Annotated in this window: 57 protein-coding genes and 1 tRNA gene (1 of these 58 only partly in view); 22 read left to right on the top strand and 36 right to left on the bottom strand. The window is 62.1% G+C overall.

From position 1 onward, the window contains the following. A protein-coding gene (gene ftsH, locus QQJ96_RS16300) for an ATP-dependent zinc metalloprotease FtsH (protein ID WP_284333077.1) crosses the window boundary here: on the bottom strand, positions 1-1,458 show its 5' portion. 477 nt of this gene lie to the left of the window's left edge; 1,458 of the gene's 1,935 nt are visible here — the first part of the coding sequence; it begins with the start codon at positions 1,456-1,458; its stop codon lies off the left edge, out of view. After that, complete coding sequence (gene rlmE, locus QQJ96_RS16295; protein ID WP_284333076.1) at positions 1,455-2,105, bottom strand: 23S rRNA (uridine(2552)-2'-O)-methyltransferase RlmE; 651 nt, start codon at positions 2,103-2,105, stop codon at positions 1,455-1,457. The genes ftsH and rlmE overlap by 4 nt, the downstream gene beginning before the upstream one ends. Positions 2,106-2,184: 79 nt before the next feature. Between rlmE and yhbY the strand changes: the two genes are divergently transcribed. Then, the gene (gene yhbY, locus QQJ96_RS16290) at positions 2,185-2,481 is read left to right on the top strand and encodes a ribosome assembly RNA-binding protein YhbY (protein WP_284333075.1); all 297 of its coding nucleotides are present in this window, start codon (positions 2,185-2,187) and stop codon (positions 2,479-2,481) included. Between the two features lie 9 nt (positions 2,482-2,490). Continuing rightward, the gene (locus QQJ96_RS16285) at positions 2,491-2,868 is read left to right on the top strand and encodes an Mth938-like domain-containing protein (protein WP_284333074.1); all 378 of its coding nucleotides are present in this window, start codon (positions 2,491-2,493) and stop codon (positions 2,866-2,868) included. A gap of 186 nt (positions 2,869-3,054) precedes the next feature. Here QQJ96_RS16285 and QQJ96_RS16280 read toward each other — a convergent pair whose 3' ends face one another. Genes QQJ96_RS16280 through surE form a run of 4 tightly spaced genes read right to left on the bottom strand, consistent with a single transcriptional unit; the run spans position 3,055 to position 6,131 of the window. Further along, positions 3,055-4,014 (bottom strand): peptidoglycan DD-metalloendopeptidase family protein, encoded by a 960-nt coding sequence (locus tag QQJ96_RS16280; protein WP_284333073.1) that lies wholly within the window; start codon positions 4,012-4,014, stop codon positions 3,055-3,057. 28 nt (positions 4,015-4,042) lie between these two features. Further along, positions 4,043-4,651: a YqaA family protein gene (locus QQJ96_RS16275; RefSeq protein ID WP_284333072.1), complete on the bottom strand. Its 609-nt coding sequence runs from the start codon at positions 4,649-4,651 to the stop codon at positions 4,043-4,045. Further along, on the bottom strand, positions 4,651-5,343 hold the full coding sequence (locus tag QQJ96_RS16270; RefSeq protein ID WP_284333071.1) for a protein-L-isoaspartate(D-aspartate) O-methyltransferase: 693 nt from the start codon (positions 5,341-5,343) through the stop codon (positions 4,651-4,653). The genes QQJ96_RS16275 and QQJ96_RS16270 overlap by 1 nt, the downstream gene beginning before the upstream one ends. After that, entirely contained in the window at positions 5,340-6,131 is a 792-nt protein-coding gene (surE, locus tag QQJ96_RS16265; protein ID WP_284333085.1) for a 5'/3'-nucleotidase SurE, read from the bottom strand. The genes QQJ96_RS16270 and surE overlap by 4 nt, the downstream gene beginning before the upstream one ends. 165 nt (positions 6,132-6,296) lie before the next feature. On the opposite strand from surE, the gene QQJ96_RS16260 reads away from it, so the two are divergent. Both QQJ96_RS16260 and QQJ96_RS16255 read left to right on the top strand, forming a co-directional pair. Then, positions 6,297-6,842: a Smr/MutS family protein gene (locus tag QQJ96_RS16260; protein ID WP_284333070.1), complete on the top strand. Its 546-nt coding sequence runs from the start codon at positions 6,297-6,299 to the stop codon at positions 6,840-6,842. Continuing rightward, the gene (locus QQJ96_RS16255) at positions 6,843-7,205 is read left to right on the top strand and encodes a gamma-glutamylcyclotransferase family protein (RefSeq protein ID WP_284333069.1); all 363 of its coding nucleotides are present in this window, start codon (positions 6,843-6,845) and stop codon (positions 7,203-7,205) included. A 50-nt stretch (positions 7,206-7,255) separates the two neighbouring features. Here QQJ96_RS16255 and truD read toward each other — a convergent pair whose 3' ends face one another. From truD to cyoA, 9 genes are all read right to left on the bottom strand, one after another. Further along, positions 7,256-8,272 carry a tRNA pseudouridine(13) synthase TruD gene (truD, locus tag QQJ96_RS16250; protein ID WP_284333068.1) on the bottom strand — a complete coding sequence of 339 codons (1,017 nt, stop codon included), beginning with the start codon at positions 8,270-8,272 and terminating at the stop codon, positions 7,256-7,258. 168 nt (positions 8,273-8,440) lie between these two features. Next, positions 8,441-8,764 (bottom strand): cell division protein FtsB, encoded by a 324-nt coding sequence (gene ftsB, locus QQJ96_RS16245; RefSeq protein ID WP_284333067.1) that lies wholly within the window; start codon positions 8,762-8,764, stop codon positions 8,441-8,443. A 20-nt stretch (positions 8,765-8,784) separates the two neighbouring features. Further along, positions 8,785-10,083, bottom strand: coding sequence for a phosphopyruvate hydratase (gene eno / locus QQJ96_RS16240; protein WP_284333066.1), 1,299 nt, complete (start codon positions 10,081-10,083; stop codon positions 8,785-8,787). 102 nt (positions 10,084-10,185) lie between these two features. After that, entirely contained in the window at positions 10,186-11,019 is an 834-nt protein-coding gene (kdsA, locus tag QQJ96_RS16235; RefSeq protein ID WP_284333065.1) for a 3-deoxy-8-phosphooctulonate synthase, read from the bottom strand. After that, entirely contained in the window at positions 11,016-12,689 is a 1,674-nt protein-coding gene (pyrG, locus tag QQJ96_RS16230; protein ID WP_284333064.1) for a CTP synthase, read from the bottom strand. Before pyrG ends, kdsA begins: the two co-directional genes overlap by 4 nt. Before the next feature lie 192 nt (positions 12,690-12,881). Further along, positions 12,882-13,253: a cytochrome o ubiquinol oxidase subunit IV gene (cyoD, locus tag QQJ96_RS16225; protein ID WP_284333063.1), complete on the bottom strand. Its 372-nt coding sequence runs from the start codon at positions 13,251-13,253 to the stop codon at positions 12,882-12,884. 2 nt (positions 13,254-13,255) lie between these two features. Continuing rightward, positions 13,256-13,885, bottom strand: coding sequence for a cytochrome o ubiquinol oxidase subunit III (gene cyoC / locus QQJ96_RS16220; protein ID WP_284333062.1), 630 nt, complete (start codon positions 13,883-13,885; stop codon positions 13,256-13,258). 3 nt (positions 13,886-13,888) lie between these two features. Continuing rightward, on the bottom strand, positions 13,889-15,904 hold the full coding sequence (gene cyoB, locus QQJ96_RS16215) for a cytochrome o ubiquinol oxidase subunit I (protein ID WP_284333061.1): 2,016 nt from the start codon (positions 15,902-15,904) through the stop codon (positions 13,889-13,891). 3 nt (positions 15,905-15,907) lie between these two features. After that, positions 15,908-16,837 (bottom strand): ubiquinol oxidase subunit II, encoded by a 930-nt coding sequence (cyoA, locus tag QQJ96_RS16210; RefSeq protein ID WP_345782711.1) that lies wholly within the window; start codon positions 16,835-16,837, stop codon positions 15,908-15,910. 188 nt (positions 16,838-17,025) lie between these two features. Here cyoA and QQJ96_RS16205 point away from each other — a divergent pair, with 188 nt between their 5' ends. The 5 genes from QQJ96_RS16205 to QQJ96_RS16185 all read left to right on the top strand — a co-directional run bounded on the left by QQJ96_RS16205 (position 17,026) and on the right by QQJ96_RS16185 (position 25,533). Continuing rightward, positions 17,026-18,825, top strand: coding sequence for an aminopeptidase P family protein (locus QQJ96_RS16205; protein WP_284333060.1), 1,800 nt, complete (start codon positions 17,026-17,028; stop codon positions 18,823-18,825). Positions 18,826-18,986: 161 nt separating this feature from the next. Next, positions 18,987-20,876: a DNA topoisomerase IV subunit B gene (gene parE, locus QQJ96_RS16200; protein ID WP_284333059.1), complete on the top strand. Its 1,890-nt coding sequence runs from the start codon at positions 18,987-18,989 to the stop codon at positions 20,874-20,876. 106 nt (positions 20,877-20,982) lie between these two features. Then, on the top strand, positions 20,983-23,565 hold the full coding sequence (locus QQJ96_RS16195; RefSeq protein WP_284333058.1) for an acyltransferase family protein: 2,583 nt from the start codon (positions 20,983-20,985) through the stop codon (positions 23,563-23,565). After that, entirely contained in the window at positions 23,566-24,915 is a 1,350-nt protein-coding gene (locus tag QQJ96_RS16190; RefSeq protein WP_284333057.1) for an SGNH/GDSL hydrolase family protein, read from the top strand. A gap of 96 nt (positions 24,916-25,011) precedes the next feature. Further along, a complete protein-coding gene (locus tag QQJ96_RS16185) occupies positions 25,012-25,533 on the top strand; it encodes a 3-hydroxyanthranilate 3,4-dioxygenase (protein WP_284333056.1) in 522 nt (173 codons plus the stop codon). Positions 25,534-25,597: 64 nt separating this feature from the next. Here QQJ96_RS16185 and QQJ96_RS16180 read toward each other — a convergent pair whose 3' ends face one another. After that, entirely contained in the window at positions 25,598-26,128 is a 531-nt protein-coding gene (locus QQJ96_RS16180; RefSeq protein WP_404649114.1) for an NUDIX hydrolase, read from the bottom strand. Positions 26,129-26,236: 108 nt separating this feature from the next. On the opposite strand from QQJ96_RS16180, the gene QQJ96_RS16175 reads away from it, so the two are divergent. The 3 genes from QQJ96_RS16175 to QQJ96_RS16165 all read left to right on the top strand — a co-directional run bounded on the left by QQJ96_RS16175 (position 26,237) and on the right by QQJ96_RS16165 (position 30,488). Then, complete coding sequence (locus QQJ96_RS16175; RefSeq protein ID WP_284333055.1) at positions 26,237-27,253, top strand: transporter family protein; 1,017 nt, start codon at positions 26,237-26,239, stop codon at positions 27,251-27,253. A 202-nt stretch (positions 27,254-27,455) separates the two neighbouring features. Further along, entirely contained in the window at positions 27,456-28,940 is a 1,485-nt protein-coding gene (locus QQJ96_RS16170; protein ID WP_284333054.1) for an amino acid permease, read from the top strand. A gap of 78 nt (positions 28,941-29,018) precedes the next feature. After that, on the top strand, positions 29,019-30,488 hold the full coding sequence (locus tag QQJ96_RS16165) for an amino acid permease (protein WP_284333053.1): 1,470 nt from the start codon (positions 29,019-29,021) through the stop codon (positions 30,486-30,488). Between the two features lie 399 nt (positions 30,489-30,887). Here QQJ96_RS16165 and QQJ96_RS16160 read toward each other — a convergent pair whose 3' ends face one another. After that, on the bottom strand, positions 30,888-31,220 hold the full coding sequence (locus QQJ96_RS16160) for a high-potential iron-sulfur protein (protein WP_284333052.1): 333 nt from the start codon (positions 31,218-31,220) through the stop codon (positions 30,888-30,890). A 157-nt stretch (positions 31,221-31,377) separates the two neighbouring features. Here QQJ96_RS16160 and QQJ96_RS16155 point away from each other — a divergent pair, with 157 nt between their 5' ends. From QQJ96_RS16155 to QQJ96_RS16140, 4 genes are all read left to right on the top strand, one after another. Beyond that, positions 31,378-32,025: a methylthioribulose 1-phosphate dehydratase gene (locus QQJ96_RS16155; RefSeq protein WP_284333051.1), complete on the top strand. Its 648-nt coding sequence runs from the start codon at positions 31,378-31,380 to the stop codon at positions 32,023-32,025. Continuing rightward, positions 32,022-32,579: a 1,2-dihydroxy-3-keto-5-methylthiopentene dioxygenase gene (locus QQJ96_RS16150; RefSeq protein WP_284333050.1), complete on the top strand. Its 558-nt coding sequence runs from the start codon at positions 32,022-32,024 to the stop codon at positions 32,577-32,579. Before QQJ96_RS16155 ends, QQJ96_RS16150 begins: the two co-directional genes overlap by 4 nt. A 128-nt stretch (positions 32,580-32,707) precedes the next feature. Further along, entirely contained in the window at positions 32,708-33,394 is a 687-nt protein-coding gene (mtnC, locus tag QQJ96_RS16145) for an acireductone synthase (RefSeq protein WP_284333083.1), read from the top strand. Positions 33,395-33,410: 16 nt separating this feature from the next. Next, a complete protein-coding gene (locus QQJ96_RS16140) occupies positions 33,411-34,406 on the top strand; it encodes a C13 family peptidase (RefSeq protein ID WP_284333082.1) in 996 nt (331 codons plus the stop codon). Positions 34,407-34,482: 76 nt separating this feature from the next. Here the strand turns inward: QQJ96_RS16140 and hisIE are convergent, their stop codons facing one another. The 9 genes from hisIE to QQJ96_RS16095 all read right to left on the bottom strand — a co-directional run bounded on the left by hisIE (position 34,483) and on the right by QQJ96_RS16095 (position 42,026). Next, positions 34,483-35,115, bottom strand: a complete 633-nt coding sequence (gene hisIE / locus QQJ96_RS16135) for a bifunctional phosphoribosyl-AMP cyclohydrolase/phosphoribosyl-ATP diphosphatase HisIE (protein WP_284333049.1) — start codon at positions 35,113-35,115, stop codon at positions 34,483-34,485. Beyond that, positions 35,108-35,899, bottom strand: a complete 792-nt coding sequence (gene hisF, locus QQJ96_RS16130; protein WP_284333048.1) for an imidazole glycerol phosphate synthase subunit HisF — start codon at positions 35,897-35,899, stop codon at positions 35,108-35,110. Before hisF ends, hisIE begins: the two co-directional genes overlap by 8 nt. Continuing rightward, positions 35,893-36,621 (bottom strand): 1-(5-phosphoribosyl)-5-[(5-phosphoribosylamino)methylideneamino]imidazole-4-carboxamide isomerase, encoded by a 729-nt coding sequence (gene hisA / locus QQJ96_RS16125; protein ID WP_284333047.1) that lies wholly within the window; start codon positions 36,619-36,621, stop codon positions 35,893-35,895. The genes hisF and hisA overlap by 7 nt, the downstream gene beginning before the upstream one ends. A 162-nt stretch (positions 36,622-36,783) precedes the next feature. Next, the gene (hisH, locus tag QQJ96_RS16120) at positions 36,784-37,374 is read right to left on the bottom strand and encodes an imidazole glycerol phosphate synthase subunit HisH (RefSeq protein ID WP_284333046.1); all 591 of its coding nucleotides are present in this window, start codon (positions 37,372-37,374) and stop codon (positions 36,784-36,786) included. Further along, entirely contained in the window at positions 37,374-38,438 is a 1,065-nt protein-coding gene (hisB, locus tag QQJ96_RS16115) for a bifunctional histidinol-phosphatase/imidazoleglycerol-phosphate dehydratase HisB (protein ID WP_284333045.1), read from the bottom strand. Before hisB ends, hisH begins: the two co-directional genes overlap by 1 nt. Further along, positions 38,435-39,484: a histidinol-phosphate transaminase gene (gene hisC / locus QQJ96_RS16110; protein ID WP_284333044.1), complete on the bottom strand. Its 1,050-nt coding sequence runs from the start codon at positions 39,482-39,484 to the stop codon at positions 38,435-38,437. Before hisC ends, hisB begins: the two co-directional genes overlap by 4 nt. Continuing rightward, positions 39,481-40,788 (bottom strand): histidinol dehydrogenase, encoded by a 1,308-nt coding sequence (gene hisD, locus QQJ96_RS16105; RefSeq protein WP_284333043.1) that lies wholly within the window; start codon positions 40,786-40,788, stop codon positions 39,481-39,483. Before hisD ends, hisC begins: the two co-directional genes overlap by 4 nt. Positions 40,789-40,800: 12 nt before the next feature. Further along, complete coding sequence (hisG, locus tag QQJ96_RS16100) at positions 40,801-41,694, bottom strand: ATP phosphoribosyltransferase (RefSeq protein WP_284333042.1); 894 nt, start codon at positions 41,692-41,694, stop codon at positions 40,801-40,803. After that, positions 41,691-42,026: a YerC/YecD family TrpR-related protein gene (locus tag QQJ96_RS16095; RefSeq protein ID WP_284333041.1), complete on the bottom strand. Its 336-nt coding sequence runs from the start codon at positions 42,024-42,026 to the stop codon at positions 41,691-41,693. Before QQJ96_RS16095 ends, hisG begins: the two co-directional genes overlap by 4 nt. A gap of 189 nt (positions 42,027-42,215) precedes the next feature. Between QQJ96_RS16095 and QQJ96_RS16090 the strand changes: the two genes are divergently transcribed. Beyond that, entirely contained in the window at positions 42,216-42,851 is a 636-nt protein-coding gene (locus QQJ96_RS16090) for a DUF998 domain-containing protein (protein ID WP_284333040.1), read from the top strand. Here the strand turns inward: QQJ96_RS16090 and QQJ96_RS16085 are convergent. From QQJ96_RS16085 to hisS, 3 genes are all read right to left on the bottom strand, one after another. After that, on the bottom strand, positions 42,848-44,740 hold the full coding sequence (locus tag QQJ96_RS16085; protein WP_284333039.1) for an HAL/PAL/TAL family ammonia-lyase: 1,893 nt from the start codon (positions 44,738-44,740) through the stop codon (positions 42,848-42,850). The two genes, QQJ96_RS16090 and QQJ96_RS16085, sit on opposite strands and share 4 nt — an antisense overlap. Positions 44,741-44,786: 46 nt before the next feature. Continuing rightward, on the bottom strand, positions 44,787-45,083 hold the full coding sequence (locus QQJ96_RS16080; RefSeq protein WP_284333038.1) for a GIY-YIG nuclease family protein: 297 nt from the start codon (positions 45,081-45,083) through the stop codon (positions 44,787-44,789). A 171-nt stretch (positions 45,084-45,254) separates the two neighbouring features. Continuing rightward, positions 45,255-46,628: a histidine--tRNA ligase gene (hisS, locus tag QQJ96_RS16075; RefSeq protein WP_284333037.1), complete on the bottom strand. Its 1,374-nt coding sequence runs from the start codon at positions 46,626-46,628 to the stop codon at positions 45,255-45,257. 162 nt (positions 46,629-46,790) lie between these two features. Here hisS and QQJ96_RS16070 point away from each other — a divergent pair. From QQJ96_RS16070 to QQJ96_RS16060, 3 genes are all read left to right on the top strand, one after another. Then, positions 46,791-46,867: transfer RNA gene (locus QQJ96_RS16070), tRNA-Pro, on the top strand. Positions 46,868-47,348: 481 nt separating this feature from the next. After that, a complete protein-coding gene (locus QQJ96_RS16065) occupies positions 47,349-48,461 on the top strand; it encodes an AAA family ATPase (protein ID WP_284333036.1) in 1,113 nt (370 codons plus the stop codon). Beyond that, positions 48,458-48,967, top strand: coding sequence for a hypothetical protein (locus QQJ96_RS16060; RefSeq protein WP_284333035.1), 510 nt, complete (start codon positions 48,458-48,460; stop codon positions 48,965-48,967). The genes QQJ96_RS16065 and QQJ96_RS16060 overlap by 4 nt, the downstream gene beginning before the upstream one ends. Positions 48,968-49,227: 260 nt before the next feature. On the opposite strand, the gene QQJ96_RS16055 is transcribed toward QQJ96_RS16060, so the two are convergent. After that, a complete protein-coding gene (locus QQJ96_RS16055) occupies positions 49,228-50,220 on the bottom strand; it encodes a hypothetical protein (RefSeq protein WP_284333034.1) in 993 nt (330 codons plus the stop codon). A gap of 258 nt (positions 50,221-50,478) precedes the next feature. On the opposite strand from QQJ96_RS16055, the gene QQJ96_RS16050 reads away from it, so the two are divergent. Further along, on the top strand, positions 50,479-50,742 hold the full coding sequence (locus tag QQJ96_RS16050) for a helix-turn-helix domain-containing protein (protein WP_284333033.1): 264 nt from the start codon (positions 50,479-50,481) through the stop codon (positions 50,740-50,742). A gap of 421 nt (positions 50,743-51,163) precedes the next feature. Here QQJ96_RS16050 and QQJ96_RS23620 read toward each other — a convergent pair whose 3' ends face one another. The 6 genes from QQJ96_RS23620 to mobQ form a co-directional block, all read right to left on the bottom strand. Continuing rightward, the gene (locus QQJ96_RS23620) at positions 51,164-51,448 is read right to left on the bottom strand and encodes a helix-turn-helix domain-containing protein (RefSeq protein ID WP_404649112.1); all 285 of its coding nucleotides are present in this window, start codon (positions 51,446-51,448) and stop codon (positions 51,164-51,166) included. Between the two features lie 33 nt (positions 51,449-51,481). Further along, a complete protein-coding gene (locus QQJ96_RS16045) occupies positions 51,482-51,781 on the bottom strand; it encodes a hypothetical protein (protein WP_284333032.1) in 300 nt (99 codons plus the stop codon). A gap of 948 nt (positions 51,782-52,729) precedes the next feature. Further along, positions 52,730-52,966, bottom strand: a complete 237-nt coding sequence (locus tag QQJ96_RS16040) for a hypothetical protein (RefSeq protein ID WP_284333031.1) — start codon at positions 52,964-52,966, stop codon at positions 52,730-52,732. A 210-nt stretch (positions 52,967-53,176) separates the two neighbouring features. Further along, positions 53,177-53,446, bottom strand: a complete 270-nt coding sequence (locus QQJ96_RS16035; RefSeq protein ID WP_284333030.1) for a hypothetical protein — start codon at positions 53,444-53,446, stop codon at positions 53,177-53,179. After that, positions 53,443-53,757: a hypothetical protein gene (locus tag QQJ96_RS16030; protein ID WP_284333029.1), complete on the bottom strand. Its 315-nt coding sequence runs from the start codon at positions 53,755-53,757 to the stop codon at positions 53,443-53,445. Before QQJ96_RS16030 ends, QQJ96_RS16035 begins: the two co-directional genes overlap by 4 nt. Before the next feature lie 3 nt (positions 53,758-53,760). Then, positions 53,761-54,972, bottom strand: coding sequence for a MobQ family relaxase (mobQ, locus tag QQJ96_RS16025; protein ID WP_284333081.1), 1,212 nt, complete (start codon positions 54,970-54,972; stop codon positions 53,761-53,763). A gap of 244 nt (positions 54,973-55,216) precedes the next feature. Here mobQ and QQJ96_RS16020 point away from each other — a divergent pair, with 244 nt between their 5' ends. Then, complete coding sequence (locus QQJ96_RS16020; RefSeq protein ID WP_284333028.1) at positions 55,217-55,546, top strand: hypothetical protein; 330 nt, start codon at positions 55,217-55,219, stop codon at positions 55,544-55,546. The last annotated feature ends 98 nt before the right edge of the window (positions 55,547-55,644 follow it).

Raw genomic sequence — 55,644 nt, 5'->3', positions numbered from 1 at the left:
CTCTTCCGCAACACGGCCACCGTACAGCGAGCACAATTGCGACTCGATCGCGGTCTTGTTCATGCTGTACTTGTCGCCTTCGGGCAAGTACATGGTGACGCCTAGCGCGCGGCCACGCGGAATGATCGTCACCTTGTAGACCGGATCGTGCTCGGGCACCAGGCGGCCGACGATGGCGTGACCGGCTTCGTGATAGGCGGTGAGCTTCTTTTCGTCCTCGCTCATCGCCATCGAACGGCGCTCGGTACCCATCAGTATCTTGTCGCGCGCCTTGTCCATATGCGTCATGCGCACTTCGCGGGCGTTCTCGCGCGCCGCGAACAAGGCCGCCTCATTGACGAGGTTGGCCAGGTCCGCGCCGGAGAAGCCCGGCGTGCCGCGCGCGATCACCATCGGCTCTACGTCGCTGGCGATCGGCACCTTGCGCATGTGCACCTTGAGGATCTGCTCGCGGCCCTTCACGTCCGGCAGGCCGACCACCACCTGGCGATCGAAGCGACCGGGACGCAGCAGCGCCGGATCGAGCACGTCCGGGCGGTTGGTCGCCGCGATGACGATGATGCCCTCGGTGCCTTCGAAGCCGTCCATTTCCACCAGCAGCTGGTTGAGCGTCTGCTCGCGCTCGTCGTGACCGCCGCCCAGGCCGGCGCCACGATGGCGGCCCACCGCATCGATTTCGTCGATGAAGATGATGCACGGGGCGTGCTTCTTGGCCTGGTCGAACATGTCGCGCACGCGCGAGGCGCCCACGCCGACAAACATCTCGACGAAGTCGGAACCGGAGATCGAGAAGAACGGCACCTTGGCCTCGCCGGCGATCGCCTTGGCGAGCAGGGTCTTGCCGGTACCGGGCGGACCGACCATCAGCACGCCGCGCGGAATCTTGCCACCGAGGCGCTGGAACTTGCCCGGGTCGCGCAGGAACTCGACCAGTTCGCCGACCTCCTCCTTGGCTTCGTCGCAGCCGGCCACGTCGCTGAAATTGACCTTGACCTGGTCCTCACCCTGCAGCTTGGCGCGCGAACGGCCGAAGCTCATCGCGCCGCGCCCGCCGCCGCCCTGCTGCATCTGGCGCATGAACCAGATGAAAACGCCCACGATGAGGATGACCGGCAGCCAGTTCACCAGCAGGCCGATCAGCGAAAAGCCGGTACCGGAATCCTGGGTGACGGTGACGTTCTTGTCCTGCATCTGCTTCACCACCGAATTGGTGGAGAAGCCGAGCACCGGCGCGACCGTGCGGTAGTTGCTGCCGTCCTTCAACTTGCCGTTGATGGTGGCCGGGTTTTCGGCGCTGATGTTGGCAGTGGCGACATTGCCGCTATCCACACTCTGCACGAAGCTGCTGTAAGGCAGGTCCGAAGAGGCGCCACCGTGCGGGTTGAAGCTCTGGAACACGGTGATCAAGACCACGGCGATCACCAGCCAGAGCAACAAAGTTTTCCATGTTTCGTTCATGCGCGGTTCTCGCCAGTTTGCCTGCCATCCGATTTGAACCCGGTGGCCAGCGCGTACACCTCACGCGAACGCGCACGTGAGGCCTTGGGTTTACGCATACTTACGCGCGAGAAGTCAGCGCGCAAGCTACGCAAGTAATCGTCGAAGCCTGTTCCCTGGAACAACTTGATTAGAAACGCTCCACCAGGCCTGAGCCAGTGCCTGCTGAAATCAAGCGCCAGTTCCGCCAGGTCCATCGCCCGGATCTGGTCGGCCAGTGCCACTCCACTCATATTGGGGGCCATGTCCGACAGCACAAGATCGACTTTCCCGCCATCCAGACGCTGCTCCAACGCCCGCAGAACGCTTTCTTCACGGAAATCGCCCTGCAGGAAATCAACGCCGGCAATACCCTGCATGGGCAGGATATCCAGCGCGACCACAGTACCACTATCGCCCAGGCGCTGCCGGACCAGCTGCGACCAGCCGCCGGGGGCCGCGCCCAGGTCGACCACGCGCATGCCCGGCTTCAGCAGATGGTCGCGATCGACCAGCTCTTCCAGCTTGAACACGGCGCGCGAACGCAGGCCTTCGGCCTGGGCTTTCTTGACATAGACATCGTCGAAATGCTCCCGCAGCCAGCGGGAACTGCTCTTGCTGCGAGGCATGGGTCGTCAAACGGACCGGGAACAGGGGGTGGACATGATACCCTTTAAGATTAGCTTGCAGTGCATCGAGACTGAACGCATGCCCCTATCTCCCTCACAGAAGCGCTATCTGCGCAGCCTCGCCCACGACCTCCATCCCGTCATCCTGCTGGGCGCCAAGGGCGCCACCGAGGCAGTGGTGAAGGAGCTGGACCTGGCGCTGTCACATCACGAGCTAGTCAAAGTGAAGCTCTCCGGCGGCGACAAGGAAGAGCGCGAAGAGCAGATCCGCATCCTGCTCGAAGGCACCAGCGCGGAAAACGTGCAGCAAATCGGGCACACCGTGGTGCTGTTCCGGCGCAACCAGGACGATCCCCGGCTCGCCCTGCCGCGCTGAGGAGGCGTCATGGATCTCTCACTGGACCGTCCGGGCGAGTACTTGTTCGTTCGCCGCGTGACCGAACGCAGCATCACGGTGGTCGATCGTGAACTCACCGACAGCTTCCTGCTGTCGCCCGAACGCGCGGTGGAACAGTGGCCCGTCACCCAGGCGCAGGCGCTGACCGAGCATCACGTCGGGGACGTACTGGCGTTGAATCCCGAACTGGTGCTGCTCGGTACCGGTGCTCGCCAGCAGTTTCCGCCGGCCGCCTTCATGGCCGGGTTTCTGCGCAAAGGCATCGGGATCGAAGTGATGGACAACGCGGCCGCGGCGCGTACGTATGACCTGCTCGCTGGCGAAGGACGGCGCGTAGTGGCCGCATTCCTGCTACCGGCGGCCTGAGCGCGTAGGCTGGGATGACAATCCCAGCTTCCACCTGGCATCCGGATGCTGGGATTGCCATCCCAGCCTACCCCGAGCGGTAAGGGCTGGGGTGAGGGGCCAAGCTGGCGCAAAGCGCTGTCTGGCCAAGATGCGCCGACAGCTGTTTGTCGCCCGATGGTCCCCTCACCCCAGCCCTCTAAAGCTTCAACGCGACGGCAGATACTCCAGCGGATCCACCGGATTGCCATCCTTGCGTATCTGGAACTGCAACTCGTCGCGCGTACTGCCACTGGAACCCATTTCGGCAATCTGCTGCCCGGCTTTAACCTGCTGCCCTTCCGTCACCAGCCGCTTGCGATTGTGGCCATAGGCGGAAAGAAAGCTGTCGTTGTGCTTGATGATGATCAGCTCGCCATAACCAACCAGGCCGTTGCCGCTGTACACCACCGTGCCATCCGCAGCGGCAACGACCGAATCGCCCTGCTTGCCGGCGATGTCGATGCCCGGTATCGCTGCGCCAGACTGGAAACGGCCGACCACCTGGCCGGATGCCGGCCAGCGCCACTTCACGCCTCCGGCCGTGCGCGTACTGCCGCTGCTCGCAGCAACAACCGGCGTTGCTGCGGTGGCCACCGCAGGCGACGGATTGCTGGGAGCAGGCACCGGCACAGCGGTCGGCGGTGGCAAGGGGTGCGCTGCCGCCACGGGGGCGGCGGCTGAACTTGCATGAGCAGGCGACGTAGCCGCCGCAGGCTTGGTCTCGACGGTCTGGAACACCGGAGCTGTTGTTGCAGGCTCTGGTCCCTTGACGGCAACGGGCGGCGACACGTGCACGGCGGCAGGTTCTGCCCCATGACCCGGTAACTTCAGCGACTGCCCCGGCCAGATCGTGTACGGCGGCGCGATGCCATTCAACTTGGCCACATCGCGAAAATCGGTGCCGTTGCGGAAGGCGATGGAATAGAGCGTATCGCCCTTTACTACTGTGTAAGTACCGGCCGGCGCTGCCGAAGGTGCTGGACGGGCGCTACTCGGCGCGCCCGGCGGCGGCTGCACCACCACCGTGCTGCAACCGGCCAGAGCCAAAGCTATAACGGCCAATGCGGAGCATCGCGTCAATCCATTCATGCGCGCCAGCATAGCGAGGTCCCCCAGAGTTTTCATGCGATCGACACGCAACGATCGCCAACCGTTAATGCTTGATCGCCCACCAGGCGGCAAGCGCCGCCAAAGCCAGCAATGCAGCCCAACCGATCCATTCGATGTGCTTGTGCAGGACCCGCTCCGCACGTTCGCCGAACAAGCGGATCAGCAGCGCCAACACCCAGACGCGCTTGCCGCGTCCGAGCAGGATGCACACCAGGAACGGCATCACCGGCACCCCGACGATGCCCGAGGCCCAGGTGACGAACTTCATCGGCACCACTGGCTGCAATGCCGCAAGCATCAATACCAGCATCAGTTCCAGCCAATGCTGGTTCATCTGCGCGCGCAGGCTTTCGACGCCGCGTTCGATCGAATCGTACAGGTGCAGCGACTGCAGCATCGGCGTGAGCGCATGGAAGGCCCAATGGCCAAGCGCATAGCCCACCAATGAACCGAGCAGCGAGAACAGCAGGCTCAGGTTCGCGTAGAAAAAAGCGCGATGTCGCTTGCCCAGCATCATCGGCGCCAGCATCACTTCCGGCATGATCGGAAAGATGAAGGCCTCCACGAAACTCAGGCCGCTAAGGTAATAGACCGCACGACGGTCGCGCGCCCATACCAGTACGCGCGCATAAAGCGTTCCAAAGAGCCGCATCAGCCGATACCGCCCAGCAAGGGTACGAAACTGACCGCCGCCAACTCTTCCTGCATGAAATCGCCCTTTCCATCGCCGCGCATGCGGATCAAGGTTTGACTGCTGGGGGAGCCGACCGGCGCGACCAGCACGCCGTCCGGAGCCAGTTGATCGAGAACCTGGGAGGGAATCGCATCCCCGGCCGCGGTGAGAATGATGGCATCGAACGGCGCCTCGGCCGGCCAGCCAAGCTTGCCGTCGTCGTGGCGCGAACGAATATTGTCGCAGCCCAGCTGACGGAAGCGCCGGCGTGCCTGGCGCAACAACTCCTCGATGCGCTCCACGGTGTAGAGCTGCGGCACCAGCTGCGACAACACCACCGCCTGGTAACCGGAGCCGGTGCCGATCTCCAGCACTTTTTGCGGGCGCCCGGACTTGGCATCGAACGGCTCCAGCAAGGCCTCGGTCATGCGCGCCACCACCCATGGCTGGGAGATGGTCTGACCGTGGCCGATCGGCAGCGCCGTGTTTTCATAAGCGCGCGAATGCAGCGCCTGATCGATGAAATGATGCCGCGGCAGATTGCGCATCACGTCCAGCACGCGCTGGTTGCGAATGCCCTCTTCCTTCAACTTCGCAATCAGCCGATCGCGCGCGCGTTGCGAGGTCATGCCCTCGCCTTTCAAGGCCGATGGCGGCAAGGGATGAATCATGCCGCCTTTCCGTTGGCTTGATCGCCCATTTCTTCGCTCAACGCGCTCACCCAGCTGCCGACCTTTTCCAGTGCCTGGAACCGGGTGAGGTCTACATGGATCGGCGTCACCGAAATGTAGCCGCGCTGCACGGCATCGAAGTCGGTGCCAGGGCCGGCATCTTCCACCTCACCAGCCGGCCCGATCCACCAGATCGGCCTGCCGCGCGGATCACTCTGCTTGATGCAGGGCGCCGAACGGTGGCGCCGGCCCAGGCGCGTCGTTTCAAAGCCGCGAATCTCCTCCCACGGACGATCCGGCACATTCACGTTGAGGATGGTGTCGGCCGGCAGCGGGTCGACCAGCAGGCGCTCCATCAGCAGCAACACCGCCTTGGCCGCCGATTCGTAGTGTTCGCCCTGGTGGTTCTTGCTGACCAGCGACACCGCGATCGCCGGAAAGCCGAGAAAGCGCCCTTCCATCGCCGCCGACACGGTCCCGGAGTAAATGACGTCGTCGCCGAGGTTGGCGGCGTTGTTGATGCCGGAAACCACGATGTCCGGCTCCTCCTCAAGCATGCCCGCCAGCGCAAGGTGCACGCAGTCGGTCGGCGTGCCCACCACGCGGTAGTAGCCGTTGTCCATGCGCGAAACGCGGATCGGCACGTCGAGGGTGAGGGAATTGCTGGCCCCGGAGCGATCCCGGTCCGGCGCCACTACCGTCACTTCGCCGACCGCGCCGAGGCGCTCGGCGAGTACGCGGATGCCCGGTGCATCCACGCCATCGTCATTGCTGACAAGTACTCGCATCATGATCCGTTCAAACTTATGGCCGGCGTGCGCCGCGCAGGCGGCCGCACGCACCTAAGGACCTTGGAGTCTAACCGAGCCGCCCATTTGTTTCACCGGCGTTTTTGCCGATTCGACCCACTTTCTCTTCACCATCGCGACGCCCCTTTCGCTAGGATGACGGCCATGAAACACCGCAAGCCCGCCACCGTGAGCGACGAGGACAGCCGCCTGTTCCGCGACGCCATTGGCGAGATACGCCGGTTCGAACCGGTCGCCCCGCCACCCGAGCTGCCCAAGCCCGAACCGTACCCGCACATGCTGGAGGCGGACGAGGCGGCGGTACCGAGCGAACTACTGGCCTTCGACTTCGACCCCGGCCTGATGGAAGTGGGCGAGGAGCTGAGCTACCTGCGCGACGGCTATCCGCCGAAACTGCTGCGCCAGCTCAAGCGCGGCCAGTTCAGCGTGCAGGACGACATCGATCTGCACCAAATGAATGCCGCCGCGGCACAGGCGACGATCGCGGAGTTTCTTGCGCACGCATCCGCGCAAGGCCTGCACTGCGTGCGTATCGTGCATGGTAAGGGCTTGCGCTCCAAAGCCAGCGGACCGGTGCTGAAGGTGCTGACGGATCGCTTGCTGCGCCGGCGCGATGACGTGATTGCATTCGCTTCCGCACGGCCGATGCAGGGCGGCACCGGCGCCGTGGTGGTACTACTGAAAGGATAGATGATGCCCAAGCTTTTTTCCTACGGCACGCTGCAGCAGGAAAACGTGCAGCTGGCCACCTTCGGCCGCACGTTGGCCGGCCAGCGCGACCAGCTCGCCGGATATGTGCAGACCGAAATTGCGATAAGCGACCCCGAAGTGGTCGCCGCCAGCGGCAAGACCCACCATCCGATCCTGGTCTTTACCGGCCTGCCGACCGATCATGTCAGCGGCACGGTGTTCGACATCACCGACGCTGAGCTGGCGCAAGCCGATGAATACGAAGTCGACGACTACCAGCGCATCGCTGTGACCATGGCCTCCGGAACTCAGGCTTGGGTCTACGTGGACGCGCGCCAGGATATCTCGCATGAGGTCGCGTAGGCTGGGATGGCAATCCCAGCAATTGGGCACGCCGGGATTGCCATCCCAGCCTACAAAACCAGCTCCCGCACGATGACCGTGGCGTACGCGCCAGCTGGCAATTCGAAGTCCAATTGCAGCGCGTCTTGATCCGCCCAACGCCATTGCAAGTCTTTCGGAAGCAGACGCAACGGACGGCGCTCCTGATCCATCCGCGCAGCCGCCAGCCCGGCGGCGAGATCGGCATGCTGTGCGGCAACACCGCGCTCCAACTCACCTGCGGCTGCGCAGGTCGGTGGCTCGCCTTGTCCCCATAGCGGGCCGGAGGGATGGATATCGCCTTGCGCCAGGCGCGCGGCAAGCGTGTCGTCGAACGGTTCCGGACCAAACCACGAGCGCGAACCGGCCAGCGACCAGATTTCGCCTTCCAGGGGCTGGTCCCAAGCATTGCGCTCAACGCGCGCGGCGAGCACGCAGTTGAAAACGTGCGAGCGCGCAGCGGATAGCAGGATCGAGCGCTTGTCGCGATCCACGCGGCGACCGGCAAACATCGCACGCGCCTGCGCAACATTGCCGCCCTCGCGCCCGAAACGCTGCTCGCCGAAGTAATTGGGCACACCACGGGCTGCGATGGCTTGCAGCACTTGTTCCGCGCGTGAACGATCGCCTTGGACATCGCGTAGCACCAACACGAAGCGATTGCCGCGCAAGGCGCCGCGCTTGAGTTTGCGCTTGTGGCGCGTGCTGCTCAGCACTTTCACTTCAGCGTGTGGAAAGGCGCTCCAGTCCGGATCGGCCTTGCCTGGCAATTGCACGGTGAAGGCTTGCCGTGTCACCGCGTGGCGGTCTTTCAAGCCTGCATAGCCGACGTTCATCGGCGACACGCCGGCGTAGCGCGCCAATTCACGGGCCACCCAGTCGGTGTTGGCTTCACGCTTTTCCACCCACAGCAAAGCGTGCTCGCCTTCGCCGTCGGCTTCGTAGCCGAGGATTTCTTCGACGCGGAAGTCTTCGGGGGTGCTGCGCAGGTTTGCCGTCAAAGGCGGCGTGCCGTAGGCGCGAGGCAATTCGGATTCATCAGAACTCATGCGTAACCCGATGTAGCTCCCTCCCCTGCTTACAGGGGAGGGTTGGGGTGGGGTTGCTTGCGCTTGAGGCACAGCATGAACTCGCCGCGAGTGTGGGGGCTTCACCCCACCCCAGCCCTTCCCTACTGCACGTAGGGGAGGGAGCGGTTTGCCGCAACGCAAACATCGTCAATTACTGCTTGTACCGGCAGCCGCCGGCGCAGCCGTACTCGCCGCCGGTTTCGGCACCACCTGGTAAAACGTCTCGCCCGGTTTGATCAAGCCCAGCTCGCCGCGAGCACGCGCTTCCACCGCCTGCTCGCCGTGCTTGAGATCGCTCACATCAGCGGCAAGCGCCTGGTTGCGCTGGGTGAGCTTGTCGTTCTCGTCCTGCTGTTTCTTTACCGCGGCACGCAAATTGGTCACCTCGGCCATGCCGCCATGATTGGACCACAGCTCGAGCTGCAGCCCAATCAGCATCAGTAGCAGGATCAAGGCGACCCAACGCAACATGGCTTACGGCAAGACCTCGCTCAAGCAGGCAAATGGGACAGGTTCGGGAACGCGTCGCGACCGGCGTAGCGCGCGGCAGAACCCAGTGCCTCTTCGATGCGCAGCAGCTGGTTGTACTTGGCCACGCGATCGGTACGGCACAGCGAACCGGTCTTGATCTGCGTTGCGGTGGTGGCCACGGCGATGTCGGAGATGGTGGTGTCTTCGGTTTCGCCAGAGCGATGCGACACGATCGCCGCATACTTGGCCTGGTCGGCCATGTATATGGCTTCCAGCGTTTCGGACAGCGTGCCAATCTGGTTCACCTTGATCAGGATCGCGTTGGCGATTTTCTTGTCGATGCCTTCGCGGAAGATCGAAGGGTTGGTGACGAACAGGTCGTCGCCGACCAGCTGCACCTTGTTGCCGATCTTGTCGGTGAGCAGCTTCCAGCCATCCCAATCGCCTTCGGCCATGCCGTCTTCGATGGTGACGATCGGATACTGCTGCGCCCAGCTGGCCAGCAGGTCGACGAACTGCGCCGGTGCGTAGACCTTGCCCTCGCCTTCCAGATCGTACTTGCCGTCCTTGAAGAACTCGGAGCTGGCGACGTCCAGGCCCAGCAGGATTTCGCTGCCGACCTTGTAGCCGCTCTTGTTCACCGCTTCGAGGATGGTGTCGAGCGCTTCGATGTTCGAACGCAGGTTCGGCGCGAAGCCGCCTTCGTCACCCACCGCGGTATTCAGGCCCTTGCCCTTGAGCACGCTCTTGAGCGCATGGAAGATTTCCGTACCGGCGCGCAGCGCCTCGGCAAAGCTCGGCAAACCCACCGGCAGCACCATGAATTCCTGCACGTCGACATTGTTGTCAGCGTGCGCACCGCCGTTGATGATGTTCATCATCGGCACCGGCAAAGCGCCCGGCTTGCCATGCGAGAGGTACTTCCACAGCGGCTCGTGACGCGACGCGGCCACCGCATGCGCGGCAGCCATCGAGACGCCGAGCAGTGCGTTCGCACCGAGGCGGCCCTTGTTCGGCGTGCCGTCGAGTTCGATCAGCTTCTTGTCCAGGCCTTTCTGGTCCGCCGCATCGAAGCCCTTCAGTGTGGCGGCGATTTCGCCGTTGACGTTGCCGACCGCCTTGTTCACACCCTTGCCCAGATAACGCGACTTGTCGCCATCGCGCAGCTCCACCGCTTCACGCGTGCCGGTCGATGCGCCGCTGGGTACAGCCGCGCGGCCGAAAGCGCCGCCTGCCAGCGTTACTTCGGCTTCGAGCGTGGGATTGCCGCGGGAATCGAGAATCTCACGGGCGTGGATATGGGTGATCTGCGTCGTCATTAAGTGATGCCCCTAATCGATTAGTACTTGGAGAGCCAAAACGCGAAGGCCGCGATAGCCACGAACAGCGCCGCGACTATCAACGCGCGGCGTACCCTCAGCTTACAGGGTGTTCTCGAGAAAACCGTGGCGCTTGCTGACCTGATCTAGCTCGAACAGTGTTTCCAGCAGCGCCTCCATCTTACCTAGCGGCCATGCATTAGGCCCATCGCTGAGCGCCTTGTCCGGATCCGGATGCGTTTCCGCGAACAGGCCGGCGATGCCCACCGCCACCGCCGCGCGCGCCAGCACCGGCACGAATTCGCGCTGGCCGCCGGAACTGGTGCCCTGCCCGCCCGGCAACTGCACCGAATGGGTGGCGTCGAAGACCACCGGGCAGCCGGTTTCGCGCATCGCGCTCAGCGAGCGCATGTCGGAAACCAGATTGTTGTAGCCGAAGCTGGCGCCGCGTTCGCACACCAAGATAGCGTCGTTGCCGACGGCCTTGGCCTTGGCCACCACGTTCTTCATGTCCCAAGGCGCGAGGAACTGGCCCTTCTTGATGTTCACCGGCTTGCCGGCGCGGGCCACGTTCTGGATGAAATCGGTCTGGCGGCACAGGAAGGCCGGCGTCTGCAGCACATCCACCACCGCGGCCACTTCATCCATCGGCGTGTATTCGTGCACGTCGGTAAGCACCGGCACGCCCACCTGCCGCTTCACCTCGCCCAGGATGCGCAGGCCTTCTTCCATGCCGGGCCCGCGAAAGCTGCCGCCGGAAGAGCGGTTCGCCTTGTCGAAGCTGGATTTGAAAATGAAGTTGACGCCGAGCCGGCCGGTGATTTCCTTCAGCTTGCCGGCGGTATCGATCTGCAGTTGCTCGGACTCCACCACGCAAGGACCGGCGATCAGGAAGAACGGCTGGTCCAGGCCGACGTCGAAACCACACAACTTCATGCAACCGACTCCTTCGTCGCCAGCTTTTCACCATCGCGCACAACCCTGAACTCCCGCGCGGCGCGCACGAAGCCGATGAACAGCGGATGGCCGTCACGCGGCGTCGACGTGAATTCCGGATGCGCCTGGCAGCCGAGGAACCACGGATGCTGTTGCAGCGGCAGCTCGACGATTTCCACCAGCAGGTCGTCCATCGACTTGCCGGAGATCACCATCCCCAAGTCCTCGAACGCCTGGCGATAGCGGTTGTTGAATTCGTAGCGATGACGATGACGCTCGCGCACGATGTCCTGGCCGTACAGCTGGCGCGCCAGCGTGCCGGCCTTGAGGCGGCATTCCTGCGCGCCCAGGCGCATCGTGCCGCCGAGATCGGAGCGTTCGTTGCGCTGCTCCACTTCGCCGGTCGCCGTGGTCCATTCGGTGATCAAGCCGATCACCGGGTTGGGTGTGTGGCGGTCGTTCTCGCTGGAATCGGCGTCGCCGAGGTTGGCCACGTTACGCGCGAAATCCACCACCGCCGCATGCATGCCATAGCAAATGCCGAAATACGGCACCCCGTGTTCACGCGCATATTTGGAGGCCAGGATCTTGCCCTCGAAGCCGCGCTTGCCGAAGCCGCCGGGCACCAGGATCGCGTCGACCCCGCTCAGCACGCTGGCCGCGCCTTCCGCCTCGATCTGTTCGGAATCGATCCACTTCAGGTTTACGCGCGTCTGCTGCTTGATCCCGCCGTGGCGCAAGGCCTCGCCGAGAGACTTGTAAGCGTCCTTGTGCTCCACATATTTGCCGACGATGGCGACGGTGACCTCGTCCTTCGGGTGCTCGACCGCCTCCACCGTGCGCTGCCAGCCGGATAGGTCGGCCGGCTTGGCGTCCAGGCCCATCTTCTTCACGACGATGTCGTCCAGGCCCTGCTGGTGCAGCCACAGCGGCTGCTTGTAGATGATGTCCACGTCGGCCGCACTGATCACGGCCTGCTCCGGCACGTTGGTGAACAGCGCGATCTTGCGACGCTCGCTGTCCGGCAACGGCTGCTCGCAGCGGCACAGCAGGATGTCCGGCTGGATACCGATCGAGCGCAGCTCCTTCACCGAATGCTGGGTCGGCTTGGTTTTGATTTCGCCGGCGGCCTTGATGTACGGCACCAGGGTCAGGTGCATGAACAGGCACTTCTCCGGACCGTGCTCGATACGCAGCTGGCGGATCGCCTCCAGGAAGGGCTGGGACTCGATGTCGCCCACCGTGCCGCCGATCTCGACCAGGGCCACGTCGAAGCCGCGGGTGGCTTCGTGGATGCAGTGCTTGATCTCGTCGGTGATGTGCGGGATCACCTGAACGGTGGCGCCCAGGTAGTCGCCGCGGCGCTCCTTGCGGATCACCGATTCGTAGATCTTGCCGGTGGTGATGGAATTCTTGCCGGTGAGGCGGGTGTGGACGAAGCGCTCGTAATGGCCCAGATCCAGATCGGTCTCCGCGCCGTCGTCGGTCACGTAGACCTCGCCGTGCTGGAACGGACTCATGGTGCCCGGATCCACATTGATGTAGGGATCGAGCTTCATCATGGTGACCGAGAGGCCCCGGGCCTCCAGAATGGACGCGAGCGACGCCGCCGCGATGCCCTTGCCAAGCGAGGACACCACACCGCCAGTGACGAAAATCAGGGGGGTCATGGAAAGCAGCCGTGCTGGAAATCAGCATTTTAGCGGCAGATCGTTCCCGCCGCGAGATGGCTGCGCTCAAACCGCATAAAAAAGTAGGCTGGGATGGCCATCCCAGCATTCGGAACCGGCCAGAAAGCTGGGATTAGCATCCCAGCCTACGTCCGATCCCGCCGCGGCGGGCGGGATCGCGAACAGAGGCCCTTAGCCGATGCTCGAGGACGTTGACTGCATCATCGGATGCATCATGTACAGGTTCATGTTGTGCATCACCCACAGCGAACCCACCACCACGATGGCGATGATGAGCAGGGTGAACACACCGATCGACAGATTGTCGCGCTGCCCCGGCGCGGCGCTCATGTGCAGGAAGAACGCCAGTTGCACCAGCAACTGCGCAACGCAGAACACCACGATACCCGGCACCACCAGGTGCTGCGGCACCGCCCCGCTCATCACGCAGCCGAACGACAGCAGCGTAAGAATCAGCGACAGCGCGAAACCGACGGTATAACTCTTCAGACTGCCGTGGGCGCTGTGCTGGTGGGCGTCAGAATGACCATGCTGGCTCGACATCTTCAGAGCACTCCGAACAAATAGACAAAACTGAACACGCAGATCCACACCAGGTCCAGGAAGTGCCAGAACAGGCTCAGGCACGACAGGCGGCGCTGCACGGCATCGGTGAGGCCGAACTTGCCCACCATCACCATCATCGTCACCAGCCAGATCAGGCCGGAGGTGACGTGCAGGCCGTGCGTACCGACCAGGCCGAAGTAGGCCGAGAGGAAGGCGCTGCGGCTCGGACCGGCATGCTCGAACACGATCAGGTGATGGAATTCGTAGACTTCCATGCCCACGAAGCCGGCGCCGAACAGGAAAGTCACGAACAACCACGCGATCACCTTGCCGCGCTTGCCGGCATGCATATTCAGCATGGCCAGGCCGAAGGTGAAGCTGCTGATCAGCAGCAGCATGGTTTCGCCGAACACGAACTTCAGGTCGAACAGCTCCTTGCCGCTCGGGCCACCGGCAGTGGCATGCCCCAGCACGGCGAACGTAGCGAACAGGCCCGAAAAGATCAGGCAGTCACTCATCAGGTAGATCCAGAAACCCAGCAGGGTCTTGGAGCCGTCGTCGTGATGCTCGTGCTCGTGGGCGCCGCCGTGTGGGAGGACGCCGTGGTTAGCGGTAATTGCGGTACTCATGGATTAAGCCACCTTCTCGCCGGCCGAAGCCGGGCCCACGTTTTCGATCAGCTTGTTGAGCGGCACCAGGCGCGCACGCTCGATCTTCTCGACCTCGGCACCCGGCACGCAGTAATCCACGTCGGTGTCGAAAGCGCGGACCATAAAGCTGCCGATCATGCCGAGCAGGCCGCCGATGGCGAGCCACCAGATGTGCCACACCATGGCAAAGCCCAGCACGGTGCCGAAGGCCGCCATGATCAGGCCCACGCCGGTGTTGCGCGGCATGTGGATGTCCGCGTAGTGCGCATGGCTCGGATAGGCGCGCCTGTGTTCCTTGTCCGCCCAGAACTGGTCCAGCTCGTCCACCTTCGGCAGCACCGCGAAGTTGTAGAACGGCGCCGGCGAGCTGGTGGCCCATTCCAGGGTGCGTCCGCCCCACGGGTCACCGGTTAGATCACGGTTCTCGGCGCGGTTGCGGATGCTCACCGCGAACTGCAGCAGCATGAAGCCGATGCCCAGCGCGATGAAGACGGCGCCAACGGCTGCCACGATCAGGTACGGCTGCCAGGCCGGGTTCGCGTAGTGGTTCATGCGACGCGTCATGCCCATCAGGCCCAGCACGTACAGCGGCATGAAGGCCAGATAGAAACCGACCACCCAGCACCAGAACGAAGCCTTGCCCCAGCGCTCCTCCAGCTTGAAGCCGAAGGCCTTCGGGAACCAGTAGTTGATCGCGGCAAACAGGCCGAACAGCACGCCGCCGATGATCACGTTGTGGAAATGCGCGATCAGGAACAGGCTGTTGTGCAGTACGAAGTCCGCGCCCGGCACCGCCAGCAACACGCCGGTCATGCCGCCGATGGTGAAGGTCACCATGAAAGCCACCGTCCACAGCATCGGCAAGGTGAACTTGATGCGACCGCGGTACATGGTGAACAGCCAGTTGAACAGCTTCACGCCGGTCGGGATCGAGATGATCATGGTCGAGATGCCGAAGAAGGCATTCACGTCCGCGCCCGATCCCATGGTGAAGAAGTGATGCAACCACACCACGAAGGACGCCACGCCGATACCCGCGGTGGCATACACCATCGACTTGTAGCCGAACAGCGGCTTGCCTGAGAACGTAGCCACGACTTCGGAGAACACGCCGAAGCACGGCAGGATCAGGATGTACACCTCCGGGTGACCCCAGATCCAGATCAGGTTGATGTACAGCATGGCGTTGCCGCCAAGCTCATTGGTGAAGAAGTGCATGTCCAGGTAGCGGTCGGCAGCCAGCAGCGCCAGCGCCACCGTCAGCACCGGGAAGGCCGCCACGATCAGGATGTTGGTGACCAGCGCCGTCCAGGTGAACACCGGCATCTGCATCAGCTTCATGCCCGGGGTGCGCATGCGCAGGATGGTCACGATGAAGTTGATGCCGCTGAGCGTGGTACCCAAACCCGATAGCTGCAGTGCCCAGATGTAGTAGTCCACGCCGACAGTGGGACTGAACTTCAGCTCCGACAAAGGCGGATAGGCAAGCCAGCCGGTGGCGGCGAAATCGCCCACGAACATCGACAGCATCACCAGCACCACGCCCGAAGCGGTGAGCCAGTAGCTGAGCGAGTTCAGGAACGGATAGGCCACGTCGCGCGCGCCGATCTGCAGCGGCACCACCAGGTTCATAAGGCCGACCACGAACGGCATGGCGACGAAGAAGATCATGATCACGCCGTGCGCGGTAAAGATCTGATCGTAGTGATGCGGCGGCAGGTAACCGGCGGCATCGGCCGAGGCGACCGCCTGTTGGGCACGCATCATGATGGCGTCGGCAAAGCCGCGCAGCAGCATCAGCATCGCCAGGATGCCGTACATGATGCCGATGCGCTTGTGGTCCACCGTGGTGAACCATTCGGTCCACAGATAGCCCCACTTGCGCTGGTAGGTCACGAAGCCGAGCAGTGCCGCACCGCCCAGGCACACCATCAGCAGGGTGCCCATGATGATCGGCTCATGGTAGGGAATGGCCGATAGAGAAAGTTTTCCGAACATGGCCTACTCCGCAGCCTTGGCGTGATCGTTGTGCGAGGGAATGGCGCTGGCCTGTTGCGGCTCGGTGCCGATCTTGCTCATCTGCATATCGCCCATGTACTGGCCGATGATGCTGTTGAACAGGCCCGGCTTGACGTTGGTGTAGTACGTCACCGGCACTTTCTCGCTCGGCTGCGTCAGCGCGTGGTAGGTCTGGTCGTCGAGGCTGGCCTTGCTGGCCTTGGCCTTGCTGATCCAGTCCTGGAAGCCCTGCTGGGAGGTTGCCAGCGCGGTGAAGTGCATGTCGGAGAAGCCCGCGCCGCTGTAGTTGCTCGACAGGCCGGCATAGGTGCCTGGCTTGTTCGCGATCAGGTTGAGCTGCGTTTCCATGCCCGCCATGGCGTAGATCTGGCTGCCCAACTGCGGGATGAAGAAGGCATTCATCACCGAGTCGGAAGTGATCTCGAAATGCACCGGCACGTCGGTCGGCATCGCCAATTCGTTGACGCTCGCGACACCGTAGTCCGGATAGATGAACACCCATTTCCAGTCCATCGACACGGCCTGGATGGTGATCGGCTTGGCCTGGTGGGCCAGCGGCTTGTACGGATCCAGCGCATGCGTGGAGCGCCAGGTGATGGTGCCGAGGATCGCGATGATGATGCAGGGAATGATCCACACCACCACTTCGATCGCGGTCGAATGCGACCACTTCGGCGCATACGTGGCCTTGGTATTGGAAGCGCGGTAGCGCCAGGCGAAGATCAGGGTCATCGCGATGACCGGGACTACGACCAGCAACATCAAACCCGTGGCGATCAGGATCAGCGACTTTTCCTGCATACCGATGTCACCCTGGGGTGACAGGACTTCCAGGTTGCAACCGCTGAGCAAAAGCACGGCTAGGCCTGCGCACGACCAGCGCGCGGCGGAGACGAGGGAACGCTTGTTCACGAACGACTCTTAAGAAGGACTGATTGGGAGGTGTCGTGGGGAGACGACTTATATATGGTATCGCGCTGCAGCAAGGTGTGACTAGCCCGCACACCGCGTTGAACTCCAGACAGAATGTCGCGGGCGCTCCGCCGATAGACATCTGCGTATGGATAAAGTAGGCACAACATGCCTGCTACCATGGCCCCATGAGCAATCCCATTCCCGCCCGCATAGCCGCCCTGCGCGAAGCGATGGCCAAGCATGGCATCGCCGCCTGCGTAGTTCCCACCGCCGATCCTCATTTGTCCGAGTACCTGCCCAAGCATTGGCAGGCGCGTACTTGGCTTTCCGGTTTCGACGGCTCTGCCGGCACCCTGGTGGTCACCGCCAAGACGGCTGGGCTGTGGACCGATTCGCGCTACTTCTCGCAGGCCGAACAACAGCTTGCGGGGAGTGGTATTGCGCTGATGAAGCAGCGCCCCGGGCAAGCGGCCGAACATCTCACCTGGTTGCAGCACCACCTGCATCAGGGGGATGTGGTGGCGGTAGCCGGCGATAGCGTGTCTGTGGCAACCCAACGGCAGATGGAGCGCCTGCTCGGCGCGGCCGGCGCCAGAGTGCGCGTCGACCTGGATTTGCCAGGCATGAGCTGGCGCGATCGCCCTGCCCTGCCCCATGCCCCGGTGTTCGAGCACCCGCTCAGCCATGCAGGCACGACGCGCGCTGAAAAATTCGAGAAGCTGCGCAATGCCATGCGCAAGCAACACGCGACGCATCATCTCGTCTGCAGCCTGGACGATGTGGCATGGCTTACCAACCTGCGCGGTAGCGATGTCGAGTGCAATCCGGTGTTCCTGGCCCATTTGCTGGTGCCGTCATCCGGAGCGGCCACGCTGTTTGTCGATCGGGACAAGCTCAAAGACAAGCTGGTCGCCGCGTTGCACGCGGATGGGATTCGTGTAGCCAACTACGCCACCCTGGCCGATGCGCTCGGCGAATTGAAAGCCGGCGACAGCTTGTTGTTCGATCCGGGCCATGTCGTAAGCGACGTGCTAGGAGCCATCGCGGCCGACGTGAAGCGGATCGAGGGCGCAAACCCTTCCACCGCCTTCAAGGCGGTCAAGAGCGAACACGAGCTGACGCACATCCGCGAAGTGATGCGTCGGGATGGCGCCGCGCTGGTGCGCGCCTTCCGCCGCCTGGAAGAACGCCTCGCCGCCGGCATGACGCAAACCGAGCTGGATGTGGATGCGCTGCTGCGCGGCGAACGCTCGGCCCAACCCAACTTCATTGGCGAAAGTTTCGCCACCATCGCCGGCTATATGGAAAACGGCGCGCTGCCGCACTATCGGGCCACGCCTGAGGCGCACGACACCTTGCAGCGTCATGGCCTGCTACTGATCGATTCCGGCGGCCAGTACCTGGGCGGCACCACCGACATCACGCGCGTGCTGGCCCTGGGGCCAACCACCGCCGAACAGCGGCGTGATGCCACCCTGGTTATGAAGGGCATGATCGCGCTGTCGCGCGCCCGCTTTCCGAAAGGCGCCAGCGGCCCGCAGCTCGACGCGCTGGCCCGCGCACCACTGTGGGCCAGCGGCATGGACTATGGCCATGGCACCGGCCATGGGGTGGGTTACTTCTTGAATGTGCACGAAGGCCCGCACGGCATCCGCCCGCCGATGTCCGGGGCGTCCCTGGTAGCGCTCGAACCGGGCATGATCAGCTCGATCGAGCCTGGCTTATATAAGCCTGCCCGCCACGGCATCCGCCACGAGAACCTCGCCGTGGTGGTCGAAGCCGAACAGACCGAGTTCGGCGAGTTCTACGCCTTCGAAACGCTTACCCTTTGCCCGTTCGACCGCCGCGTGCTGGAACCGGGCCTGCTGAGCCCGGAGGAACGCGCCTGGCTGGACGACTACCACGCCAGCGTACGTGCCGCGCTGGCGCCCCTGCTGGAAGATGCGGACCTGGCGTGGCTGGAGAAACACTGCGCGCCACTCTAGGGACGGTCTAATATCTACTCCGCAGTGCGTAGGCTGGGATGACAATCCCAGCTTCCCACCCGGTATCGAAGATGCTGGGATTGCATCCCAGCCTACGCGCTCTTGACCTTCCAGGCTCTCCCAACCATCCTCCCGCGCTTAACCTTATCCGCATTTGACGCATGAGCAGTCGCTATAACGCCGCCGACATCGAAGTCCTCTCCGGCCTTGACCCCGTCAAACGCCGCCCGGGCATGTATACCGACACCACACGCCCGAACCACCTGGCGCAGGAAGTGATCGACAACTCGGTCGACGAGGCGCTGGCCGGCCACGCCAAGTCGATCGAAGTGATCGTGCACACCGACGGCTCGGTGGAAGTGAGCGACGACGGCCGCGGCATGCCGGTGGACATCCATCCGGAAGAAGGCATTCCCGGCGTCGAGCTGATCCTCACCCGCCTGCACGCGGGCGGTAAATTCTCCGGCAAGAACTACAACTTCTCCGGCGGCCTGCACGGCGTGGGCGTGTCGGTGGTCAATGCGCTGTCGAACAAGGTGGAAGTGACTATCCGTCGCGACGGCAACGAATACCGCATGGCCTTCGCCAACGGCGACCGCGCCAGCCCGCTGGAAACCATCGGCAGCGTGCCGAAGCGTAAAACCGGTACCACCGTGCGCTTCTGGGCCGATCCGAAATATTTCGATTCGCCGAAGATCTCGCTGTCCAAGCTGAAGCATCTGCTGCGCGCCAAGGCGGTGTTGTGCGCTGGCCTCAACGTCAAGCTGCTCGACGAAGCCAGCGGCGAAGTGAGCGAGTGGTACTACGAGGACGGCCTGCGCGATTACCTGCGCGGCGAACTCGACGGCGCCGAGTGCCTGCCCGCCGACCTGTTCGTGCACCACGTGGCGCGCGACACCGAAGGCCTCGATGTCGCCTTCACCTGGCTGCCGGAAGGCGAACTGGTGCAGGAAAGCTATGTCAACCTGATTCCTACCATCCAAGGCGGCACGCACGTCAACGGATTGCGCAGCGGCCTGACCAATGCGGTGCGCGAATTTTGCGATATCCGCAACCTGCTGCCGCGCGGCGTGAAGCTTGCGCCGGAAGACGTGTGGGAACGGCTGGCCTTCGTGCTGTCGGCAAAATTGCAGGACCCGCAGTTCGCCGGGCAGACCAAGGAACGCTTGTCCTCGCGCAATGCCGCCGGGTTGGTGGAAGGCGTAGTGCATGACGCCTTCAGCCTGTGGCTGAACCAGCACGTCGATCTGGGCGAACGCATCGCGCAACTGGCAATCGAACGCGCCAGCGCACGCTTGAAAGCCGCCAAGCAGGTGGTGCGCAAAAAGATCACCCAGGGCCCGGCCCTGCCCGGCAAGCTGGCCGACTGCACCGCCACCGACCTTACCCGCACCGAGCTGTTCCTGGTGGAGGGCGATTCGGCCGGCGGCAGCGCCAAGCAAGCACGCGACAAGGAATTCCAGGCCATCCTGCCGCTGCGCGGCAAGATCCTCAACACCTGGGAAGTGGAATCCACCTCGGTGCTCGCTTCGGAGGAAGTGCACAACCTGGCGGTGGCGATCGGCTGCGATCCGGGCAAGGACGATCTGTCCGGCCTGCGCTACGGCAAGGTGGTCATCCTGGCCGACGCCGATTCCGACGGCCTGCATATCGCCACCCTGCTCAGCGCGCTGTTCCTGCGTCACTTCCCGGCGCTGGTGCGCGAAGGCCATGTATTCGTGGCGATGCCGCCGCTGTTCCGCGTCGACGTGGGCAAGCAGGTGTTCTACTGCCTGGACGAAAACGAAAAGCAGGCCATGCTCCAGCGCGTCGAGCGCGAAAAGATGAAAGGCCAGGTCACCGTCACCCGCTTCAAGGGCCTGGGTGAAATGAACCCCGGGCAGCTGCGCGAATCCACCATCCATCCCGATACGCGCCGCCTGGTGCAACTGACGGTGGAAGACAACGACGGCACTGCCAAGCTGATGGACATGCTGCTGGCGAAGAAGCGCGCCTCCGATCGCAAGAGCTGGCTGGAAGAGAAAGGCGATCTGGCTACCCTGGAAGTGTGACCGCAACAAAGCATCGGCCTGCCCCGGAATCGCCCCGAACGGACGCGAAGCCATCACAATCGAGGGTCATGCTTGATCCTCAATACTTGCAACCAAGAACGGAATCATGCTGCTCGCCAGATATCCGCAGGAAGTGGAATGCCGAACGGACGCGGCCTGGGTTGCCACGGACCAAGTCTCGCCTGCCCCGCTAAGGCTTCCAGGACTCGATGGCCTTCGCGCCATCGCCGTTTCGGCGGTCATGCTCTTCCACGCCGACTTCCGCTGGGCCCGCGGCGGCTATCTCGGCGTCGACCTGTTCTTCGTCATCTCCGGTTTCCTGATCACTGGCCTGCTGGCACGGGAAGTCGATGCCACCGGCCGCCTGGATCTTGGCCATTTCTATTGGCGCCGCGCCAAGCGCCTGCTGCCTGCTTCGTGGCTGATGATGGCAGCGATCGTTGTTGCCGCAGCCCTGATCGCGCGCGATGCCCTGCCGCACCTGCGCGGCGATAGTGTCGCTTCACTGCTGTACATCACGAATTGGGAGCTGCTGCACGCCAACACTTCCTATTTCGAAGCGATGGGTCGTCCTCCCCTGTTGCAACACCTGTGGTCGCTCGCCATCGAGGAACAGTTCTACATCCTGTGGGCGCCGCTGGCGCTGCTGGTGTTGCCACGTGCCGGTCGCCGCGCGCTTGCCTTCCTTGCCATCCTGCTTGGCCTGGCGTCTGCGGCCTGGATGTACCTGCTGGCGCACAAGCTGGGTTATCCGGACCAGGGCGATCCGTCGCGCCTGTACTTTGGCACCGATACGCACGCCTTCGCCCTATTGCTGGGCGCAGCGCTGGGCTTGCTGTGGGAACCTGCACGATCCCTGCGATCGCCCGGCGTGGCCGGACGCGGCTTTGGCCTGTTGCTCGGCTTGACTGCGCTGGTCGGCATGTTCGCCCTGTTCGCGACGATGGGCGAAGAGACTCCCACGCTCTATCCATGGGGTTTCCTGCTAGCCGCCATCGCGAGCCTCACCTTGGTCGCCACCGCCGTCCATCCCGCCCTGGCGATGGGGCGCTGGCTCGATGTGCATCCACTGCGCTGGATCGGAGAGCGCTCGTACGGCATCTATCTGTGGCACTGGCCCATATTCATGCTGACGCGCCCTGGCATCGACCTGCGTGGAATGGGAGCCAACGAAACATTTGCCCTGCGCGTCGTCATTACCGTCGTCATCGCGGCGCTGTCGTACCGCTTCGTCGAAATGCCCATCCGCCACGGCGCCATCGGACGCATCTTGCATGACGCGCGCCTGCGGTCGCGTCGCCTCCACGCGTGGTCGCGCGGACTGGCCATGGCATTGGGCATCGCGCTCGCCTTCGGCAGCATGGGGGTCATCCTTTGGCAGGCTCCGGTCGATGCCAGCCCCGCACAAGACGTGCGCGAGGCACTGAGCGTAGACGCTCCGATCACGCCCATCCATCCCAGCGCACCGGTCGATCCAGCCAAGGACACCAAGAGCAAGAAGACGTACACAGCGCTCACCGTCAGCCTCGCAGACACCGCGGTTGTCACGTCCACAGCATCCGTGGAAGAGCCGGTCGTGCCGGTGCCAACACCCGAAGCAGACGCGCCATCGGATGGCCCGGCCGTGGAAACTTTTTCAGGCGCCGACGTCACCGCCATAGGCGACTCGGTGCTGCTGGGCGCCAGCCGCTTGCTTAAAGCCTCGCTGCCCGGCGTGGACGTGCATGCCACCATGGGCTGGCAGGCGGCTGATTTGATCCGTCAGTTGAAGGCGTTGCAGAGCGCCGGCCTGGTGCGCCCGGCCGTACTTCTGCACCTGGGCACCAATGGCTATGTCACGGAAGACCAGCTGCGCGAGATGCTTTCCATGCTGGCCGGCTGCAAGCGCGTGGTGCTGGTCAACACGCACGTGCCACGCCGCTGGATGGAAGCCAACAACGCGCTCATCGACCGCGTTGCTCCCGATTTCCCCAACGTAGTGGTCGTACGCTGGAACGACGTCTCCGATGACCAGCCCGACTACTTCGTATCCGATGGCGTGCACCTGACGACCATCGGCCAGCGCGTATTCATCGCCGACATCCTGCGCACGGGCCACTTGGTACGTGACGAGAAGAACGCGCAAGCGCGCGAAAAAACGCCGGACGAAACGCCCCCGCCGGCCATCCACCCCTCCAATACGCTGGTGCTCGCCCCACAGCCCGCTGCCAGCAACGCGTATTGGCGCAAGATGGCCCTGTGCGAAAGCGACGCCAACTGGACCCATGCCGGGCGGCACTCGGGTGGCCTGGGCATCACTCTCGAAGACTGGACCAGCTGGGGCGGCACCGACTTCGCGCCGACTCCGGGCGAGGCCAAGCCCGAACAACAGATCGAAGTCGCCAACCGCATTTCCACCCAAGGCTGGACCAGTCCGGCAGGCGTGCTGGTCAAGCCGGTGGGTTTCGACCGTTGGCGCTGCGTGGCGGCGCTTGGCCATCCGCCCTCGACCTCGCCCTACACTTACACGCCGGAGAGCGTGATCGCGCAATCCTTCCATCTGGGTGAACGCGGCGAAGTAGTGCGCGATCTGCAACGGCTACTCGGCGAGACGACGGACGGCGTCTATTCCAGGAAGCTGCGCAAAAAGCACTTTGCCTACCTGAAACAACACGGGCTGGATGAAACCCTGGCCGCATCGGAACCGTAAATGACTAGAACATGGTGCGTGCAAGCCACATCACGCTCGCTGATCATCAAAACCTGCTGCGCCGGCCTACTCGCCCTGTCGCTATGTCATCCAGCATCGGCCAGCCAGGTCGAAGACCTGGTTTGCCCACACCCGACACCAGCCCCCAAGCCGCTCATCGCCAGTCCTGTCGCCACGGTATCCATGGCCGGCAACCAGATGCCCAGCAATGCGGAACTCGGTCCGCTCGCGCACACCACCATCCGCGACCAGCCGGTGCTCGATCGGCACGCCATCCCCGGCCTGGAATTGGCCAACGGCCAACTGCGGCGCATTGCTTTTTGGGGTGACAGCCACATCGCTGCCGGCCCGTTCATGCCTACGCTGATCAGCGCCCTGCGTGACAAGGGCCTGAGCGTGGGGCCACGTTTTCTGCCTCCAACGATGGGGCGTGCGAACGTGAGCTTGCCGGGATTGCGGGCGTACTGCATCGGCTCGGCGTGGAGCACGGAAATCGCCTATACCTCACCGACGCCGCTTGATATCGGCCCCGCACTGGCCGACCGCGTGGTCGAGGGCGGCCCGGAGAGCTATCTCTGGCTGGATCTGCGCAACGCCTCGCGCGAAGCCGAAATGCAACAGGTGCAGATGGTCTATGACGCGCCACAAGGCGCAACCGTCGACTACTCCATCGACGACGGCGGTACGCACACCTTGACGCTAGACAGCACCACCGACAGCGAACTGTTGACGGTACGCAGCGATCATCCCATTGCCACGCTCAAGTTGCGTGTAGCGCGAGGCAAGCTGGTACTGCATGGTTTCATGCTCGAACCCGTGAAGCTGCCTGACGTCACTTTCGACGTGTACGGCCTGCCGTCCGCCACCGTAAAGGGTTGGGCCAATGCCAATCCCAAGGTGATCGCGCAAACGCTGCATGGTGTGGGCTACGACGGCGTGGCGCTCGAATACGGCACCAACGAAGGTGCCGACAAGGACTTCGATGCGGACAAGTACGCTGCCCTGCTGACCAAGGCGCTCACCAACGTGCGGCAGGTGTTTCCTTCCGCGTCGTGCCTCCTCGTCGGGCCGCCCGACCGTGGCGTGCTGCGTGCCGGCAAAGACCGAAGATTGCCGTTGCTGGCCTACAGTCGCATCCATCACCAGATCGAAACGATCCAGCGAACGGTCGGCAGCCGGTTCGGATGCGTTGCATGGAGCTGGCAGGACCTGATGGGTGGCCAGGGCGGCAGCTATGGCTGGGCGCATGCGCAACCAAGCCTGATGGGACGTGACCTGATCCATCTCAGCCCCGATGGCTACCGACGCACGGGACACGCCCTGGCCCACAGCCTTGGCTGGACGCCCTGAATTGGACGGCGGCGGGCATCGCATGGATCATCCACACCTGCCCGCTTAAACTGAGCTGGCGATTCCCAAGCGTTCCCATCACGTCGGAAAACGTCCATGGCCTTACTCCCACCCATCGACCTGCAACGTTGGATCGACGAGCATCGCCATCTGCTCAAGCCACCCGTCGGCAACAAATGCATCGTCGATGGCGATTTCATCATCATGATCGTGGGCGGCCCCAACGCGCGCACCGACTATCACCACGACGAAGGCCCGGAATTCTTCTACCAGCTCGAAGGCGAGATGGTTCTCAAGGTGCAGGATGAAGGGGTTGCCCGCGATATTCCCATACGCGCCGGCGAACTGTTCTACCTGCCACCGCGCGTGCCGCATTCGCCGCAACGCATGCCCGATTCGGTCGGCATGGTGATCGAACGCCGTCGCCTCGGGCATGAAAAAGACGGCTTGCTATGGTTCTGCGAGCGCTGCAATCACCCGCTGTACGCGGAATATTTCACGCTGCAAAACATCGAGACCGACTTCCCGCCGGTGTTCGATCGCTTCTATACCTCGAAGGAAGCGCGCACGTGCAAGGCTTGCGGACATTTCAACCCGGCGCCGGCGCGTTATGAGTAGGCTGGGATGAAATCCCAGCATCGTGAGGCGGCATGCATGGTAATGCTGGGATTGCCATCCCGGCCTACGCACTCATGCGCACCAGCCACTTGCGCGCCATCCGCCGCAGCGATTCGTCGGTGTCCTGGGCATAGGCCAAATCGCGGATAGGCACCCAGGCAAGCGCCAGGGATTCATCGCTGACCAGGTACCCTTCGCACTCGCCGGCGCGCACCACGTAGCGCACGTCGTAGTGCCAGTGCCCTGGTTCGTGCTTGCGCTCGGGTATCCAATGCCGGTCGACGTCGAAAATGCCAGGCTCAACGGTCAAGCCTTGCAGCCCGGATTCCTCTGCTGCTTCGCGCAGCGCCACCGCGGCCAGGTCACTGTCGCCATCGGCATGGCCACCCAGTTGCAACCATCGCTGTAACTTGCGGTGATGCGTCAACAGCACTCGCTCGCCATCGCCACTCACCAGCCAGGCCGAACCGGTGAAATGGCCCGAAGCATGTTCCCGATCGAAGGGGCGCTCGGCCTGCTCCAGAAACGCCAGGCACGCCTGCACGTGCGGATCGCCGGGAAAAGCTTGCGCATAGCTGCGCAATGTCTGATGCAAAGTCACGAAAGTCTCCTGACAAAAAACACAAACGACGCAGGTGCATTTTAAAAGTAATCCAATAGCTCGGTCGCGTGGCATTGATTAATTTCGTTCGTAGGCCGGCACGTGCCTGCCGAAACCACCCTCACGCTCGAGAACCTTGCGATGAATCGCTCAAGCTTGAAATGCATCCTCTTCGCATCGCTGTTCGCTTCCACCAGTTGCTGTGTACAAGCCAGCAGCTCGGATTCGGACGTCAATTTCACCGGACCGTTGATAACACCCAACCCGATGAATCTGCCGCAGGGCACACTGCTGATCGAACCCTATCTCCTGTATTACAAGAGTGATTCCGTTTATGACAGCAACGGCAACGAACAGCCGGTGCATCCTGGCCTGCGTCAATGGCAACTCTCTCTGCCGATGTTCTACGGCATCACCGATCGCTTCCAGGTACAAGCCACACTCGGCGCAGTGCACTCCATGTCCGGCAACATGAGCACGGACGGCTGGAAGGTCGGTGACACCTCCGTCGGCGCGCAGTATCTGCTGCTGTCTCCCGGCCAAGATGGAAAGAGGCCCGCTGTTTCCGTGTTCTATGCCCACCGCTTTCCTACCGGCAACTACGACCAGCTCGACGAGAATCCGTTCAATGCCAATGGCAACGGTGCCAATATCGACACCCTCTCGCTGAGGGCGCAACAAATAGTCTGGCTGCCAAATAAGCGCCCGCTGCGCGTACGCGCCTCGCTCAGCTACAACCTGCCGCCGAGCGGCGTGAACGTGAACGGTTACAGCACTTATGGCACACCCAAGGATTTCCACGGCATCGCCCGCCTGGGCCAGGGCTTTGGCGCAGCCATTGGCACCGAGTACAGCATCAATTCGCAATGGGTACTGGCCCTGGACCTGACTTACGACCGCACCGGCTCGTCCCAGTTGCGTGGAGTAACGAACGGCGGCGACAAGCTGACCCTTTTTGAGCGGCGCACCAGCTCGCGCAATGTGTACAGTTTGGCGCCCGCCGCGGAATACAACTTTAACGATCGCTTCGGTCTGATTGCCGGCGTGCAATTGAGCTTCGCCGGACGCGACAACGATGCGTTCATGACGCCCATGGCGGCTTTCAACATGGCGTTCTGAAACGATTCGCAGCAAAAAACGCAAGTGCCATCGGGCCTCGAAAAAAGCGTGTCCCGAGGGTTCACCACCAAGGCCATTTAACCGCAATGCAGCTTGTACCAGCGCCCTGGGCTGGGCTATGGTTCGCTGATGCCTCGAGCCCTCGGGTCGATTTCAATAGCTGTCGAAAAAATGAGGCAGTCGTTCTCATGGGGAGCATTTAATGCTATTCAAACGCGTCAAGCCACTTGACCTGATTCTAGCCACCGCCGAAAAGAAGTCGCTCACGCGACAGCTCGGCGCATTCCAGCTCACCATGCTCGGTATGGGCGCGATCATCGGCACCGGTATTTTCGTGCTGACGGCGGAAGCGGGTCAGAAAGCCGGCCCGGGCATGATGGTCTCGTTCGTGATTGCAGCCATCGTCTGCGCGCTGGCCGCCCTGGCTTACGCGGAACTCGCTTCGATGGTTCCGGTGGCAGGCTCCGCCTACACCTACACCTACGGCGTGCTCGGCGAAGGTCTCGCGTGGATCGTCGGTTGGGCGTTGATCCTGGAATACACGATCGCCGCCAGCACGGTATGCGTGGGCTGGTCGGGCTATATGAACGGCCTGCTCGCCAGCCACGGGCTAGGACTGCCCGCATTCCTTCGCGCCGGCCCGATGGATGGCGGCATGTTCAATCTGCTGGCCTTCCTGATCGGTGCAGTGATCACCTTCCTGCTGGTGATCGGCACGTCGAAGTCGGCCACCGTGAACTCGTTCCTGGTGCTGATCAAGGTTATCGCCTTGACCGTGTTCATCGTCATTGCCCTGCCCAGCGTGCACGAAACGAATTTCCAGCCTTTCACACCCAACGGCTGGGGCAGCCCGATGGGTGGCATCGGCGTACTGGGCGCCGCCGCTTCCATTGTCTTCGCCTACATCGGTTTCGATGCCGTTTCCACCGCCGCCGAGGAAACCAAGAATCCGAACCGGAACATCCCGATCGGCCTGATCGGTTCGCTCGGCATCTGCACCGTCTATTACCTGCTGGTGAGCTATGGCGCCATCGGTTCGGTAGGTGCGCAGCCGGTGACCGGCCCGGGTGGCGTGATGCTGCAGCCGGGAACCCCGGAAATGGCGGCCGCCTGTAAAGCTTCCGAAGCGCTGGTATGCAGCAAGGAAGCCCTTGCGCATGCCCTGCGCGTGCTGCACCACAACTGGTGGGGCGACATGATCGGCTTTGCTGCGAGCATTGCCTTGCCGTCCGTGATCCTCACCATGACCTATGGCCAAACGCGCATCTTTTTCACCATGGCGCGCGACGGCTTGCTGCCGGCGTCATTCGCCAAGATCCATCCGCGCTTCCATACCCCGCATGTGATCACGCTCACCACCGGCCTGTTCGTGTCGCTGTTCGGCGCGATCTATCCGGTCGGCCAGCTTGCCGACATCACCAACTCCGGCACGCTGTTCGCGTTCATGATGGTGGCCATCGGCGTGATGGTGCTGCGCGTCACGCAGCCTGAGCGTAAGCGTCCGTTCCGCACTCCGCTGGTGTGGGTCGTGTGCCCGCTCGCGGTGGCCGGCTGTCTGCTGCTCTTCATCAACCTGCCGCTGAGGACACTGGAAGTATTCTTCGGCTGGGGCATCTTCGGCCTGGTGGTGTACTACCTCTACGGCCGTCGCAAGAGCCACCTGGCCAACGGCACCGAACCTGCCTAAGCTCGTGCGCTGCGTTATTGAGTGAATCTGATACGGCACGGTGAAACCCACCGTGCCGGCTTTCTTTCAGGGATACCTATGCTGAAACAGCTGTTCGCCCGCAAAACCGATTTTTCCGAAGATGAAAATGCGCACGGCCCTAGCCTGCGCCGGACACTCGGTCCCTGGGGCATCACCGCATTGGGCATTGGCGCGGTGATCGGCACGGGTATTTTCGTCGTGACCGGTCAGGCCGCAGCCGATCATGCGGGGCCGGCGGTACTCATCTCGTTCATCCTCGCCGCGATCTGCAGCGGCTTCTCGGCGATGTGCTATTCGGAATTCGCCACGCTGATTCCGATTTCAGGCAGTTCCTACTCCTACGCCTATGCCACCCTGGGCGAACTGGTAGCCTGGTTCATCGGCTGGAACATGGTATTGGAATACGGCATTTCCGCTTCGGCGGTGGCCGCCAGCTGGACCGGCTACTTCGTCAGCCTGCTCGACCACGTCGGCATTCATCTGCCGCCCGCGCTCACCGACGCCCCCTTTGCGTACACCAATGGCGCGCTGGTCACGACCGGGCACCTGTTCAACCTGCCCGCGGTCGCCATCGTGATGGCGCTGACCTGGGTGTGCTACATCGGCATTCGCGAATCGGCCGGCATCAACTTCTTTATGGTGCTGTTGAAGGTTGGCCTGATCATCGTGGTGGTGATCGCTGGTTATCGCTACGTCGATCCGGCCAACTGGCATCCATTCATTCCGGCGGCGCAGGGCGATCATAAATACGGCTGGGGCGGCATTTTGCGCGGTGCCGGCATGGTTTTCTTCGCCTATATCGGCTTCGAGGCCACCTCGACCGCCGCCCAGGAATGCAAAAACCCCCAACGTGATCTCCCCTTCGGCACCCTGGTATCGCTGGTCATCTGCACGGTGTTGTACCTGGCGATGGCCGCGGTGCTCACCGGGCTCGTTTCCTACACGCAACTTGGCACCCCCGAGCCGGTCGTTACCGCGATCAAGGCACACCCCGAACTTGGCTGGCTGCGCCTGATCGTGGAAATCGGCGCAATGATCGGCTTGTCGTCGGTGATCCTGGTGATGATCATCGCGCAACCACGCATCTTCATGATCATGGCACGCGATGGCTTGTTGCCCCGAATATTCAGCAGTATCCATCCGCGCCATCGCACACCGCATATCAACACGCTCATCACGGGCGGCAGCATCGCATTGCTCTCAGCCATCTTCCCGCTCGACCTGCTGGCGAACCTCACTTCGATGGGTACGCTGATCGCGTTCGTGGCGGTGTGCGCCGGCGTGCTGATCCTGCGCTATACCGCGCCGGAAATGCCCCGTACCTTCCGCGTGCCGTGGGCGCACGTTATCTGTGTGGGCGGCGTGCTGAGCTGTACCGCCCTGCTGGCCACCTTCGATTGGTTCAACTGGGCCCTGATGGTGGTCTGGACCCTGTTCGGCCTTGCGATTTATTTCACCTATGGGGTTCGCCATAGTCGCCTGCGTCTTGCCAATGACACGATAAAGGGGCAAACGTCGGTTATTTGAAGCGATCTGTCATCAATTGACGTGAACGGGCGTCAATTGACAGCTAACAGCGTTTTAATGAACTGAAGGTAATGTCTCGGATTTTTATCTTAACTTATTGAAATTTAAAGATAAAAATTTCAAGCACAAGAATTTTCCTACCCCAGCCCGCCGTATTTCCGTCAACCGGAGTATCATCGGTAGCCCGTGGGTTGATCACTTGGCAGTGGGCCCCGGATCGCGACCCGGCGCGTCAGGCCAGCTAGCTCCTCGACCTGGCGCGTCCGGGTAGCACCTTTCAGCAACACCCCTTCGTTTCTTTACAAACGCCTGTCTCGTACAGGCGTTTTTTTATGTGTGCCTAACACTTCCACAAAAAAAGCCGGCGCGAGGCCGGCCTTTGTTTGGCTCAAACGAGCTTCAAGCTTGCTTGGCGGTATGCGAGATGCACCAGCCCTTCGCCGACACTGCTTTGCCTGGGAACAATTGGCATGGCCCGTAACCCGATGCGGCAGCGGTGTAAAACTGGCAATTAGCGCAGCTATCGCCAGGCTTGTGCTTGGCATCGGTGGTCTTGCTGGCATCTTCGACGTAACCCAGCGCCTTGGCCGTAGGATCCGCATCGGAAACATGCGGCAGATCATCCGCGCGTGCGACGCGCGGCAACCCGCTGACCAGTGCTGCCGCGGCGGCGGTGCCGGCGGCAAGCTTGAGGAAACGACGGCGTGACGCGATATCTTCTTGTCCTGACATATCTACCCTCATGGCACGAAAGTCCGCCGCGGGGACTGCGGCGACGCTCCCCGCATCCTAACGCCATGCGACACACCGGGGCCCTTTCGCGAATAACTCGCATTTAGCACTTTTCCTGCCGTGCTATAGTCGCCTTCCATTTGGACGTCCATTTGCCATGAGCCAAGACCTGCCCGCCTCCATTCCCGCTGCACTGTTCTACGAGCGCGCGGACGCGATCGCCGACGCTGCGCGCGAACTGGCGCAGCAGGGTTGGACGCCCGCCACCAGCAGCAACTTTTCGATGCGCGTGGACAACGATCACGCCGCAATAACAATCTCCGGGCGCGACAAGGGCAAGCTTGGGCGCGATGACATCATGCTGGTGGACATGCACGGCAAGGCCGTCGGCACCGGCTCACGCCCCAGCGCGGAAACCGAGTTGCACACGCAGGTGTATCGCCGCTGGCCCGAAGTGAACGTGGTACTGCACACGCATTCGCGCACGCAAAGCGTGGCCTCGCGCCTGTTCGCCGCCGACGGCATCATCCGGCTGCAAGGCTGGGAACTGCAAAAGGCGATACGCGGCCACACCACCCATGAAAGCGTGCTGGACATTCCTGTCTTTCCCAACACCCAGCACATGCCCGAACTGGTGGCGCAAGTGGATGCCTGGATCGAATCGGGCAAACCGCTGCACGCCTACTTGATCAACGGCCACGGCATCTATACCTGGGGTCATGACATGGCCGAAGCGCGCCGCCACCTGGAGGCGCTGGAATTCCTGCTCGGCTGCGAACTCGATCTTAAGAGACTGAACGCATGAGCCGCCTGCGCATTTTCGACGAACAGCAGCCGCACAACCCACTCTCGGTGCACGAGGATCACGCCGGCATCGCCAGTGAGCTGGGCAAGGTCGGCGTACGCTTCGAGCAATGGGAAGCCAGCCAGCCGGTCACCCCCGGCGCCAGTCAGGAAGAAGTGATCGCCGCCTACCGCGCCGACATCGATCGCCTGATGCGCGAAGAGGGGTACCAGGCGGTCGACGTGATCAGCCTGAAGCCGGACCACCCCGATCGCGCCGCGCTGCGCCAGAAATTCTTGAGCGAGCACACCCACAGCGAGGACGAGGTGCGGTTCTTCGTCGCCGGCGCGGGCCAGTTCACCTTGCACATCGACGGCAAGGTTTATGACGTCCTGTGTGAACAGGGCGACCTGATCGGCGTACCGGACGGCACCCGGCACTGGTTCGACATGAGCGAGGCCCCCTATTTCGTGGCGATTCGCCTGTTCACCAACAAGGACGGCTGGGTGGCCAACTTCACCGGTTCCGATATCGCCCAGCAATTCCCACGGATGCGGCCACTGACCGTGGCGTAGGCTGGGATGAAATCCCAGCTTTCGCGCCGATGACGATGCTGGGACCTCCATCGCAGCCTAGGAAATCAGCCGCTTGCACCCGCGCAAGCGCACGCTAAGCTTGGGAGCCCCTCTTGCTCCCCGCTGCCATGACCGTCATCCGCGCCATCGTCACCGACATCGAAGGAACCACCAGCTCGATCAGTTTCGTCAAGGACGTGCTGTTCCCGTATGCGCGCAAGCGTCTGCCGGCCTACGTGGAGACGCATGGCGACCGGCCTGAAGTGCAACACTGGCTGCACGAAGCGGCCAAGGAGGCCGGGATCATCGAAGCGAGCCGCCAGGAAATCATCGAGCTGCTGCTGCGCTGGATCGACGAAGACCGCAAATCCACCGCCCTCAAGGCCTTGCAGGGCATGATCTGGCAAGAAGGCTACGAGACCGGCGAATACCGCTCGCACATGTACCCGGAAGTCTCCGCGCGCCTGCACGCATGGCGCGGCGAGGGCTTGCACTTGTACGTGTATTCGTCGGGCTCCGTACAGGCCCAGAAACTGCTGTTCCGCCACACCGAGTCCGGCGACCTTACCCCGCTGTTCGCAGGCTACTTCGATACCGAAACCGGTCCCAAGCGCGAACAGGTCTCCTACCAGCGTATCGTGGAGGCGATCGGCGAGCGGCCCGAGCACGTGCTGTTCCTGTCCGACGTGGAGCAGGAACTGGACGCAGCCCGCGCCGCCGGCCTGCAAACCGGCTGGCTGCTGCGGCCGCCGCTGGAGCTTCCGCCCCAGCCCAAACACCCGGCCTACACCAGCTTCGACGCCATCCAGCCCTGAGGCGACAGCCATGCGCATGCGCACCGTACTGACCGCCCTGCTCTCCTTCGCCGCCGGCGTACTGGTAATGCTGGTGGTGATCGGACACCGGCCACCACCGGAGCATGCAGCACCGAGCGTGGCAGCCAGCAGCTCGGCCCCGGCGCCTTCCGCGTCCACCAGTGATACGGAAGACAACGACAACGGCGACAATTGGCCGAGCCAGGGCCCCTCCCCCGAGCAAGTGATCTACTCCCAACCGGCCCTGCTGAGCCAGGCGGTGTCCAAACTGTCGCCACGCATACCGGACAAGACCAATCTGTACCTGGTCGCCTTCGCCGGCGATGGCGGCGAAGACGTGTTTCGCAACGAAGCCGAATACGCCGCTCAGCTGTTCACCCGGCGCTTCGGCCCTACTGCGCACGCGCTGGTGCTGGAAAACAATCCCGGGACCTTGCAGTCGCACCCGCTGGCCAGCTGGAGCAACCTCGAAGCTGCACTTGATCAGCTCAGCACCGTGATGAAGCCGGAGCAGGACATCCTGGTGCTGTACATGACTTCCCACGGCGATGAAGACCACAACCTGCTGGTCGACATGGACCCGCTGCCGTTGGACCAGATTGGCGCACCGGACCTCGCCGGCATCCTGAAAAAACGCCCGTTCAAGTGGAAAGTGGTGGTGGTGAACGCCTGCTACTCCGGCGGCTTCGTACCCGAACTGCGTGGCCCCGGCACGCTGGTGCTGACGGCTGCGCGCACGGATCGCAGTTCGTTCGGTTGTGGCAGCGATTCGGACATCACCTATTTCGGCAAAGCCTGGCTGGTGGATGCCATGAACAAGACCGACAACTTTGTCGACGCCTTCCAGCTTGCCAAGCGCGATATTTCCGATTGGGAGCAACAAGACAAGCTCACCCCGTCGGAGCCGCAGATCGACATCGGTACTGGCATCACGCAGCAGCTGGCTACGTGGCGCAAGGAAGTGAGGCCAGGACCGGCCGTGCGATTCAATCCTCCTCCGTCCTCGCAGTAGGCTGGGATGACAATCCCAGCATTACCATGCATGCATACTTGCCAAAGCTGGGATTGTCATCCCAGCCTACGCAACGCTACCCGTGCCGCTCCACCAGCACCTGCGCCACATCCGCCAACCCATATCCCCGCGCACGCAGCAACACGGTGAGATGAAACACCAGATCCGCCGCCTCACCCAACAGTTCGTCATCACCTTGCGCCACGGCGGCAAGCGCGGTCTCCACGCCTTCTTCGCCCACCTTCTGGGCAATCCGCCGTGTTCCGCCGTGGAACAGCTTGGTGGTGTAGCTGCCTTCGGGCAACTCGCTTTTGCGGCTGGCCACCAGCGCATCCAGCTGGGCCAGAAAGCCCAGCGGCGGCCGCACTTCGTTGCCGAAACAGCTGCGGGTGCCAAGGTGGCAGGTCGGCCCGTGCGGATCGGCGAGCACCAGCAAGGTATCGCCATCGCAATCGACGCGGATCGACTTCAAGTGCAACACGTTGCCCGAGCTTTCCCCCTTGGTCCACAGGCGCTGCTTGCTGCGGCTGTAGAACGTGACGATGCTGCTGGTCTGCGTCAAAGTGAGCGCCTGGTGGTCCATGTAGCCCAGCATCAGCACTTCACCGGAAAGCCAATGCTGCACAATGGCGGGCACCAGCCCTTCTGTTTTCTTCCAGTCGATCTGATTGAGATCGAGCGTATCGAAGTTGCTCACGGTTTCATTCATGGCCGGCTGTCTCCTGCAGGCGAATCACTACGCCTGCCTGCTGCAGGTAGCGCTTCAGGTCGGGTACCGCAATGGCGCCACTGTGGAAAACACTGGCCGCCAAGGCACCATCAACACGAGCCTGCGTGAACGCGTCGCGAAAATGCGCCATGGTCCCGGCCCCGCCCGAGGCGATCAACGGGACAGAACATAGCTTGCGCGCCGCCGTCAGTTGCAGCAGATCGTAGCCCTGGCGCACGCCATCCGTATCCATGCAGTTGAGTACGATTTCGCCTGCGCCACGGCGCTGTGCCTCGGTCATCCAATCCAGCGTACGCCTCGCCAGCGAACGGGTCTTGGAGGGATCGCCGGTGTACTGGCGCACGCGCCACTCGCCATCGGCGTCGCGCATGGAATCGATCCCGACCACCACGCATTGCACACCGAAAGCGGCGGCAAGTTCATCGATCAAATCGGGCCGCTCCAGGGCCGGCGAGTTGATCGACACCTTGTCCGCCCCCGCATGCAGCACTTCGCGCGCGTCCGTCACCGAGCGGATGCCGCCCGCCACGCAGAACGGAATATCGATCTCGCGCGCCACGCGTTCCACCCAGCCGCGGTCCACGCTGCGCCCTTCCGGGCTGGCGGTGATGTCGTAGAACACCAGTTCGTCCGCACCTTCGTCGCGATAGCGCAAGGCCAGGTCGACAATTTCGCCCATCACTACGTGATCGCGAAAACGCACGCCCTTGACGACCTTGCCGTCACGCACGTCCAGGCAGGGAATGATGCGTCGGCTCAGCATGCCAGGGCGTCCTCCAGCGTAAAGCGCCCTTCCAGCAGGGCGCGTCCGAGAATTACGCCACGCGCACCGGCTGCACGTGCCGCGCGAATGTCGTCCAAGCAACGCACCCCGCCGGAAGCTTGCACCGCCAACTGCGGCACCGTCTGCGCCAGATGCCGGTAAAGCTCCAGGTTGAAGCCAGCCAGCATCCCGTCGCGCTCGATGTCCGTGCATAACAAATGACGTGCACCATGCGCTGCGTACCAAGGCGCCAGCTCGTCCAGCGTGCGCGTTTCATCCGCGGTCCAACCTGCACTAGGCAAAGTCCACGTATCGTCGCGACGGCGTGTATCCAACGCGATGGTGAAGCGCTCCGCTCCGTGCTTGTTCAGCCATTCCGCTACACGCTCCGGCTCTCGAATGGCGATGCTACCCACCACTACGCGGCTCACTCCCCCATCGAAAAGCCGGCGCACATCCTCCTCCGCTCGCACTCCGCCGCCGGCCTGGACTTGCATGCCCGCCTTGGCCAGCGCCTGGATGACCGTGAGATTGGCCAGATCGCCCGCGCGTGCGCCATCAAGATCCACGACATGCAACCAACGGGCTCCGGCGTGGGCGTATTTCGCCGCCAATTCGCCTGGTGTCGACGCATATTGGGTTTCCTGGGCGTAATCGCCTTGGCGCAGACGGACCACTTGGCCGCCGCGCAGGTCGATGGCAGGGATGACTTCAAAGCTCATAACACTCCCTTTGGAACCGGTTGCCTGGCTCCCTCCCCTGCAAGCAGGGGAGGGTTGGGGTGGGGTTGCACGAGCTTGCCGCAAGGTTGAGGGCTTCACCCCACCCCAGCCCTCCCCTACTGCACGTAGAGGAGGGAGTTAATCGCGCAACGAACACATGGATCAAAGCTCAAGAAAATTCTTCAACAGCCTCGCTCCCACCCGCGCCGAGCGCTCCGGGTGAAACTGCATGCCATGAAAATTCCCGCGCGCGATCACCGCCGAAAACGCCACACCATAGTCGCTGCTCGCCAGCGTGTAATCTCCCACCGGCACCGCATAGCTGTGTACGAAGTAGGCCCAATCGCCCTCTTGCAGCTGCTTCAATAAAGGATGACTGGCAAGCGGTAACAGACGATTCCAGCCCATGTGCGGCACGCATCGTTCCGGCGCCTCTTCGAACTTGCGCACACTCGCCGGTATCAAGCCGAGGCATGCGGTATCGCCTTCCTCGGACTCATCGCATAACAGCTGCATCCCTAAGCACACACCAAGCACCGGTTGCGTCAAGGACCGGATCACATCGAGCAGGCCCAACTCGCGCAACCGCGCCATGCCTGGCGCGGCGGCACCAACGCCGGGCAGAATGACTTTATCCGCCGTACGAATGGCCTCGGCATCAGCGGTCAACGCGGCGTCCACACCAAGCCTCTGCAAGGCATAGCGCACCGATCCGATATTGGTGCCGCCCGCATCGACCAGGACCACGCTCATTACAGCGCTCCCTTCGTGCTCGGCAATTCATCGCCTTCCCGGCGCATCGCCTGGCGCAGCGCACGCGCTGTCACCTTGAAGCAGGCTTCCACCATGTGGTGCGCGTTGTCGCCCTTCACGCTGAGGTGCAGGTTCGCGCCCAAGGTGTCGCACAACGAGCGGAAAAAGTGCGGCACCAGTTCGGTGGGCACGTCACCCACCCGTTCACGCGGGAATTGCCCTTCGAAGACGAAATACGGACGCCCCGAAAGATCCAGCGCAGCCGTGGCCAGCGACTCATCCATCGGCAAGGTAAAGCCATAGCGGCCAAGGCCGCGCTTGTCGCCTAGCGCCTGGCGCAGAGCCTGTCCCAGCGCGAGCGCGCAATCCTCGATGGTGTGGTGCTCATCCACCGTGGTATCGCCATCGCAGCGCAGGTCGAGCGCAAACCCGCCGTGCTTGCCGATCTGTTCCAGCATGTGATCGAAAAAGCCCAGCCCTGTATGCGCGACGGGCTCGGCCTGGGCATCCAGGTCCACCCGAACCTTGATGCGCGTTTCCTTGGTGTGACGCAGCACTTCGGCAACGCGTGGCCGGTCAAGCAATTGGTGGGCGATTTCTCCCCAGCCAATACCCTTGGGTCCAACGCGGAAGCCACGCACCCCCAGGTTCGCGGCGAACTGCAGATCCGTTTCGCGATCGCCCACCATCGCCGATCCGGCACGAGTCCAACCGTCGTCGGCCAGGTATTCCCGCATCATGCCGATGCCGGGCTTGCGCGTGTCCAGGCCCTCATGCGGAAAACTGCGATCGATCAAGACTTCGCGGAAACGCACGCCCTGCGAGGCGAAGATGCGCATCAGCAGCTCATGCGGGCCGTCGAACTGCTCCTCAGGAAAGCTATCCGTACCCAGGCCGTCCTGGTTGGTGACCATCACCAGTTCGTAGCCCGCAGCGACGATGCGTTGCAGTGCCGCTATTACGCCGGGCAACAAGGCCAGCTTTTCGTAGCTGTCGATCTGCTCGTCGGCCGGCTCTTCGATCAGGCAGCCGTCGCGATCGACAAAAAGTATCTTGCGGTTCAAGAGATGCTCCCGAGCACTCGCGCATTTTCCTCCGGTGTACCGATGGTGATGCGCAACGCATCGCGCAGATTCGGATACTTGCGCACATCCCGCACCACGATGCCGGCCTCAAGCAAACGCCGATAGACCCCGCCGGCATCATCAAAGCGCACCGCGAGAAAATTGGCATCCGAGGGCAGCACTTCACGCACGCCAGGAAGCTCAGCCAGCGAACGGTACATGAGCCCACGCTGCTCGCGCACAGTGTCGATATGGGAACGCGCTGCGGCTTGCCCGGCTGACGACAACGCTGCCTGAGCTGCCGCAACGCAAGGCAACGGCAGCGGATACGGCGGCATGATCCGCCGGATCAGGGCGATGACTTCCGGACTGGCAATCAGGCTGCCGATCCGCGCGCCGGCCAGCGCCCAGGCCTTGGACAGGGTGCGTAGCACGACCAGGTGCTCATGGCGGCCGATCAGCTCGATCGCGCTCGGCTGATCCGAAAACTCGATATATGCCTCGTCCACGACGAGCATGGCTTTGCCGGCCAAAGCCTGCGCCACCTGTTCGATCGCCGCACGCGAAATCGACTTGCCGCTGGGATTGTTCGGCGTGCACAGAAACACCAGCTTCACCGCCGGCGTGATCGCGCCCAGCAAAGCCGGGATGTCCAGGCTGAAATCCTGCGCCAGCGGCGCTTCGATCACGGCCGCGTTCTGGATCCGCGCGCAGACCGCATACATGCCGAATGTTGGCGGCTGGATTACGACGGCATCCTCGCCCGCGCGGCAAAAGGCGCGCACCAGCAAGTCGATTGCCTCATCGCTGCCGCGCCCGACGAACAGCTGTTCACGCTGCACGCCATAGAGTTCGGCCAAGGCCTGCAACAAGGGCTGCGGCTGCGGCTCGGGATAGCGATTGCAACCCGCGCTCGCCTCGCCCACAGGTTCCCAGGCCGATTCGTTGGCATTGAGCATGATCTGCCCGCCACTGGCTTCCATACGAGCCGAGGAATACGGCTCAAGCATGCGAATTTCCGGTCGCGCCAGGTCCAGCACGCTCATAAGCTTGTCCCCAGCGCAGCCAGGCGCAGCGTAACTGCGCGACGATGTGCTTCAAGTTGTTCTGCCGCCGCCAGCGTGGCCGTGCAAGGACCAATCGCACGCAAGCCATTGGGATCCAGCTCCTGCACGGTGATCTGCTTCTGGTAGCTGGCCACCGACACACCGCTGTAACTGCGCGCGTAGCCGTAGGTGGGCAATACATGGTTGCTGCCGCTGCAGTAGTCGCCTACCGATTCGGGTGTCCACGCACCCACAAAGACCGAGCCTGCGCTTTCGATGCTGGCAACCAGCTCGCGTGCGCCGCTCACTTGCAGAATCAAATGCTCAGGCGCGTAGCGATTGCTGACTTCCACCGCCTGCGCCAGCGATTCGACTTCGATCAGCCGGCTTTGCCCCAACGCCTGTTTCGCGATCGCTCCACGCGGCAATTGCGCGCACTGGCGGTCCACTTCCGCAGCGACTTTGTCCAGCAGCGCGGCCGAAGGGCTGACCAGCACTACTTGCGAATCCGGCCCATGCTCGGCCTGCGACAGCAGGTCTGCCGCGACGAACACGGGATTGGCCTGCGCATCCGCAATCACCAGCACTTCGGAGGGACCCGCCGGCATATCGATGGCCGCGCCGTTGGGGTCGGAGGACACCTGCAATTTCGCTTCGGTCACCCAAGCGTTGCCCGGACCAAACAGCTTGTCACAACGCGGCACGCTTTCAGTGCCATAGGCCATTGCCGCGATCGCCTGCGCGCCGCCGAGCTTGAACACGCGATGCACGCCTACACTACGCGCTGCAAACAGCACGGCTTCGTCGCAAGTGCCATCCGCACGCGCCGGAGAGCACAAAACCACTTCGCGGCAGCCCGCGATACGCGCTGGCACACCCAGCATCAGCGCAGTGGACGGTAGCGGCGCGCTACCGGCCGGCACATACAAGCCGACGCGGCTGATGGGGCGAAGAACTCGTTCCACGCGCACGCCTACGGCGGTGTTCACCCCCACCGGCTGCGGCGCGGCGACACGGTGGAAAGCTTCGATGCGGGCAGCAGCTTCGCGGATGGCCGCTTTCAGTTCCGGCGCCAGCTTGGCCTCGGCAGCCGCGAATTCCGCCTCGCTGACTTCGATCGCGTCCAAGCTACAGCGATCATATCGGGCGGAAAGTTCGCGCAGCGCCGTATCGCCGTTGGCACGCACTTCGGCAACGATGCGTTCAACCCCATGGCGCAGTTCCTCCGCACGCGATTGGGCAGGCCGTGCCAGCGCATCGTTGCGCTCGGCTTCGCTTAGAGTGTTCCAGTGGATTCGTTTCATCGCCGAGGAGTCTCAAGCAAGCATCTTCTCGACCGGCAGCACGAACATCTCGCGTGCGCCGGCCTTCTTGATTTCTTCCAGTTGCCGCCAGCTCACCTCGCCGGCACATAGTGCCTGCAACATCAGCTGATCGGGTTGTCCCGCCACGGGCAACAAGGTGGGTTGCGGGCCGCCGGGCAACAGGCGAGTTACCGCATCGAGGGTGTTGCGCGAGGTCTGCAGCAGCAGCAGGCGTGATTCGCGTACCTGGATCACACCGTCCAGCCGCTTGAGCAGCAGCTCGATCATGTCGCCGCGTTCGTCCGTGGGCAGGGCTTCAGGACCGGCCAGCACGGCTTCACTTTGCAGCAGCACATCCGTCTCGCGTAACTGATTGGCGACCAGCGTGCCGCCGCTTTGCACCAGATCGCAGATCACGTCGGCGGTGCCAAGCTTCGGCGCGATTTCCACCGAACCGGCCAAAGTAAGGATGGCGGCGTCTACGCCCTGCTCCCTTAGCCAGACACCCAGCAGGCCGGGATATGAAGTGGCGATGCGCAAGCCATGCAGGTCCTTGGGATCGCCGTAGCTCATTTCCTGCGGCACGGCGATGGAGAGGCGGCAGCGACCGAAACCCAGCGAGCGCCATTCCGTCAACGATGCAGCGCCATTGCCGGCCGTGCCCTTGAACTCGTTGAGCACGTTGCGCCCAACGATGCCGAGGTCGCAGACACCTTGGGCAATCAAGCCCGGGATGTCGTCGTCGCGAACCAGCAGCAGATCCACCGGCTCGCCTTCACCGAAGCAAAACAGCTTGTCGCGGCTTTGACGAAAGCTGAGCCCGCAGCGATTGAGCAGATCCAGCGCCGGCTCGGTCAGCCGGCCGGATTTCTGCATGGCGATGCGCAGGCGGTCCCTCGGCTTCATGCGCGAGCCCTCTTTACCGCCGCACGGCTTCGCGACGCACGCGCCGCCGCCGCAAGATAGCCGCCGCTACCCTGGTTGAGATAGCGCGCCACGCGCCCGATGGTGGTGATGCTCACCGCCGTGCGCTCGTGAATTTCCCGGTAGGACACGCCCTCCAGCAAGTACGGCACCACCCGCCAGCGATCCACCAGCACCTCCAGCTCGGCCGGCGTGCACAGGTCATTGAGGAAGGCATTCATCTCTTCCGCGTTCTTCAGCGACAGCAAGGCGCGGCACAGGCTGAGCCTGGCGGACTCTTCCGGGGTTTCGGGGTCGATCGATCGGCGCTTCATAATGTACTAACACGTTAATACAGTGGAACGCATTGTAATGGTCGGCGGTGACGTGCGCAAGCCGTAGGCTGGGATGACAATCCCAGCTTCCTCGCGGGTGGCCAGGTGCTGGGATTGTCATCCCAGCCTACGCAAGGCAGCGGGTATGATGTCCAGCAGGGCGGTACCCCGCCCCGACAAGGAGACGTTATGACTTATGGAATTGCTTCCCCGGCGGTGCGCCCTGCCGCTCACCTGATGATCGTTGCAGTTTTCGCCTTTGCTGTCGTTTGCGGAGCTGCCCAGTTCTGGCGCGCGGACCTGGATCCCGTTGCCGTACCATTGAGCATCTATCTCACCGGTTCCGGTGGCGCCTACGTCCGCATGACGTATTACCTGATGGGCGTAGCGCTGTTGTTCTTCGCCCTGAGCACGTATCGTGCAACGCCGCCGCCGTTGCGCAGCGGCCTGGCCTTGGTGCTGTTTGCCGTGCCTGGCGTGCTGCTACCCGTCGTGGCGGCCACCGAGCTTTTCAAAGGCACGGCGCATGAAAACCTGGCCGGCCTGATTCACGGCCTGGCGGCGCAGTCGACCTTTCTGATGCTGAGCTTCGGCATGCTGCTGCTTTCCAGCCGCTGGCGTCGCGATGCCCGCCTGGGCATAAGCCGTTTTGCCGGCCGGATGCTCGCGTGGCTGGCAACGATCGTGCTGTGGCTGCAAATGTTCCTGCCCAAGCTCCCACACGGACTGATGCAGAAGCTGGCGATCGTACTGATACTGCTATGGCTAGGCTGGGCCGCACGTCAGTTGCTGCGCGCGACCCAGCGTTTGCGCGGGCGTGCTTAGGCGCCCGCGAACACCCGCTGCTGCACCAGCTCGCACACGGTACGCACATCGCCATCCATCGCACGGTCGCGATGCATGAAGCCGATCTGCTTGCGCAGGGTTTCGTACGCCTTGCGCACCGCTTCGCCAGCGTGGAATTCGCCCACTTCCGCCAGCGCGGCGGTGAGCTGCTTTACTTCCTCGGCGAACTGCGCGTAATGCGCATGGTCTTCGCGCGGCGCGTTGCTGACCTTGGAAGCCAGCGCCTGCCAGTCACCTTGCGCCGCAAGTCGGCGGGCGGCGTTGAGCATTTCCTGGCGATAGTCCAGCGCCTGTGCGGCGGTGTACAGCTCCAACGCCAGCACGTGGCTCAAGTCTTCGGTCATTTCCAGCACGTGGCGCGCCTCGTTGGCGCCCATGGATACGTGATCCTCGGCATTGGCGCTGGTGGGCACCGAATACACGCTGGCCGGATGGGCACGCGTGGCCAGGTCGTTCACCAGCGCAGCGGCCGTGTACTGCACGATCATGAAGCCCGAATCGGTGCCATCCTCATTGCCGGTCAGGAAGGCCGGCAGGCCGTCGTTCGTGGCCGGATCGACCAGCTTGTTGAGACGGCGCTCGGAGATCGAGGCCAGCACCGGAATCGCTGCCTTCACATAGCTCATCGCCAGCGCCAGTGGCATGCCATGGAAATGGCCGGCGGAAATCACCTGTTCCTCGATGTATTTGGCGTCGGTGTTGTCCGGGAAGATCAGCGGATTGTCGGTGACCGCGTTCAACTCGATATCGATGATGCGGCAGGCCTGCGCCCAGGCATCGCGCACCGCCCCATGTACCTGCGGCATGCAGCGCAAGCAATACGCATCCTGCGGCTGATGCTTCTTGCCACCCTTGAACGGCAGGAAGCGGCTGTAGAACGCCTCGCGGCCATGGCGCTGGTTGGCGGGCACCCAGTCCCAGCCGATGTCGAAGCTCAGGGCCTGATCTTCCGGCTTGCTCCATGCCTCGGTGCTCCAGGGGCGGAAGCGCGGCACCAGGTGGTACGGGATATCGACCAGGGTGGAGCCGGCCAGCAGGTCACGCACGTGGTCCGCTGTCTGCACCTGGCCCGGGTGCGGGCGCAGCGCATGCACTTCCGGGCGCAGGGCGCCGCTGCGGCCGGCAAAGGCGTCCAGGGTCATCGAGGCGGCGAGATCCGCCACACCGAGCAGATATTCCAGCGTATCGAGCGCTAGCACTGCGGTGGCCAGCATCTGCGCCGTGCCGTTGTTGAGCGCCAGGCCTTCTTTGAAGGACAGGCGGATCGGCTTGAGGCCGGCGCGCTGCAGCGCTTCCGCGCCCGGCAGGCGCTCGCCCTGGTAAAAGGCCTCGCCTCCACCTAGCAGCACAATCGCCAGATGCGATAGCGGCGCCAAGTCGCCACTCGCGCCCACCGAACCCTTTTCCGGCACGACCGGAATCACTTCGCAATTGAGCAGTTCCGTCAGCGCTTCCAGCGTCTCCACGCGAATGCCGGAATGGCCGCGCATCAAGGTATTGATGCGGATCACCAGCAGCGCGCGCACCACCTCGGTGGAAAACGGCTTGCCCACGCACACCGCGTGAGTGGTGATCAGGTTGTGCTGCAGCTCTTCCAGCAGGGTGCCTTCGGGCTTGTGCGGATTGCCGCCGGGCAGCTCGTCACGCAAACGATAAGCGCCCAGCAACTTGTCCGCATTGCTGCCGAAACCGGTAGTGACACCATAGGTCGGCTCACCGCAGCTCACCTTCTCCGCCAGGAAATCCGCCGTGCGCCGCACTCGCGTGAGTTGATCCGGATCGAGCCGCACACCGTAGCCGTGGCGCGCAACGGCAACGAGTTGTTGCCGGCTGAGGCTGTTGCCGTCGAGGAGAATAGTCTGTTTCACAAAGGCTCCAACGTGTTTTCATGCCGCACAAGCGGAAATTGGTGGCTCAATCCTGCACATTTTCCCAGAGATCACACCATGCGGGGTTGGCGGTCTCAATCATTTCGAGCTTCCATGCGCGGGTCCATTTCTTCAGTTGCTTTTCGCGGGCTATCGCAGAAGGGAAATCGGGATGGAACTCAAACCAAACCAACCGCTTTACGCTGTAGCGTTTGGTAAAGCCATCAACCAAACCCTCGCGGTGCTGCCATACGCGAAACTTAAGATTTCCTGTTACGCCGACATACAACGTGCCGCGCTCGGCACTAGCCATGATGTAAACGGCGGGTTGCCGTGAAGCCATCCATGCCTCCATTCATCCGTGATCGACATCCCTGGAGCAATGCCCATATCCCTCAAGGCCGTCATTCCCGCGCAAGCGGGAATCCATCCTGCCCTTTGCCGCATCCTTAAAATGGATTCCCGCTTGCGCGGGAATGACGGCAAGGAGGGCTGAGGCGCAACTCCGCCAGCTTCACCCCATCACCGCTGCCTGCTCCAGCTCCACCCGCAACGTCTTCACCAGCTCCGTCCGGGCCACCTCGAACTGATCCTCGCGGCGCAGATCCTTCACCGTCACCACGCCCTTCGCCAGCTCGTCCTCACCCAGCACAAGCACAAAGCGAATGCCCGCACGGTCGGCGTACTTGAACTGCTTGCCGAGCTTGCCGCCGTCCAGCACCACTTCCGTGGCGATGCCGGCGGTACGCAGTTCGCTGGCCACCGCCAGGTAGGCTGGCAACTGCGCGGCATCCATCTGCGTGACGAGCACGTCCACCGTGCTGCGCGCGGTGTGAATCAGGCCGGCATCGCGCAGCTGCCAGTACAGGCGCGTCAGGCCGATGGAAATGCCCACGCCCGGCAGGTGCGACTTGGTGTACTGGCCGGCCAGGTTCTCGTAGCGGCCACCGGAGCAGATCGAGCCGATCTGCGGATGGTCGTTCAGCGTGGTCTCGTAGACCGTGCCGGTGTAGTAATCCAGGCCGCGCGCGATCGACAGATTCAAGGCGTAGTGCGTTTCCGGCACGCCGAAATCGCGGATCAGGCCCAGCACTTCTTTCAGCTCGGCACGGCCCTGCTCCATCACTTCCGGCCCGGACCCGAGCGCATCGAGCTTGGCGAGCGCATCCTGCAACGACGTGGAACGCACCTGCACGAAATCGAGGATCTTCTGCGCAACCTCGGCGCTCAGCCCGAAGGCCTCGCCGGTAAGCGTGTCGCGCACGTAATCGGCGCCGCGCTTGTCCAGCTTATCCACCTCGCGCAGCACCAGCGTCTGCTGCTCCGGATCGGTCACGCCCAGGCTTTCGAAATAGCCGCGCATCAGCTTGCGGTTGTTGAGCTGGATAGTGAACGCGCCGATGTTCAGCTCACGGAACACGCTATAGATCACCGCCGGCACTTCGGCGTCATAACGGATCGACAGGCTGTCCTTGCCGATCACGTCGACGTCGCACTGGTAGAACTCGCGGAAGCGCCCACGCTGCGCACGTTCGCCACGGTATACCCGCTGCATCTGGTAGCGGCGGAAGGGAAAACTGAGATCGTGCTCGTGCTCGGCCACATAGCGGGCGAGCGGTACGGTAAGGTCGAAGCGCAAGGCCATTTCGGGCTTCTCCCCCTGCTCCAGCGAGCCGGTGGACTGCACAAAATACACTTGCCGTTCGGTCTCGCCGCCGGTCTTGGTCAACAGCACGTCCGAATACTCGATCACCGGCGTCTCCACCGGCAGGAAGCCGAAGCGCTCGTAGTTGCGACGGATCACGTCGAGCATGCGCTGGAAAGCAATCTGGTCGAGCGGCAGCAGCTCGAGCACGCCGGGCATGGTGCGGGCCTGGGTAAGCGCCATGGAATCCTCTGCTTAAGGGTGGAAACGTCGCGGAACGACAGCCCAATAGGGTAACAGATGCACCCGCCTGCCCCTGCGCCGGGCACGGGCGCCGTGCCGCCGTCGACCACCGCCGCACCTGTTGCCAAGCTCAGCCGGGACCGTTAAGATACGCGGCTCCCGCGGGGTGTAGCTCAGCCTGGTAGAGCGCTACGTTCGGGACGTAGAAGTCGCATGTTCGAATCATGTCACCCCGACCAAAAAATCAGGCACTTACGTCGCCTGTTCATGAAAAGCCCGCCCTAGAAAGCGGGCTTTTTTTGTACCCATGTGTCCCGAAAATGTCCCGTACATATCTGCGGCATACCTACCGTATATCCGCTTCTACGGCCTGAAAATGTCCCGTCATCCGCAGCTCCTTATCCCTGCCCACCACGTGTCGCACCAACTATCGCCCTGGCTCTAGTGCGGGTGCCGGTGGTGCCTGAACACCGTTCCGGCAATGCTTGAACACGGCGCTGGTGTTGATAGCCGGTAGATGTCTACTGGGTCTTGTATCTACCAGAAGCTGCCGCTCGCGTTTGAGCCGCGACCGTCAGCATCAGGGTGTTTGCCGCCACCGGAAACGAACCAAATCTGCCGTAACTTATTTCACTAGCACAGCGCCTGAGCGGTGCGCTCTAAAGTGTGTACGATGCACTCAGGCACACTAGCCCCGCCTCCTCCAAGACGACTTCCACCATGATCGAACGTCTGTACATCCACAACTTCCGCTGCCTAGAGAACTTCGAGTTCAAGCCCGGTGGCGCACCTTCGGTGCTGCTGATAGGTAAGAACGGTAGCGGCAAGTCCACACTCGCCAAGGCCTTGAACGTGCTGCAGCGCATAGGCCGCGGTGTGACGCGAACTGGCGAACTCGTTAAGCCTGCCGATTGCACGCAGGGTCGCAAGGATGTGCCAATACGTTTCTCGATCGAGGTCCGCCTAGCCGACCGCCTGTATGTCTACACGCTGGCGCTTGAATTGCCCGATCGATTCAAGGAGTTTCGTGTACTCGAAGAATCGCTGCACTTAGACGGCCAAGAGATATACACGCGCCACCAGGCTCAGGTGAGCATCCCCCCCCGCGGCAACAAGGTAGGGGCGCAGTTCAGTATCGACTGGCATGTAATCGCGTTGAATGTGATCCAAGACCCTGTGTTTAGCCGCACGCTGTCCACCCTCCGCGAATGGCTGGCCGGCATGGTGCTGCTGGCACCTGTACCTTCGATGATGACGGGCGATTCGAAGGACGAGTCGTTGCAGCCGTTGGCCGATGGCGGAAATTTTGGCGACTGGATGGCTGGGCTACTGGCCCAGTACCCGGCGGCCTACAACGACATTGTGAGCTATCTGCGCGACGTGCTGCCTGACCTACACCAGTTCCGCAACGTGCCCATTGGTCGTGATGCCAAGACGCTGATGGTTGACTTCCGCACGCCGCCAGCAGGCCACCTGGAACTGGATTTCGACGTACTTTCCGATGGCGAGAAGTGCCTCTTCCTTGGAGCAGTCCTGATAGCAGCCAACAAGGCATACGGCCCTCTGTTGGCGTTCTGGGACGAGCCGGACAGCCATTTGTCTATGGCCGAGGTGCGCCAGTTTGCGGTGGCCCTAAGGCGCGCCTTCGACAAAGGCGGGCAGGTCATCATCACATCGCACAACGCGGAAACCATTCGCAGCTTCTCGGACGACAACACCTGGGTGCTGGACCGGCAGGGCCATCTGGAACCCTCGGGTATCCGGCCACTGGCCGATCTACAGGTGCGGGGCGACCTAATTCGGACATTGCTCTCTGGCGAGCTGGCCTCATGAGCAACAAGTATCTCGATCACCTGCAGGTGCTTGTAGAGGACGATGCCAACCGACAACTGATCAATGGCATGAACCAGCATCACTCGCTGCAGCCGCGGAGGCTGCAAGTGCTCCCGCCTGCCGGCGGATGGAAGTTCGTTCTGGACACCTTGACCGACCCAGCGACGATTCGGGAGATTACCGACTTCGGCAAACGACACCTTCTGTTGCTCATCGATTTCGACGACCAATTTGCCGATCGCTGGGCTCTCTACGAGAAACACAAGGCAGCCATGATCCCCGACGTTTCAAATCGCATCTATCTGCTGGGCTGCTTGCATGAACCCGAGAAACTGAAGGCTGCCTTCAATCACGGCAAGTCATTTGAGCAGTTAGGCCGTGAACTGTCGGATGACTGTGCGCCTCCGCCTGCCCAGAATCTCTGGCAACACGCGCACTTGCAGCACAACGCGATTGAATTGAACCGGTTGGTGACCCAGGTCAAGCCCTTCCTGTTCACGCCATAGCTCTGACCGGAATCCGCACTCTAGCACCGATCAATCGAATCATTCGATTGTGATCAACACACCAGCATCGTAACCAGCACGAGGCTACCGGCCGCAACCAGCCCTCCGGTGCCCCCCTGGGATCACAAGCGGTCATGACCAGAAGCTTAGAGAGCGCACGGGCCGGAAATTCCGTGCATACCAACGATGGACGTGGCGAGAGCAAAAAAACGGAGGGACAAGTCCCTCCGGATAGACACCATTATGTAACGCGTTACAAATTACAGGTTCGCGGTAATCGAGCCGATGACCTTATCACTCTGCTTGAACTGCACAACCATCGGAACTACGACAAGACGCCCATTGCTCTCGGCGCGCACGATCTTTCCGTACACAGCGGTCGACACTTGAATGTGCGTCACGTAGCTCTCAATCTCTCGCGCCTTGCCTTCGTCGGCAACCGGCAGGCTGTCAAACGTGGCATTCGGTGTGAAAACAAACTGCCCTAATGAGGAGTTGCCGAACTCAAGCGTGGTCGGGAACGCCTTGTGCACCAGGTCGTAGTGCTGAAGGCCATTGACGATGTTGAAGAAGACGTAGGGATGCGCCTTGGCATTGGCAACCTCGCCGTCGAATATAGGCTTCTTCGCAGCGACCGCGCTCCGGTGTTGGAATACATCGCCACCGGCGATATTCCCTGCGATGCCTTCGTAATCGATGGTCTGCCCTGAGTAAGCATACCAATACGCCTTGGCTTGCTCGATGTTGATGCTCGTCAGGTTCACAAAATCCGACAAAGAGTGCGTGAAATCTTGGGCGTCCAGCAGATCCTCGCTCGAAGGAACGCACATCGCTCGTGTCATGCCACGGCCACCAGCCTCAATAACGCGATTCGCAGCTTGTGCGCTCGATGCCTTGAAGACCATTGTGTTGTCATCCTTCCTCTTTACACCGATATCGGGAAGATCAACGACATGAGTAATACCCTGATGGTCATATTGGGACATGGCAGTAGGAACGAACTGCACTGTGCACTGGTAGTCAAGCTTTTGTCCTGTGTCTGAATTCATCACCACCTTCATGCCGTGCACATCCCAAAAGCCAACGGCGCGCATCTTCGCGATGGCCCTATCCCGGTCTTCTGTCGTGGCAATGTGCGGTGTAGACGCGTCATGGTTAAGCGATGTATCGCCACGAGCCTCTCCCTGGTTGTTCCCACCTCCGCAAGCACTCAGTCCCAAAGCACCTGAGGCCACGACAGCCAACAACAACATGTTCCTGTTCGAAGCCATTTTTCCCTGCTCCTATCACGATGTCAGTGACAAATAGGCCGCCAATCAGGGAGGCGACCGCCTCCGCGTGAGATCCGAAGCCATCAGCCCGCACCCTTAGTGCAGCCGGCAGACGTCACGCATAGTGGCCAATGTAGCTAATGACCATGGATATGTCACTTATAGTGCGTGATCTTATAGAGCGTGGCCTGATAGTGAATAGCGCACCTAGCATCCATGTCCTTCCCCAAGGAGATGGCGATGCCGACCGATCCGCGCGTGCAATTTGGGCTTCGGCTCGCCGAGGTTCGAAAGCGCAGACAGTGGTCACAGGAACACCTGGCCCTGCAAAGCGGCTTGGCTCGCAGCTATGTCAGTGGCGTGGAGCGAGGACTGCGCAACATCGCGTTGCTCAATATTGTGAAGTTGGCCGACACCCTTGGAGTCTCGCCGGCTGAACTCCTCGAACCGCCTACTCACCATGTGGAACGGAAGCCTGGCGTCGTGCCCAAACGGTCGCGGTAAGGCGCACTTTGTGTCCTCTCAATTTCTATCACTGTTTGTGGTGCTTTTCCCTACCACCCCAGAAGCGTTTCTACGGCGCGGTGATGGGCGAAGTGTGGTCGGGTAAGGGGCAGGCGGTGGGCGGCAGCTCTCGGCCGTCCACGGGCTGTCCCTTAGCCGTCCACACGGTGGCCGTAGGCCATCGTCCATCAGCGCGTCCGGTTCGCGCGCGTATCGCTAAAGTAGATCCGGAGCGGTGTTCTACCTGCGTGGCCGAAGGCCACGCGGGTCAATGCCGCGCGACGGCGTAGCCGTCGCACGTCATCGACCGTGCTTTGGGTTTTAGTGATGGTTAGTAATGATGGTTCTATGGGGTGACACAGCTTTGGCAGGGGGCTCCCATGACACTGATGTCAGGGTCCCCCTGGCAAATTGCCCCCTGTCAATTTGACGGGGGTATCGATAATGCCAGGGTATACAGGTTACTGGTCTGGGCGTTGCTCCCCGGTCGGGGCTGACTCTTCACACTGACCAATCCTGCGTCTTGCAGGGCGCGGATCACTCGCTGGACCGTCCTCGTGGATGAGCACGATTTCGCGGCCAGTAGCCTGACACTAGGCCAGCACTTGCCGTTGTCGTCGGAGTGATCAGCCAAGGCTAGCAACACCACTTTTTGGGCTGGTGGAAGCGCTTGCTGCCAGGCCCAGTGAGAAGCCTTAACGCTCATAGCCCACCCCCATTCGCTTCCTGGAGTTGGGACTTAGTCATGTTTCACCTCCACCTTCCTGGGCCGCCCCCGTCGGCGACGCGGCTGGGGTTCAGGCTTGGGATCGCTGGGGCACAGCGCGTCAATGAATCGGTGAATGTCCTCCACCCTCACCATGTTTCTGCCATCAACCTTGACCAGCGGCAGCGGAAACCGATGGCGGGCAATGCGAAGGCCGGCCGCTCGAGCCGGGTTGGCAGGCGGCGGCAACGCCAAGAATTCAGGGGCGTAGAGAGCTTCCGCTGGAGTGACCAGGCGGCGCGACTGCGTCGCAAAAACAGGATTGGACTGCATGATCTTGCCTCGCTGAGAGAGGCCGCCGCGCGGAACGCGCGCAAAGAATGCCGCCGCGCTACGCGCGCAGCGGCCAGAGATAGAAATGGTCTGGCTTACGCTGCGCTGGATGCGGCGTAAGCAGCCACCCGTGAGGTGGCAAGGCGAGGCTGAATCATGATTGTGACGGCCGCCAAGGCGGCCAGCATGCGCGCCACGATGGTGCGGGCGCGATCTTGAGCGGCCTGTGCTGCAGTGACGCAAGTCGCGGCTAGCAAAGCCAATGCACGAACTTCGGCGGCTCGAATTTCTGGGCGCTCGGACGGAGCGGGAGTGCTTGCCGCAATGAGGCGCGCTGACACTGGTGCACCCCAATTAACAACGTCGCGTAAGACCGACGGCGGCAATGACCCGAAAACCGACATGCCGATCGTGGCGCCCAGAGTCACCGAGTCGAGCCCGAGTCCGTGGCTCGACCTATACCAGAGTCCCCAGCCTGCAAGGGCTAAAGCGAGACACCGAAGGACACAGTAAGCGAGCCGAACGTCCTTCCACGGCTGAGGAAACGCAAACAAACGGGCCACATCGTCCGCCTTTCGGGGGCGACGAGCGTGAGGTCGAGCAGCGCGACGGGGCTGGATCGATGGCATAGCTCCATTATATCAAACCCCGTCGTAAAAAAGCTCTTGATAATCTTTAAATATCCAAACATATGATTATTTTTATTCTATATTCCTAATTACGCACCAAGTGCACACCATCTACGCATTAAACATGCACTATCTAAATACCATATTCGCACTATGTAGGCACCATGCGCACACCATGAGCGCGCACCATCTGCGCATTAAACTCGCATCATCTAAATACTATCCTCGCACCATGTAGGCACCATGTGCATATCATGCGCGCACCAATTACCAGCCCAGCAGTCAACAAGACCAATCAGAGCACGGGTAAGCCGGACCGTTAGTTATCACTCTTCTCACCCCTACCTGCAGCGCCTGCCTTGATAAGCAAAATCAGAGCCGCCGTTATCACGGCGGCAAGGACCGCCGACGATGCGAGGTGGTCTTGGGCGTACACAGGTTGGGCTGATTGATCGTCGCCCATGACCCCCTCAATGAAGCCCAGCGCGTCATGTAACTCGCCAATGTCCTCGCTGAAGAGCCAGATGAACAGCCAAAACATGAGGAACAGCAGCATCAGACCACCTCACGCCGCCGCCAACGTCGACGGGCCGCCTTGGTTTTGTAGCGGGCTAGAACACGATCAGCGGCCGCGAGCAGCGCAGCCAGTACATCGGGTGGGCAATCCGCCGAGTCATTCACTTCGCTTGCTTGTGTCATTTGCTTACCTTTCGTTAGGTGTGTTGTTGAAGGCTTGCCGTGATGTTCACGCATCACGGCAAGCCGCTTAGAAATCCATGTCTTTATCGTCGTCTATCCGCTGATACCGAGCGAACTGCGATCGCCTTTGATGTAAATCGCTGCCCTGCTCTTCCATATCGGCCCGTGCTTCGCAGCACTGTAACTCCGTCGGAGCGGCCTCGGCCGCTGCCCGCTCGGCCTTGTTCTCGGCATCACTGCACCGTCGCTCCTGTTCGGCATCGATCTTCTTCTCTGCAGCCGCTTCGACGGCGTCGCGCAGCGCAGTGCCTTCCATGCAGCGGCCGCTCGTCATCATCCGAGCCTATATCCCGCATCGAACTGCACGAAAACCACGTCATCGCCATCATCCACCCCGCAAATCACGATCGCGGAAAACTCCTCGCCGAACATCGTCCGGTCTTTATCCCACTGTTCCTGAAACGCTAAAAAATCGCGATTCAAGTCCTGATTCATTTCTTTGATTTCCTGCATGGTTGGCACCTTCACGCGCAACTCGATGCAGACTTGGCGCAAGCGGTTCCAAGCCATCGCTTGCCGATCACCATCCGGGACCCAATCGATCAGATCATTGCGTGTAAATGCCTTGTATTCATTTTTCTCGCCCATGGCTCACCCCTTCACCTCAGGACCGCCGTCACGGTCGCGCTCCTGCCGATGCTGCGGCTGTGATTGCCTTGAGGCGTCGGCCACGCCTTCGTTCGGTCTAGCCATCTTGGCTTTCTCCTTTTTTTGAGTTGACTCATCAGGTTTCGATCGCGCATCGCCTGCCCTCGTCCGCCACTTCTGGATGAGGTCAGCAAGTGGGTTTTCGTCTTTCCTCTTTTGCTTCTCGGCATCTTCCCGCCTGCGCCGCTCCGCACCCAGATCGATGCCGTTAGCCGGCCGCGACGCGGCCGACGCAGGCATGTCGTTCGCTGTATCCGGCCCGGGGTCAGCCACCTGAACCCTGCTGATTTCGGCGCACTCCAATGCCTCCGCTTCCGGCCGCATAGCATCGATCAATCCATGCGCCCAGCGTGCCGCCGAATTGACCACGTGGCGTGCCAGCGCCACAGCACGCTCATGCATCCGGCCACGCCGACTGACAATCTGCCCGGCGCGGCGATCCATCTGCGTAGCATGCACGCCAATATGAACTTGCGCCGGACGATCGAGCGCGATGGCCTCGGCTAGGTCGCCGCGCTCAAACGCGGCATCCTGTTGGGCAAGCAAGGAGCGGTGATCGATCCGTGCCGCGCTACCAGCCTTTTCCAACGCGGCGTTGGCCAGCACAGTCCAACGCTCGCGGAGCGCAGCGATTTCATCCGCAGCAGAATCAAGGCCGAGCGTTTTACGCTTCGTGTCAGAAAGCTCTAGCGCGCATTTCTCGCCTAACCCGTCCGACCCGATCATGCGCGTTGTGCAAAGGAGGTGCGCGTGATGATTACGATCATCGCCACCCCGCGACGGCGCATGAATCGCCACATCAACAGCCACTCCGAAGCGCTCAACCAACACACCGGCGAAATCGCGGGCAAGGTCGGCGCGCTCCTCGGCGCCCAACTCGGACGGCAGCGCGAGGACCCACTCCCTCGCGGTGCGCGCGTCCTTCCGCTTCTCGGCCGCCTCGGCCGCATTCCAAAGCGATGCACGGTCGCGAGCGAATTGGCTCGCGTCGGCCGGCGCCAAGATAGTCGTAGCCACCACCCCAGAGCGGCGGGTGAAATCGAAGACCTGCGCTGTGCGCTGGTCTTCGAGTTTCACTCCTGCGCGATAAGCCGCCGCCGCCACCGACGAACGTCCGGTGGAACGGCTAAGCGGCTTGGTCGTGGCGTGATAGATAGCGATAGCGGCGCGCTCGTTTTTTGATCTTGGCTCTGGCTTTGCTTTTCGCTTCTGCCGCCGGCAGGCCGCACGGACTTGGCGAAGCCAAGTCGTAAGTGCGCCCTTGCTCGCCTTTGGCGGCCGCAGGGGAGCAAAAGCTTGACCTCATAATGTCTCCGGAGATAGCGTAATTGCAACCATTTAGACGCCTATATATCTAAATGAAATTGCGGACATATTGTAGATATACCGGAGATACACGATGAGCGAACAAAACAACTCACTACAGGCCAAAATCGACCGGACCACCGCGAAACTTGCTGCCTTGAAGGCACAGCAACAAGCGCGCGAGGCACGAGAAAAGGCAAGACGAACAGGCGAAGCACGTGCAATTCGAAACAGAGCCTTGATGCTCTGGGGAGTCGCTTTGGAGCGAGCGATGCTAGCAACACCCAAACGGATCGACTCTCTTCGCACCATCTTGGAAGAGCACTTGACCCGAGAAAATGAGCGCACTGCTGCACTCAGCTTTTTGGACGCAATCAGACCAGCCAGCACCCACCAGTCAGAGGAGTCAACCGATGAAAAATAGCACCAGTATTTATATACGTGAGACGGGTATCACTAAGGATGCTCTGATCTATTCTGCTTTGGGCGTCAAAATGTAACGGCGTATCGGTGCGGGGGTGA

It is taken from the genome of Dyella flagellata, assembly GCF_030160275.1.
GTDB lineage: Bacteria > Pseudomonadota > Gammaproteobacteria > Xanthomonadales > Rhodanobacteraceae > Dyella_B > Dyella_B flagellata.
Note: the sequence above shows the minus strand (reverse complement) of the source record. Positions and strands in the feature narration are given on the sequence as shown.

Coding starts and splice junctions, on each gene's coding strand:
- rlmE (WP_284333076.1), bottom strand. CDS start 2,105: ATGCCTCGCAGCAAGAGCAGTTCCCGCTGGCTGCGGGAGCATTTCGAC.
- yhbY (WP_284333075.1), top strand. CDS start 2,185: ATGCCCCTATCTCCCTCACAGAAGCGCTATCTGCGCAGCCTCGCCCAC.
- QQJ96_RS16285 (WP_284333074.1), top strand. CDS start 2,491: ATGGATCTCTCACTGGACCGTCCGGGCGAGTACTTGTTCGTTCGCCGC.
- QQJ96_RS16280 (WP_284333073.1), bottom strand. CDS start 4,014: ATGAAAACTCTGGGGGACCTCGCTATGCTGGCGCGCATGAATGGATTG.
- QQJ96_RS16275 (WP_284333072.1), bottom strand. CDS start 4,651: ATGCGGCTCTTTGGAACGCTTTATGCGCGCGTACTGGTATGGGCGCGC.
- QQJ96_RS16270 (WP_284333071.1), bottom strand. CDS start 5,343: ATGATTCATCCCTTGCCGCCATCGGCCTTGAAAGGCGAGGGCATGACC.
- surE (WP_284333085.1), bottom strand. CDS start 6,131: ATGCGAGTACTTGTCAGCAATGACGATGGCGTGGATGCACCGGGCATC.
- QQJ96_RS16260 (WP_284333070.1), top strand. CDS start 6,297: ATGAAACACCGCAAGCCCGCCACCGTGAGCGACGAGGACAGCCGCCTG.
- QQJ96_RS16255 (WP_284333069.1), top strand. CDS start 6,843: ATGATGCCCAAGCTTTTTTCCTACGGCACGCTGCAGCAGGAAAACGTG.
- truD (WP_284333068.1), bottom strand. CDS start 8,272: ATGAGTTCTGATGAATCCGAATTGCCTCGCGCCTACGGCACGCCGCCT.
- ftsB (WP_284333067.1), bottom strand. CDS start 8,764: ATGTTGCGTTGGGTCGCCTTGATCCTGCTACTGATGCTGATTGGGCTG.
- eno (WP_284333066.1), bottom strand. CDS start 10,083: ATGACGACGCAGATCACCCATATCCACGCCCGTGAGATTCTCGATTCC.
- kdsA (WP_284333065.1), bottom strand. CDS start 11,019: ATGAAGTTGTGTGGTTTCGACGTCGGCCTGGACCAGCCGTTCTTCCTG.
- pyrG (WP_284333064.1), bottom strand. CDS start 12,689: ATGACCCCCCTGATTTTCGTCACTGGCGGTGTGGTGTCCTCGCTTGGC.
- cyoD (WP_284333063.1), bottom strand. CDS start 13,253: ATGTCGAGCCAGCATGGTCATTCTGACGCCCACCAGCACAGCGCCCAC.
- cyoC (WP_284333062.1), bottom strand. CDS start 13,885: ATGAGTACCGCAATTACCGCTAACCACGGCGTCCTCCCACACGGCGGC.
- cyoB (WP_284333061.1), bottom strand. CDS start 15,904: ATGTTCGGAAAACTTTCTCTATCGGCCATTCCCTACCATGAGCCGATC.
- QQJ96_RS16205 (WP_284333060.1), top strand. CDS start 17,026: ATGAGCAATCCCATTCCCGCCCGCATAGCCGCCCTGCGCGAAGCGATG.
- parE (WP_284333059.1), top strand. CDS start 18,987: ATGAGCAGTCGCTATAACGCCGCCGACATCGAAGTCCTCTCCGGCCTT.
- QQJ96_RS16195 (WP_284333058.1), top strand. CDS start 20,983: ATGCTGCTCGCCAGATATCCGCAGGAAGTGGAATGCCGAACGGACGCG.
- QQJ96_RS16190 (WP_284333057.1), top strand. CDS start 23,566: ATGACTAGAACATGGTGCGTGCAAGCCACATCACGCTCGCTGATCATC.
- QQJ96_RS16185 (WP_284333056.1), top strand. CDS start 25,012: ATGGCCTTACTCCCACCCATCGACCTGCAACGTTGGATCGACGAGCAT.
- QQJ96_RS16170 (WP_284333054.1), top strand. CDS start 27,456: ATGCTATTCAAACGCGTCAAGCCACTTGACCTGATTCTAGCCACCGCC.
- QQJ96_RS16165 (WP_284333053.1), top strand. CDS start 29,019: ATGCTGAAACAGCTGTTCGCCCGCAAAACCGATTTTTCCGAAGATGAA.
- QQJ96_RS16160 (WP_284333052.1), bottom strand. CDS start 31,220: ATGTCAGGACAAGAAGATATCGCGTCACGCCGTCGTTTCCTCAAGCTT.
- QQJ96_RS16155 (WP_284333051.1), top strand. CDS start 31,378: ATGAGCCAAGACCTGCCCGCCTCCATTCCCGCTGCACTGTTCTACGAG.
- QQJ96_RS16150 (WP_284333050.1), top strand. CDS start 32,022: ATGAGCCGCCTGCGCATTTTCGACGAACAGCAGCCGCACAACCCACTC.
- mtnC (WP_284333083.1), top strand. CDS start 32,708: ATGACCGTCATCCGCGCCATCGTCACCGACATCGAAGGAACCACCAGC.
- QQJ96_RS16140 (WP_284333082.1), top strand. CDS start 33,411: ATGCGCACCGTACTGACCGCCCTGCTCTCCTTCGCCGCCGGCGTACTG.
- hisIE (WP_284333049.1), bottom strand. CDS start 35,115: ATGAATGAAACCGTGAGCAACTTCGATACGCTCGATCTCAATCAGATC.
- hisF (WP_284333048.1), bottom strand. CDS start 35,899: ATGCTGAGCCGACGCATCATTCCCTGCCTGGACGTGCGTGACGGCAAG.
- hisA (WP_284333047.1), bottom strand. CDS start 36,621: ATGAGCTTTGAAGTCATCCCTGCCATCGACCTGCGCGGCGGCCAAGTG.
- hisH (WP_284333046.1), bottom strand. CDS start 37,374: ATGAGCGTGGTCCTGGTCGATGCGGGCGGCACCAATATCGGATCGGTG.
- hisC (WP_284333044.1), bottom strand. CDS start 39,484: ATGAGCGTGCTGGACCTGGCGCGACCGGAAATTCGCATGCTTGAGCCG.
- hisD (WP_284333043.1), bottom strand. CDS start 40,788: ATGAAACGAATCCACTGGAACACTCTAAGCGAAGCCGAGCGCAACGAT.
- hisG (WP_284333042.1), bottom strand. CDS start 41,694: ATGAAGCCGAGGGACCGCCTGCGCATCGCCATGCAGAAATCCGGCCGG.
- QQJ96_RS16095 (WP_284333041.1), bottom strand. CDS start 42,026: ATGAAGCGCCGATCGATCGACCCCGAAACCCCGGAAGAGTCCGCCAGG.
- QQJ96_RS16090 (WP_284333040.1), top strand. CDS start 42,216: ATGACTTATGGAATTGCTTCCCCGGCGGTGCGCCCTGCCGCTCACCTG.
- QQJ96_RS16080 (WP_284333038.1), bottom strand. CDS start 45,083: ATGGCTTCACGGCAACCCGCCGTTTACATCATGGCTAGTGCCGAGCGC.
- hisS (WP_284333037.1), bottom strand. CDS start 46,628: ATGGCGCTTACCCAGGCCCGCACCATGCCCGGCGTGCTCGAGCTGCTG.
- QQJ96_RS16065 (WP_284333036.1), top strand. CDS start 47,349: ATGATCGAACGTCTGTACATCCACAACTTCCGCTGCCTAGAGAACTTC.
- QQJ96_RS16060 (WP_284333035.1), top strand. CDS start 48,458: ATGAGCAACAAGTATCTCGATCACCTGCAGGTGCTTGTAGAGGACGAT.
- QQJ96_RS16055 (WP_284333034.1), bottom strand. CDS start 50,220: ATGTTGTTGTTGGCTGTCGTGGCCTCAGGTGCTTTGGGACTGAGTGCT.
- QQJ96_RS16050 (WP_284333033.1), top strand. CDS start 50,479: ATGCCGACCGATCCGCGCGTGCAATTTGGGCTTCGGCTCGCCGAGGTT.
- QQJ96_RS23620 (WP_404649112.1), bottom strand. CDS start 51,448: ATGAGCGTTAAGGCTTCTCACTGGGCCTGGCAGCAAGCGCTTCCACCA.
- QQJ96_RS16045 (WP_284333032.1), bottom strand. CDS start 51,781: ATGCAGTCCAATCCTGTTTTTGCGACGCAGTCGCGCCGCCTGGTCACT.
- QQJ96_RS16040 (WP_284333031.1), bottom strand. CDS start 52,966: ATGCTGCTGTTCCTCATGTTTTGGCTGTTCATCTGGCTCTTCAGCGAG.
- QQJ96_RS16035 (WP_284333030.1), bottom strand. CDS start 53,446: ATGATGACGAGCGGCCGCTGCATGGAAGGCACTGCGCTGCGCGACGCC.
- QQJ96_RS16030 (WP_284333029.1), bottom strand. CDS start 53,757: ATGGGCGAGAAAAATGAATACAAGGCATTTACACGCAATGATCTGATC.
- QQJ96_RS16020 (WP_284333028.1), top strand. CDS start 55,217: ATGAGCGAACAAAACAACTCACTACAGGCCAAAATCGACCGGACCACC.